This window comes from Polymorphobacter sp. PAMC 29334 (assembly GCF_019431245.1).
Classification (GTDB): domain Bacteria; phylum Pseudomonadota; class Alphaproteobacteria; order Sphingomonadales; family Sphingomonadaceae; genus Polymorphobacter_B; species Polymorphobacter_B megasporae.
Genome location: NZ_CP080245.1, coordinates 229902 through 286841 on the forward strand (window position 1 = coordinate 229902; position 56940 = coordinate 286841).

Genomic DNA, 56940 nt, shown 5'->3' on the forward strand with positions numbered 1-56940 from the left:
ACCTTCGGCCCCATCCCGACTGTCGGCATCCGTGGCTTCGGCAACCGCACGCAGGCCGGAAACGCCGTCAATTCCACGGTTGGCATCTTCCAGGACGGCGTGTTCATCGCTCCTCCGCTCGTCGCGCTCAGCAGCCGGATCGACACGGGCCGCATCGAAGTCGCGAAGGGACCTCAGAGCACGCTCTACGGCCGTTCATCGTTCACGGGCGCGATCAACATCGTCTCCAACGATCCGGCGAAGGAGTTCTCGGGGTATCTCGACGCCGGTTACGGGGGCAGCTCCGTGCATTCGGAGCAACTGTGGCATGTTCAGGGCGCGGTCTCCGTTCCTCTGACCGACGCTCTCTCGGTCCGGTTCTTCGGCCTGCGCGAGAAGAGGGACGGCTACGTTTACGACTCGCTCACCGGTAACCGGGGCGGCGGCTACAACCGCACCATCGGCCGCGTGAAGGTCCTGTGGGAACCTAGCGACTCCTTCACCGCGCGGCTGACGGGCACACTCATCGACGACAACCTTCCGCTGGGCCTGACGCACAGCGGTCGCAACTCGCCGCCGCTCGGACAGAACAACCTGTTCGGCGATCCGCTCAATCCGGCGGTCCGGACAGCTCTCCAGTTCGGCCCGACTGTCTGGGACGCGATCTACGTCAATCCGCAGTCGGCGAAGACCACCGGCCAGGAGGTCACGCTCGATCTGCGCATTAAGACCCCGGTCGGCGAGCTGGCGTCACTGACGGACTATCAGCACAGCCATCAGGACATTTTGACTGGGCTCGATCTGACCCGGCTGGCATACGCCCGCGGCGACACGCTCTTCGACGAACGACGCGTTTCGCAGGAATTCCGTCTGACCAACAAGATCGGCCGCGTAACCTATCTGGCCGGCCTCTACTACCTCCACGTCGAAGCCCGGCAGGGCGGGGGGGAGGCGCTGGACCCGAACCACGCCTTCGCGAACTTTGGTCCGGGCTCGGCGTTCTTCGACGGTCTCGTCATCCCGCATGTGCCCATCAATGCGCTTTTCCAGCCGATCTACACCAAGACCGACGCCTATGCGGCGTTCGGCCAGATCGGCTTCGACATCACCGACGCGTTGAACCTCACCGTCGGGTTGCGGCAGAGCCGCGACGAATTGTCAGGGCCGACCGGCAGCTTCCTGCGCACCGCAGCCGGCGGCCTGATCCCCGCCCAACCGACGACCCAGCGGCGCGGAAATTTTGACGCCACTACAGGAACGGCCAATCTGAGCTACAAGATCGCGCCTGACGTAATCGCCTACGGCAGCTACTCGCGTGGCAATTCCCCCGGAGGCCTGAATGTCGGCGGAGCGGCCTTGATCAACTACCGGCCGCAGAGCGTTGACGCGTTCGAGCTGGGGATAAAATCGCAACTGCTGAACCGGCACCTTCAGCTGAACGCGGCTCTGTTCGACAACGAATACAAGAACCTCCAGATCACCCAGAACGTCTTCATCAACAGCGCCCTGACGCCGCTCGTGACGAATGCCGGAAACGCACGCGGACGCGGCATCGACATCGACGCCCTCGCGGTCCTCAGCAGCAACTTCAGGCTTGGTGTTCAGTACACCTACGCCGAGTCGAAGATCACCCGCTACAACCTGCCGGCCGCACCTGCTCCCCAGGTCGATTTCACCGGCGTCGCCCTGGTCCGTTCGCCGAAGAACACGGCGAACGGCACGATCACCTTCACCGCCCCCGTCGGGGCCGGAAAATTCCTCCTCACCGCCGAGGAGAGCTACACCTCGAGTTACAACAACGATTACCAGGGCGTTCCCGCCGGGACCGCCTATCCGGGGATTCCCGGCGTTATCGCGCCGGGCGTCACCACTGCACAGGTGCTGGCGCTATACCGCACGCCCGGATACGCGGTCACCAACCTCAACGCGAGTTACACCTGGAAGAACTGGCAGGTCAGTGGCTTCGTCCGAAACCTATTCAATCACCAATACATCGCGGGCATCCTCGCCTTCGACACCGTGACCTACCCGCAGGAACTCCCAGGTGAGCCCCGGACCTTCGAGGGATCGGTGAAGTTCAGCTTTTAGACGGGAATCTGGCGTGTCGCCGATTGATGGACGGCGCGGGATCTGATGGCCATGTGTCGAGAAGGGACGCCCGGCGTCCGTCTCGTGCGGTCGGTCTTCAGGGGGCGATCCGCTTTCGCGGCGGAACAGACGGCGGAGGTCGAGCGGATCATGCATCGCGACCCTCTCATAGCGCAGAGCAGCTTCGGTTGTCTCTGCGCCGCCTGCCTAACGGCGTCGGTCCTCGTCATCGGCGTGATGATGTTCCTGTCCTGAGGCTCGACGACTCATAGGAAGAAGCTGGACGTCAGCCTTAACGATCGGAGATCAACTGATGTCGCGACCCGTGTACTTCGTGGGAACGATAGGCCTCGACACCGCCGAGGAGGTGTTCGAAGGCGTCGGTGCCTGTCTGGGCGACCATGTCCGTCAGATTCCAGACGGCGAAGTTGCCGGCCGCAGGCAGTGGGTCACCTATCAGCTTCCGGTGCTCCGTTCCTACGGGTTCCTCAGACCCGTGCCGCCGAACAGGTTCGTCCCTCTCGAGCTCAATCCAGGAGTTCGCCAAAGCGAGATCCGCTTCGCCGAACTCGGCTACGCGCGCGAAGCGCGAACGAGTTATTCCGACTTCATCGCTGCGCGGAAACGCGGCCTAGTCGGTCCACGCGTCCGCATGCAGGTCGGCATGCCGACCCCGTTCGCGGTCCTGAAGGCGTTCCTGACGCCGGACGCCTTCGCGGCGGTCGAGGAAGCCTACACGATGGCGATGCTGGATGAGCTGGCCGAGATCGCGCGCCGCATCCCGCACGAGGACCTCGCGTTCCAATGGGACGTCGCTCCCGAGATGATTGAATGGGACGCGCACGGGAACGCAGGGGGTTTGCTCGGGAAGGACGGGCGCGAAGGCGTCCTGACGCGGATGAAGCGCCTTTCGGAGACGGTGCCGGCCGATGTTCCGCACGGCTACCACTTCTGCTACGGCGACTTCAACGCCAGCCAAGTCGAGAAGCCTTCGACGCCGACGGCGATGATCGATCTATACAACAGTTTGTCCGAACGCATCGACCGTCCGATCAATTGGGTGCACATGCCGATCCCGGCGCATGCCGACCAGGCGTTCTTCGAATGCTTTAGGGCTCTTCGCCTCCGTCCTGAAACCCAGCTCTATCTGGGTCTCGTCTACGGCGTCGGGAACAGGCATGCAGCGGAAGAGCGGATCGCCCTGGCCACGCAGGTGCTCCCGTCCTTCGGCCTTGCGACGCGGTGCGGGATTGCACGCGGCCGCACGTCGCAAGAGGTTCGCGAACTGCTCGACCTGCACGCTGCGCTGGCGGCGGCGAACTGACGTGCGCGTGTCGGAGCGACGACGGTGATCCTGGTCACGGCCGCCAACGGCAATCAGGGCGGGCTGCTGATCCCAAAGCTGCTGGAGGCCGGCGCGGACATCCGGGCGTGCGTGCGGACGGAGGCATCGGAAGCGCAGCTCCGGGCGGCGGGCGTCGCCGACGTCGTCGTCGGCGATCTCGCCGACCCGCTGACGATGACCAGCGCGATGGAGGGCGTCGAAAGCGTCTACTACGTCGGCCCGACGCTCCATCCGAATGAGCGGACGATGGGGTTTGCAGCGGTCGACGCGGCCCGCCGTGCCGGGGTCCGGGCATTCGTCTTCTCGTCTGTGCTGCACGCCATAACCACGGATCTGATCCAGCACGTTATCAAACGCGACGTCGAGGAGCATCTGCTCTCCTCGGGGATGGACTTCACGATTTTGCAGCCCGCCAACTATATGCTGGCGCACCGTCTCAAGCCGGCCTTCGAACGGGGCGTGTTCCGGCTCTCATGGTCGCTCGAACGCCGCCAGTCGCTCGTCGCACTCGATGACGTCACCGATGTGGCCGCGTCCGTCCTGTTGAATGGCGAGCGGCATGCCGGCGCCACATATGAGCTCGCCGCTCCCGGCAGCTTCACGGGGCACGATCTCGGCGAGATCATCACGGCAGTCGTGGGTCGCGGCATCGCCGTCGAAGAGATCGACTGCGAGACGTTCCTCACCGAACTCTACGGCGATGTGGATCGGCACCCGTATCAGGCGCGCCTCATGCGCGCGATCAGCGCCCGCTACAGTTCCCACGACTTTGTTGGCAACGCCAACGTCCTGACATGGCTGCTCGGCAGGCCGCCCACCACCTACGCTAAGTTCGTCCGCTGCCAATACGACATCCACCGCCGACGGGTGGATGCTCAGCGGGCTCCCGGGGTGTGACGCCGCCCATGTCGTTTTTTCAGTATCGTCGGAGGCGGGGACGTTGCGCATCGTAGCGATCGAGGAGCATTTCATCGCACCCGACCTGATGGCGCGAATCTCACCCGATGCGCTGGTCGCGCGCGGTTGGCCCAATCCGGAGCGGCAACCATCCCGGATGGCGACGACCGATGCCCTGGAGGAAGCTGGATCGATCCGACTGGCCGACATGGATCGTGCCGGCATAACAATGCAGGTCCTCTCCGCGGGCGGTCCGGGGGCCGATCTGCTGTCGGCGGAGGAAGGCCTGCGCTTCGCCCGCGACTATAACGACCAGCTGCGCCGGATCGCCGACGAGCATCCGACGCGCTTCTCCGGCTTCGCCCACCTCCCCATGGCGCATCCGGAGGCAGCTGCGGACGAGCTGGATAGGGCCGTCACGCATCTCGGACTGAAGGGCGCCCTGATCAACGGCACCACTCGCGGACTCTTCCTCGACGCTCCCGGCTTCGAGCCGATCCTCTCCCGTGCCGCGTCGCTCGGAGTCCCCTTGTATCTCCACCCGAGCCCGCCGCCCGCGGCGGTCCGTTCCGCATACTACGCCGATCTCCCCGAAGAAGCGTCCATGCTGCTGTCGGGTCCAGGCTTCGGCTGGCATGCCGAAACCGCGCTCCACGTCCTGCGTCTCGTCGTCTCAGGCACCCTGGCGCGGCATCCGCGGTTGAAGCTGATCATCGGACACATGGGGGAGGGTCTGCCCGCGATGATGGGACGTGCCGACGAGGTGTTCACGAGCTTCGCCGCACGCCAGCTCGACCGCTCCATCGCACGTGCCATCCTCGACCAGGTCTGGATCACAACCAGCGGCCTTTTCACCCTGCCGCCGTTCATCGCGGCCCTGCTCACATTCGGCGCCGACCGGATCCTGTTCTCCGTCGATTATCCGTTCAGTTCGAATGCCATCGGCGCCGAATTCCTGAGATGCCTCCCCGTGTCACCTGCCGACAGGACGAGGATCGCGCACGGCAACGCGGACGCCCTGCTGTCGCTTCGATGACGGCGGCGCTCGATATGGCCTACGGGGGCGATCCAAGTAGGAGAACGGGCGGCTCGCATTGGCATGTGATCGTCCGAAGGCGATCCACCGTCCCTACCCTCGTCTCGTCGGGACGGTCGGTACGGAGCAAGACGTACGACGTCTTCAGCCGGCTTCCCGCATGTCGGGGGCCGGCTGGAATACGTGGCTCATGCCTTGAACTGCCGCACCATCTCCCCGATCACGTCGATCAAGCCGGGATCGGACAGGTTCAGCTCGTGGACCTTCCCGATGGCCTCGAACCTGTTGCGCTGCGCGACGAAATACGAGTCCATCGACCGACGTGCGACGACCGGGTCCCCAGATTTCAGGCCTTCGAGGATGGCCACCCGATGGGGCTGGAACTCCATGGCGCGCGCGTGCCAGAATCGGACGCCACGACCGGACAACGACTTGAGCTGCACTTCATGCAGAAGTCCCAGTAGAAATGCTTCGAGGGAAAGCAGAAGGGGACTGTGTGAAGCTGCAGCGACGGCGCGCTGGAATGCAACGATCATGGCGATGACCTCTTCGACGCTCTTCATAGTGCTGGGTGTCTCGAAGCGGTCGCAGATCGCCGTTATCTCCTCAATCTCACCGACGGTGATGTTGATGGCCGCCAATCCGATGGAATGCCGGCCGAGCACCTGTCGGATGTCGAGCGCCTCCATTATGCCAACGCTCTGCAGCTGGAGGAGAGTCTGCAACGCGGATGCGAGACCGAACTGGCCCTGGCTCCTGACGAACGAGCCGCTGCCGTGCAGCACCTCAATGAGGCCGAGCGTCTCGAGAGCGCGGATGGCCTCGCGGACAGTCGACTGGCTGACGCCGAACTGTTCGGACAATTCCCTCTCTGTCGGCAAGCGGTCGCCATCGGGACGACGGCGTGTGACGATGTCCTGCCGTAGGGTCTCGATGATCTCGTCCACCAGCTTCACCCGGCGGGGACGCGGCTGTTCGGGGTTCGGCGCCAGAGCAGGCCCGCGTGCGCCGGTCTTCATGTCACCCAGTCACCTTGATCAGACTGAGACATTGCCGTTTTGGTCCCCCGGACGCAATACCACAGGTCGTATCGGTTTCGCATCTGGCATGTGGTCGTCGCCGGTCACCGGGTCTTCCTCGATGGCAGCGGTGCTGCGTCATTCGCCGGCCGTTCGTCGCGAACAAGGTCTCGACCGCCCGGCCTGGTCCCGTCGCACTTCGAGATGAAGGTCGCTTTCGCAGCACATGCGCGGCGCCTGGGCGCGTCATTGGCAGCCGAAGCCGCGTCCGTCAGACGCGATCGACGAATGGAAGGGTGAACCTGCGTGCAGCGTTGGATCGTGTTGTTGGGTTGCTTCATCGGTATGAGCGTGGCCACGCCCGCCATACTCCTCGTGCCCATGGGCCTGTTCCTCAAACCGGTCACGAGCGAGTTCGGCTGGTCCCGGACGGAGTTCTCCTACCTCATCTCGATCGCAGCCATGTTCAACGCCATCGCCATGCCTTTGGCCGGATATCTCGTCGACCGTTTTGGGCCCCGCCGGATCATCGCCGTCGGCACATTGCTGGGGTGCGGCAGCTATGCCGCCCTATCCCTCGCATCCTCCTATGTCGGTTTCGCCGTCACGATCGCGGTGACGGTGATGCTCAGCGGCCTGGCGAGCTATCCCGCGTTCCTCGGATTGACGCAGCGTTGGTTCGATAGGCGCCTCGGCTTCGCCCTCGCCATAACCTCGACGGGCCTCGCGGCCGGCGTCGGCGTCTTCTCCTGGATCATCGCCCGCACTAATGCGATGCACGGCTGGCGAGCGTCGTTCCTGACGGTGGCCATGACCGCGCTGGCCGTCGGAGTCGTCAACATCCTCTTCTTCGTAAGGGACAATCGCGGACCGTTACCCGCAGTCGAACGAAGAGACGGGATGGCTCAGTCGCTCCAATCCGGGGAGACACTGGGGGCGGCCCTCCGCACCCGCGATTTCTGGCTGTATGCTACATCGTTCTGCCTTGTGATCTTCGCGGTCGTCGGCTGCAATTCGCATCTCCCTGCTCTGCTGTCCGATCGAGGTGCGTCCACGGACCTGCTCGCATCTGTGGTCGCAATCGGATCGGCGGGTTCGCTGGTCGGCCGTCTTTTCACCGGCATGCTTCTCGACCGATTCTCGGTCCGTAGCGTCGCCGGCGTCTTCCTCCTCGGACAGGCCGTCGGATTCCTCCTGCTCCTTGAAGGCTTGCGATGGGTGTTGCCCGCGGGATTTCTGCTCGGAGCCGTTCAGGGCGCCGAGATCGACGTCCTCGGCTTTGTGATCGCACGTCGTTTCGGAAGGATCGCATACGCACGGATCTTCGGAAGCTGCTTCGCCCTGACGCTACTCGGCGCCGTCGTGGGACCCGTGGCCATGGCCCTCGTCTTCGACCGCACCGGATCCTACGATGGCGGCCTGACGATGCTGCCCCTATTTCCAGCAATTGCCTTCGGTCTGCTCTGCATCGCCCGGTTCGCGCCGCCCACCGAGACCGCCACGGTCCTCCCGCTCAGGACCTGACGCGGACGGCGGATCGGAATTCAGGTCGGGATGACGGGCAGCAGGATATGACTGTCGTAGGCTCCGCCCGTGTGGATGACGTGTCTGCCGACGTTGCGCGTCACGGGATGGATCGCGATGCCGACGCCGGGCGCGTCGGACGCGGGGAAGGGATCCCGGCCCATGACCACGACCCGCATGGTCTCGCCGGCCCGGAAGAGGGTGCTTGAGGGCCATATTTCGATCTCGACCGGAACGATCTCTCCGGGCTTCAATAGCTGTTCACGGGTGTGCGGGTGAAAAGGCTGTTGCGGTGTACTGCGCGCTTCATCGAGTTCGCGGTGGGAGACGCGCAGCCAGCCGTGTGCGGCGTGGCCGAAGCGGAACCTCGTGATATAGTAGAAATTGACGAGTTCGCCCGTGGCGTCGAACTTCTGTACCGAGGCGAACAGGTCCATGTCGTCAGCTCCGAGGGCCTCGACCCAGAGTTTCAGCTTGAAGTGGCCCGTAAGCTCGGTGTCCTGATCGAACACATGGGAGAAGACCGCATGCGCTTCGGTCGCGGCTGCATCGTATGAGACGGCGGAGGCGTCACGGACGGGATCCCGACTGAGAGAGCCGGTCGATGCGTCGAGCCACAGCGGCGTATACTCCGTCCGCGCCAGGGGCCATTCCCCCTCGGCCCGCTCCTCCCCGACGTCCAACCCCTCCCTGACCTCGAGCCGCACCTTCGGCCAGCCGTCGACCTCGTTGGGAACGCCCTTGAGGAAGCGGTCGAAGAATGCGATCTGACGCCTCAGGCTCTCGTCGGTGTACATCCTCGCCCATTTGTTCCGGCCATGCACCTCGAGCCACTTGTCCTTCGAGCCCAGCCGCGTGAAGGCGGACAGCGAGCCCCGCGTATGGACGGCATGATCGCTCCAACTCGCGACGACGTAGGTGGGTACGTCGATGTTCTCGACGGCGGGAACCTTGCTCTGCCAATACTCGTCGAAGAACGGGTGGAGACGCATCGCGGTCACCCAGTTCTCCGCTCTCGCACGGGATGCGCGCACCTGCGCGTTCCAGAAGTCGACGAACCCCGGGTTCGGCATCCCGCCATGGAAACCGATCTCGCGGTAGAGGTCGCTCATTCCGTCATACGGTAGCAGCGCGGCGAGGTGCGGCGGGCGCGTCGCGCCGGCGAACCACTGCACAATGCCGAAGTAGGAGGCACCTCCCATTCCGACCTTGCCATTCGACCACGGGCGTTCAGCGATCCACTCGATAGTGTCGTGGATGTCGTCGCCCTCCTGCGGCGACCACGCCGTCGCGTCCCCCTCCGACGAGTTTATGCCGCGTGGATCGGGCACCACGATCGCGTAGCCGGCTGGGCACCACACGACGGGATCCGGGGCCTCGATCGGCGCATAGTCGGACACGTCCGCGCCCTGCGTGAAGAGCGTCCGGACAGGCCTAGGCCAGCGGTAGTGCTTTCCGTAGGCGCTCCAAAGCACGATCGCCGGGAGCGGACCATCGACCCCCGCCGGGCGATAGACGTCCGTATAGATCTTCACGCCGTCGCGAAGCGTCACCGCGACGTCGTAGTCGATCGTCAGGCCATCCGCCGTGATCTGCCGTGGTTCGAAGCCCGGATAGGCACGCTCCTCGAGCGGCCGCCCGGGCTCCATGACCCGGTCGTCGATGCCATTCACGATCGAGTTCAACATCGTTCCCCCATTGGTCCGCTGCGCAGGTCCCGCCCTGACCTCAGTGGACGTGATTGTCGACAAGCGCGGCCTGCTTCGCCGCCGGCGAGAAGCGGTCGAGCGTGGTTATGCCGGCAAAGTTGTGCGGCTGCATTCCGGCCATCAGTCGTCCGTAGTTCTCGGACAAAGCCTCGAGGTTGAGCGCTCCATGCAGGGTGATGACCCTCGCGTCGCGCCACGCCCTCTGGATGGGCTCGCTTTCCATAATCGCCGTCGACCCGGAGTTCCGCTGGAGGATCTCGATCGCCTCCGCGCACCATTTCGCGGCATAGGCGGTCTCGACCAGAACCCGGGCGCTGAACTTCTGCATGTATGCCGGCTCGGCGGGCGTCCCGTCCGCGGCGAGCTGCCCGAGCCGGTCGGTCTCCTCGGCATTGGCCATCGCGATCAGCTTCGCCGCCTTGATCTTCGAATGCACCTCGGCAAGCAGCAGGTGCGTCAGCGGGGCCTCCAGCTGATTTTTGTAGGTCGTGCCACGGATGGGTCGGCCCTCCGAACGGTCGAGAAAGCGCTCCAGGGCTCCCTCGGCGATGCCGACGGACATCCCGCTCATCAGACTGAACGCCCAACCGAGCGTCGGCACCTGCCACAGCGAGCCGGCGAGACCGCTGTCGAGCTTGCGTCCCGTAACGTCCCGGAAGTCGATCGCGCGATGTTCGGGAACGAACAGTTCGGCTTCGTTCAGCTCGAGGGAAACGCTGCCGGTCGCCTTCATGCCCGCCACTTTCCAATCGTCGAGGAAGCGGAGCTGGTCGCGCGGAACCTGGGCGCCGACCAGATACTTGCCGCCACCCTCCTCGGCGATGCAGCCGAGATTGGTATAGGGGGCCCAAAGCGCGTCGCTTCCGAACGTCCACGGGCCACCGGAGATCACCCAGCCGCCCTCGACCTTCCTCGCGCGCCCCTTCGATGCGGGGAAGTGGCTCGATCCGGCCACGCGCGGCCCGACCCACTTCTGCGAATAGACCTCTTCGACGACCTTCGGTCCCATGCCGGCCGGGATCCAGTTGGTGGACGCCGCGACCCACACGGTCCATCCACATGATCCGTCCCATTTGGCGACCTCCATCACGATGTCGAGCTGCTGCCGCACCGACAGTTCGTCGCCGCCGAACTCGGCGGGACTGGCGATGGCGAATGCACCGGCTGCATCGAGATCGGCGATGGTCTGATCTGAATGCCGCCCGGCGCGCTCGTTGGCGAGCGCACGCTCGCGGAGGGTGGGACCGAGCGCGCGAAGGTTGCGCAGGACCTCGGCGTGCCTGCGTGAGGTCTCGAGACTGCTGATCATTGTCATGGGATGTTCCTTCCGTCCTAATTGGTTGAGCGATCTGCCCCGGTTCGATCAAACGGATTGCGTCCGTGGTGGCGGGCGCCACCATTTCGCGGGTTCCGGCGAGAACCCGAATTGCCGCTCGACCTCATGCGGCACCGATAGCGTCTTCATGTGGTGGGCGACGGCGCCAATGACGTGGTTGCCGCCTACAAATGATGCCGGTTCGGCGACCGTCCACCCGAGCCCGGCGGCCTTGACGCGGCGGAAGACACTCTCGGTGTCCAGCGGATCGCGTGAGCCCACGGCGATCGTCTTGAAGCCCTGGCGGTCGAGCCCGTCGTCGAGCGGCCGCGCTCTGCCCGCGGGGCGTGCATAGTGGACGAGTTCGAGGAAGGTGGTGCCGCCACGGAGCGTTACGACGGTCCGCTTGGCGTCGGGGAGCCCCCAAAGCGCCTCGTCTTTCGACGAATGCAGTTGGACGTCGCAAGGCTCGAGGCCCACCACGTCGCGAAAAAAGCCGACGGCATCGTCGATGTCGGTTACCGACGCGGCAACGTAGACGACCGCAGGCCCGAGGTCGTGGTAGCGGTCTCGATCTCCTGGGAGTCGAGGACCCTCTTCCATGATTTCGACCGGGATGCCGACAGTCGGATCACGGAAGCAGACCCTGCGCGAGCCGCCGGACGTGGCGGGCGGCGTCAGCGTCGCGATGCCGAACTCGGCGAGCCGCGCAAGCGTCCCATCGAAGTCGGGAACCGATATGCCGATACGACAGAACCCGATATCGTTCGGTCGCCAGTCAGCGGACATCGCGCGTTGGCGCGGGGAAGTGTGGGTCCAGAACTCGAGCTGCAGCAATTCCTGTCGGCCAACCATATATAGGATCGTCGCACCGCCCCAGCCGCCGAAGCCCATCACCTGACCGTTGTGCCGCGTGTAAGTCAGGCGATCGCCTGCGCCGGCGAAGCCGAAGACAGTAGAGTAGAGATGCTTGCAGAGCGGGAGATCGTCGCTGCCCAGGACGATCTGGACGATACGCGGAAGGTTGGATCCGTGCTCGAGGCGCTCCGATGGTAGGGCGACGCCTAGAGTCAAGACATCGACGCCGGTACGATAGGCAGCTGGACGTAAGACGGGAAGCCGGGACCGGTCCAGATCGTGTTGAAGGCGCCGACGTGATAGCTCGCGTCGTACGCCCGAACCGGCAGGCCGGCGGGCGTATAGGGTTGAATGTCTATCCGCAGTCGGCAGCCCTTGCGGATCAGCGCACTGCTGGGATTGAGGCCGACCTCGATCGCGACGACCTCCTCTCCCCGGAGTGGCGCGTGATCGCTCTCGAGGTGGGTGTGCACCGGCCAGTATCCGGTCGCCCGAGTCTCATCGAGGCGGCGGTGGGACACCTTTAGGAAGCCGTGACCGACGGGGTGCGGGTTGATGGGGTCGATGGGATGAACGAGGGTCTCGTAGCGGATCTCCCTGTCAGACTCATCGATCACGCGGAGCGAGACGAAGACGTCCATGTCAGGGCTCGTCGACGACACCCAGAGACCGGCCTTCATGTATCCGACCAGGACCATGTCCTCGGTCATCGGCTCGCTGACAAATGCCACGCCCGTCGATGAGCGCGGCGTGCCGTCGACTGAGCCGGTCGGCGCCATAGAAGGCTGGCCGAGGTCGAGATGGGCGTCGTATGCCGCGCTACGATCATCCTCCGGAAGATCCGGGCCGATGTGCATGACCGAGCCACGCTTGGCGTCGCCGGTCCAGCCCGACGGCCGCGCGTCAAGATACCACCGACGGTAGTCTGTCTCCTTCAACGGCCATTCCGACGCTTCGCGAACGTAGTGGGACCCGTTGCCGGTCCGCACCTGGATCCGGACCGGCGGACCGTCCATCGCGCCGTTGTCGGACTCCTTGAGCCAATGGTCGAACCAGCGCATGTGCTCGACAGTATTCATCTCATTGTAGCAGTCCGGGAACCAGGCGTCGACGAAGTCGAACTTCCTAGCCTTCGCGCCCGTCGAATGAATGTAGGTTTCGCTGCTGCCGAGTTGGTGAATCGTGACGCCGGTCTGCGGTCCGACGATCCAAACCGGCGCCGTCGCCCTCCCGAGTTCCGGGCGCATGAAGATCGACCCGCGCGGACCATAAGCTGACTCATCGTTGAACGGGGTAGCGAGAACACGCGCCATCCAGTCGGTCTCGCGCCGGTCGCCGCAGTGGTTGCCGCCGGACCAGATCTTCCACCACCAGTTCCAGAATCCGGACCCGAAGATGCCGCCTCCGTAGAGAGCCTCGTTATAGATGTCTGCATCGGTACCCTGAGCGATCATTGCCTTCAGGTGTGGCGGCTGCAAGCTCGCGACGTTGTGCTGCGCCATCGCCAGATACGACATCCCCCACAGACCAACGTTGCCGTTCGACCACGGCTGCGTCCCGGCCCATTCGATTGCGTCGTAGTAATCCTCCGCCTCCTGAACGCTGAAGGGAGCCTGCACGCCGGGACTGTTGCACACGCCGCGCGCGTCGACGCGGACGCACACGAAGCCGTTCGGCACCCATACCGACGAGTCGACGCTCTCGTGATTCTCGTATTGGAGACCGTCCGGATTACCGGAGAAGTAGCGGTCCTCCATCTCCTCTTTGGCGAGGGCCTCTGCATCGTCGCAGACGCACTCGTGATAGAAACTCTTGCCGTAGAAGCCCTTGCTCATGACGACGGGGTGGGGGCCACTGTCGGCCGGCCGGAAAACGTCGGCGCAGACGTAGGAACCGTCGCGTAGCGGTATCCTGACGTCGGACGCCTTGATGATGCCCCGGATGTTCCGGCGGAGCTCGTTCCTAGCCGCGGCGGCGCCGACAAGTCTGCGGGGCTCATGCCCCATGAAGACGCCCGGCGCGGCGTTCAACCTCGCGAGGATGGCGACCACCGCCGCATCGTCGGCGAAATTGGACACTCCTGGCGGATTTGTCGCCGTCGCCCCGCTCGCGTCAACTATCTCCGAGGCACCGGCAGTGCCCTGATTGAAGTTGAGCACGACAGGGCCGACGAGACCGTGGACGGATGGATCGATGGTCACCCCCCCTTCGCCGCCACCGTCGCGGTCCAGCGTCTGCACCAGACGCGCGAGATTTGTCACTAGCGGGTCGCGCAGCTTGTCGACTTTCCCTGCTACGCGGTTCACGAGCTGGGCAAGGTTTACGTGGGGAGCGCCCGCCGTGGTGCCCAACACCAAGCCACCGAGCAGGAAGGTCACCGCCTCGCCTTCCTGATAGCGAAACTCGCCATCGCCGCTAGTCAAACCAGACTCAGTCGGGGTCTCATAGGCCAAGCCGCGGATGGGCCCCGCCATCAGGCCGGCCAAAACATCTGTCACGATCGTCAACGCGTGAAGACCATGTGCATCGACCACTCCCGAGGCCCTCTTCATCGAGGCCGTTTCAGCGATGATCGGTAAATTGACCAGCCCGCGGAGTCAATCAGGATTCACCGGGTCATCAGGTGACTTTGCAGACGGAGCTTAAAGGGCATTTTTCATGGGTGTCTCCGATCAGCGAAGCCGTTGATCGCGCAATTTGACAGCCATTTTCGGCTGAGATACCTCTCATTGTGGCTAATGAAATTAGATAGGGAGACTTGATCGTGGCTGACGATAAGGCAGAGATCATTGAGGCCCTTAACCTCTATGCGTTCGCGTTAGATGCGCGCCAGTGGGATTTGTTTGACCGAATATTTACCGATGACATTATCATGGATCTGGGTCCAGCCGCAGTGGCATGGAAGAATCGAGCCGAATTTAAACAGGGGTTCAAAAACTTTCACGAGACGCTCGACAATCATCAGCACACAATGATGGGACATCTCGTTCAGGTAGATGGCGATACGGCAAAGGCATTCTGCTATGGTAACTGGTTACTGGTGCGCGACGCTGCGGAGGGAGGACCTTCGTGGATGGGCACTGGTTGGTACGATGATGAATTGGTCCGGACCAATGGTCGCTGGATGATTAACAAGCGAGTGTGCCGGCTTTTATCGTGGACTGGAAACCCTCGCGTGCCTGAGCCAAATGGCGACCAGTCCCCGGACATGAATATGAATTCGTTATTTCGTTCGTCCGATGCGGGTGAGGTAGGCTTTCTTAAGGCCATTCGCTCTGCATAGACAACTACAAGAATGATCCTGACGCATTGCTGAGTTGGCGTAAATTACCCAGCTGAGTTTTTAAGGCGTGACTGCGCTTCTGCTAGGGTCAGGACCCATTGATCTGGGCGTCGCAATCTGATTTGGGCTCCGCAAGGAGACTGGGCATTAGCGACCTGTACTGGCTGACCGACGAGCAGATGGCTCGGCTTGAGCCGTATTTTCCCAAGAGCCACGGCAGGCCCCGTGTCGATGATCGGCGGGTGTTGAGCGGCATCGTATTTGTGAACCGCCAATCTTACGACAGCGGTCGAGGTACGCCTCCCAGTCCGGATAGAATTCGAGGACCAAGACGTCACTCCCTTCGCGGAGCAGATGGTCGACGACCTCGAACGCCGATTGACGGTCGGGGACGAGCGTCAATCGGACATTTAAACGCGCTATTATAGCACGGGCATGAGCGCCGTGTTATTCGTATTTGGCCTACCAAACCGGGTCATCAAGGACCCTTTAATAGCCGAAGTTTCTTCACCCAGTTGTGACAACCGAACGCGTCGGAACCGAGCGACGTCTGCTTCGCTCTCCGTGATGTCGTATAAGGCAGCATGTTCGACAACGAGGATCGCCAACTTGTTCACCTCGCAATTTCTCGACGCACTCGGGCGATGGCAGCGCGGTTGGAAGCGCGACAAGTCTGCCCGAATTCCGATTGCCGCTGCGATCGAGCGCGAGGCTGCGATGCTTCCAGCAAAGTTCCGACGGCCCGGCGGGAGGCTGTATCGCAAGCGGCATCTATATATGACACACGATCAGTCCGAGTTGGCGCCTCTATTCCTCAGCGGACTTCTCGACGAAGGCAGCGTTACGAGCTGGAGCACGGATTATGAACACGTCGAAAGATTGGGAGACGACGCTTCATTCGGGCATCCGCGCCTTGCAGCCGGTGCCATCTTCGCCCACGTCCCACGGGAACCAGAAGTAATACTGGATATTTCTTCGCTCTGGGCGGACGAAAGTTTCGTGGCCGCTGCCGCTGCATACTGCGCAAGGGATGGTAGCGAAGGAGAGGCACTGCTCAATTTCGCGGCAAAGCAGAGCGAAGTGATCATGCGGGCACCGCTTCGTTTAGACGAGATCGAAGCACTTAGTCTGCCCGGAAACTTCCAAAGTCTCGCGTCGCTGATGGGAATCACCAGAGAGCACGAGGATGTGCTTCACCAAATGCTCGACGCTGCCGACATCAGGCTGGAGAGGCCGTTCGTGATTTCGCGCGATCGGGCGTCAGCCGTCCTGTCCAAGGTCTTGGAATCGATCGCCACGAAAATGTCTACGGCTCACAAAGTTTGACTACTCGTTTAATCTCTTGCTTTGCGATCTTACGCGGCGCGATCTCGCGACAGAACTCCGGGCTGCCAATTATCGAGGGCGACTAGCGGTCGCCGCTGTCTAGCCGAAATCGTTCGATGAAATCTGCGCGATGGCCTCGTTTCTTCACGTCGAGAAGGCTAATACCAGATCCCTTGGTCTCTGACTCAACGCGGGGGATTCCCAAGAAGGGCGTGATCTGATTCAACATCGCATGCTGTGGGAGGTTTGCGGTGGCATCGGCGGTTGGGCTTCGGGACGACTTTGACGGGGTTGGTGTTCGGCGGCAGGCGCGACTGAGCGGGCACGCGAACCAGGTTCGGCGGTTGCTGGCGCTGGCGGTGATTTACGATGGCGGTGCGCGGCAAGAAGCGGCGCGGGTCGGTGGTGTTGGTCTGCAGACGGTGCGGGATTGGGTTTTGCGGTTCAATGCCCAAGGCCCTGATGGCTTGCTGGATGGTAAGGCGCCTGGTCCGCGCCCGGTACTTGGTCCCGAGCATAAGCGGGCGCTGGCTGCGATCATCGAGCAAGGCCCGATCCCGGCCTCGCATGGGGTGGTGCGCTGGCGGATCGTCGACCTGATCCAGTGGCTGTTCGACGACTATGGCGTGTCGGTGAGCAAGCAGACCCTGAGCCGTGATCTGCGCGCCATGGGCTACCGCAAGCTGACGGCCCGGCTCCGGCATCATGCGCAAGGGGCCGATGCCATCGACGTTTTTAAAAAGACTTCCCCGCCCAGCTGGCAGCGATCGAAGCGACGCTCCCAGTCGGCACACTTATAGAACTATGGTGGCAAGACGAGGCCCGGGTCGGCCAGAAGAATGGCATCACGCGCCGGTGGGCCAAGCGCGGGACCCGGCCATCGGCGCCCAAGGACCAGCACACCACGTCGGCGTATATCTACGGCGCGATCTGCCCGGCCGAGGGCAAAGGCGCCGGTCTGGTCCTGCCACGCTGCATTATTGAGGGGATGACGCTGCATCTCGCGGAGATAGCGGCCGCCGTGTCATGCGGCGCCCATGCCGTGCTTCTCCTCGATCAGGCGGGCTGGCACGGCTCAAGGGCGCTGGTCATTCCGGCCAATATCACCCTCTTGCCGCTCCCGCCAAAATGCCCCAAGCTCAACCCGGTCGAAAACGTTTGGCAGTTTATGCGCGACAACTGGCTGTCGAACCGCATCTTCAAATCCTACGATGACATCCTCGATCATTGCTGCTTCGCTTGGAACTGTCTCACCGATCAGCCGTGGCGGATCATGTCGCTCGGACTGCGGACATGGGCGCATGGGTTCTGATCAGAGAGTCTTGGTATAACACGCTTCTGGCGCTGACGGCCCTGATAACATTGCTGCGCGCAGCTGCATCCTCTTCTCGTCCGTCACAATGGCCGCGGCCGCATGCTTGACGGCATGGACAGATTGTCCAATCGGCACGACGAGGCGTCCTCGAAGGTTTACTTGGAGACGGTCGGGTTGGAAGTCGTGGAGCTTAACTGAGAACTGCTCACGTCCGCCGAAGCCTACGGGTCGAACCCAGGATGAACTCCCAGCCTAGCCCGGATTGCGTGACGCACATCCAGCGGGAAAAAACCCGCTTCATCCTCGCGAGATCGTCGACGTCAAATAAATCATCTTACGCAACCCGGACGCCGCAGCTCACAATGGCGCAAGTGGATAGAACGCGCGCCCCTCCATTATACGGCGCGCTGTGCGGCTGAAGCCTAGTTCAGCAAAATCTACGAACGGCGATCCCTGAATCGAATGCGCCCTGACCCTGACCGGCGTCACGCCTGAAGGATGGCCTTCCGCTATGCCCGCGTTCTGTCTTCCGAGAGTGACGCTGGGAGGTCAGGATCCGCACTCGGCTCTTCCGATTGGAAACGCCTAAGCTTAAACAAAGTAGTTACGAGTTGGCGGTAGCACGCCCGAATAAGGCAGCGAATGAACCTGCCAGCTGATCGCGGTCCACGGAGCTGCCGCCGAGTATCTCTCCATGGATGAAGCCCAGTTGGAACCCCAGACTGACCAGAAGTTCGGCTGACGCCGCCGGATCGGCGTCCGGTCTAAATCGCCCGAGGTCTCGGTGCCGCTCCAATCGCGCTATCAAAGCCCGCTTAGCATTCTTACGCACTGTGGCGCAGTTGAAACCGTCCTTGAATTTCGGATCGACCAAGACGCGCGCGAGCACGATGCGGAGACCGCTCGCGCGGCGAACAAGCAGATCGATCATGAACGCAAGCGTTTCCCGAGCTTCGGATTCGAGGTCGTCGGCGAGGGGACGCGCATTGAACTCGCTAAGCTCGTTTTCGCCTCCTCCCTCGTTCTGGATGACGGCGAGGAGCAGACCCTCCTTTCCGCCGAAGTACAATTGGATCAGAGCTTCGGAATAGCCGGCCTGTCGAGCTACAGCTTTTGTTGTGGTGGCTTCGAACCCACGCTCCGCGAAGATTTCTGTAGCCGCGGCGATAAATGCGGCCTCGGTAGCCTGACGATCACGGCGTCGCGGAGCCGTTGGGAGCTTCGTTGCTTCACTCGTCAATGCAATAGCCTCATTGATATCTGCGCTCCTGCGCCACTCCGCTCGGTTTTGAGCTAAATTTAATTAAAAAGGGAACACAACCCATAACTATGTATTCAATCAGTTATATCCAGGGAGTCTCTTATGCCTAGCGTGCCTTATACCGAGCAGCGACGCGTATCGCGCTTCCGAAATCAGCGCTGGTTGCTGGATGCTGTCATCAAGGTCGTTGGCCCGGAATTCGATCAGAGTCGTCTTCAGTATCTCAGCGCGCCTCTATGCGTGGACCACAGGGGTCCGGTCCTGAGCCTCGCAAGCATGGTGAAACGATGGGACGACATCGTCCCCGAGTTCGCCGGAGTTGCGCGCCGATTCGAGGTCCAGGCGTGCGCTGCCTCGGTCGCGGGTCACGAGGTCAGTGCCGGCGACGCCTTCTTCGCGGCATCAGTCATGTATGGCGGCGCGCAGTGGCCGATCTTCGCCGACACCGAGCTCTTGCGAACGCTCGAAAGCAAGAAAACCGAATGCTTTTTGGAATACGCCAAGCGTGCCGATCATCACGTAGAAGCGGTCGAAGTGCCGTACCGCGGCAAGTCGCTCGCGGCCTACCTCCACTTGCCGCCGGGCTATGCAGGCGGACGGCTGCCGTGTCTCGTGATGATCGAGGGTATGGATGCGGCTAAGGAACTGGCGATCTGCTCGTCGGGCGATCGCTTCCTGCGGCGAGGCTTCGCATGCCTCGTCATCGACGGTCCCGGCCAGGGGACCTCGCTTACGCGCGGCATATGGTATGAGCCGGAGTTCTACGGCGAGGTGGGAACGGCCGCGATCGATCTTCTCTCCGCTAGGCGGGAGATCGACGCAGATCGGATCATGGCCTGGGGCCTGTCGTTCGGCTCGTTCTGGGCGACCCAGATGGCTGCGGCCGAGCCGCGCTTTGCTGCGTGCGCGGTGATGTACACCTGCTTCCAGCCATATAACTGGCCGCTCCTGGAGATGGCGTCACCGTCGTTCCGTCAGCGCATGATGTTCATGGCGGGTATTGACGACGAGGACGCGCTGGAGGCGTTCATGCTCAGGATGGACGTCCGCCCGCTGAGCGCGCAGATCGCCATGCCCTACTTCGTCATGGCCGGGGAGGACGACTCGCTCAGCGACATCTCCTGCACGCTTGACCACATGAACGCGGTCGTCGGCCCCAAGACCCTCGTGATGTACGCCGGTGAAGAGCACGGAATGGGCGGCTCTCGATCATCCCAGCTCGGGACGCCATTCTTCACGGTGATCGCCGACTGGCTCGTCGATCGCGCCGCCGGCCACCCTGCCGCATCGACCTATACTGTCGTCGACCGAACGGGTCGGGCGCATTCCGAGCCCTGGGGTGAGCGGCGCACCTATCAGTACGGCGCACCGCTGGGCGTCCAGCAGCTGTTCGCAGCTACGCCGCCGGTAGGCCTATCCTGAGCCTGAGGCCCCGAATTCGCGGCGCGAAAAGCCGGGCAACGATCCGATGACAGATCGAAGACGATGGAGACCGATATGACCGAGAAGCAGCCGGACCCGAAGATCGAGGCGTTCGATCGGCATCCTCGCAAGCGCTGCAGGGTCCTCGATTCCGTTATGAGCTACGTCGACTTGGGCGATGGTCGCCCGATTGTGTTCCTCCACGGTAACCCGACGTCGTCCTATCTGTGGAGGAATGTGATTCCCCACGTGGCCGACCTCGGACGGTGTCTTGCGCCGGACATGATCGGCATGGGTGAATCCGGGCGTTCGCCGCTCTATGACTACCGGTACGTCAACCAAGCCGCCTACCTCGACGCCTGGTTCGATGCCGCAGACGTCGGCGACAATGCCGTCCTCGTCGTCCATGACTGGGGTTCCGCCCTCGGGTTCGACCGCGCAGCACGGTTCCCGGAATCCGTCGCCGGCGTCTGCTACATGGAAGCGGTCGTGCGTACACGAGCGTGGGCAGAGTTCGGACCGATTGAGCCAATGTTCCGATCGCTGAAATCTGACGGTCCGATGGGTGAGGAATACTGTCTCGAGAACAACCTCTTCGTCGAAAACACAATCCCGGAGATGGTCATGCGGAAGATGGGCGATGTCGAGATGGCACGGTACCGTGCACCGTATCCCACGCGCGAGTCGCGAATTCCGACCTTGGTCTGGCCGCGCGAGGTGCCGATCCTCGACGACGGGCAGCCGGCGGACGTCTGCGAGATCGTCGCGCGCTATTCCGAATGGATGTCGACGAACGACATGCCGAAGCTCTTCGTCAAGGCCGAGCCGGGGACAATCCTAAGGGAGGGCAGCGAGGTTAAGTTCTGTCGAGGCTGGAGGAACCAGACGGAGGTGCAGGTGAGGGGGTTACACTTCCTGCAGGAGGACTCGCCGCACGAGATTGGCCAGGCTCTTCGCGAGTTCATTGTCGGCCTACCTGCTACCTGAATCGAACGGCTTCCGCGGAGACGAGGTCGGCATTGTCGCTTAACTCGCCGAGGAGCATGCAACCTCGGTCCACACGCCGGTTTCAATTGCCATCGTCGGAGGCCATAACTAGCTGCGCTCATCCGGACCGGGCGATCGTCACCCCTATAGGGGTGACTCTACATCGCTTACACCCTCTCCCACCGCAACTATTCTGCCGTCCGCTTCGACCAGGATATATTGGGTCAGGGACTATTCGTCCAATCCCTAGAGACAATGCCCGAGGGGCCGACGTCCCAATGCGGCCAGCGGTTGTTCGCCTGCGCATCGAACGCGTTGGGCTCGGTCGGGTCGTCGTGTGCTGATCGAGACGATTAAGACTCGACGTTCGCGATATCGCTTTTGGAGCTGTCGCAACGTACCGACCGCACTTCGAAGACCTGGATTTCAAGAGGGACAAGTCGGCAAGGGCGATATCGGACCCTTTTGCGAGTCGACGATCCGATGCGCGCCGAGTCTTCTTCGCCTTGAAGCGGTCAGCATCGATTTCCTGACCTCGCATCGTCGTTGACGCCGGCGCTTAATAATCGGTCGAGGCGTCGCCGCCGACGTGCACTACTGTCCTCGCCAGTCAAAATCTATCGGCTGGAATTGCGCAAACATGTCTTGCGCCTCAGGCAGCTTGTTCAGAGGGACGTAATCGCAGACAGCCGAATATCTCGCCCACATCGCGAGGATGTACGGGTTCTCATGTGCCGAAGCGAGCGCACCCTCCTTCCACTCGAAGACCTCTAAAATCACGCCGCCTTTGGCGCGCATGGCGAGCGCAGGGCGCTCGGTTGCAAGGCCGAGGCGGCGCAATTCGGGAACATGCTCGCGGATCAGATTCAGAAGATCTCCCTCGTGCCCCGGTTTTGGTTGGTATCCGACAATTACCATGTCAGCCATAAGCTTTACTACCCTGCATTGGCCGTCTCGGGATCGCTGGCAGATCATTCAACGATCATATTGTCAGCCGAAGCGCTATCCGGGTTATCGAGCGACCAACATCGAAACTCGACCGATCTCGAATTGTCACCTGTTCATCACAAATCCATTCCATCGCCTCCCGACTTAAGCCATCATTTATTGAAACCATCAGGTCGGGAGATTGGAAGATGCCATGGATCGCAACCGCGTTTGCTGCCCTGTTGTTGGTATCTCAATCCACATCCGGGTCGGCGGCCGTCTTCCATTTCGACGCGACGGAAACATCCGCCTTGAGCTCGACCCCGACGAGCTTCACGTTCTCGCTAAACACCTCGGCGGCTATGCCCGGCGTCGGCGGGTCGACGATCTTCTCCAACGTCTCAATCTACCGAGATGGCGCTCTGGTTCCCGCGAACACCGTAGTCGCTCAGTACGGCACGAACCTCGGCAGTCCACTCTTCTACTTCATCGATACCGGATTGAAACGGTTTTCATCGGGCTCGGGTCCCGACTTTACCTTCGATACGGGCAGGTTCGTGATCGCTGACGGTGCGACGGACGGGGAAGGTACGCTTGAAATATCGACGGTTCCCGAACCCGCGAGTTGGGCGATGATGATAACAGGCATCGGCCTGGCTGGCTCAGGGCTGCGCCGCCGTCGCTCGCTGGGGATGGGCCGGCGAGCTGTCTGAGCGCGGCCGCGCGCGTCGAGACTTCGTATGCCGTTTAATCCCTCCGCTGCGGATTGTATCCCCGCGGCGCCGGCGGGAGGAGACGCGATGGTTTAAGCGGCCAAGTCAATTGATCAAGACCGCGTTCAAATGGCCGCTTGTCACGCAAGTTTTACGAGCATCTTGCCTAGCTTTTCGCCGGTGAACAGCCTGCCGAAAGCATCCGGTGCTTGTTCCAATCCATCGACCACTGTCTGGCGCCATTGCATTTTACCGGCCGCTACCCATTGAGACACCTCGCGCGCGAACTTCGGCATGAGGTGGAAATAGTTGGAGACGATGAAGCCCTGCAGTCGCAGACTATGCGTGACGGCGATCTCGATGTTCCGTGGGCCTTCGGCCTGCTTGTTGTAGTTCGAAATGTTTCCGCAAAGGGCGAACCTCGCGAAGAACTTTGCGTTGGCCAACGCGGCCTCAAGATGGACGCCGCCCACGTTCTCGAAACAAACGTCGATCCCGTCAGGTGCCACCCGGGCGAGCGCTTCGGTGAGATCGGTTTCGGCCTTGTAATCGATGACCTGATCGACGCCGATGTCGCGCAGGAACGCGCATTTTTCGATACCGCCCGCGGATCCCACCACCGTTGCGCCCTTGATCTTGGCGATCTGGCACGCGACTGACCCTACTGCGCCGGCCGCCGCGGACACGAATACGACGTCGCCCGGTTTGACTTCCGCGATATTCGACATGCCGACGTAGGCCGTCAGTCCCGGCAATCCCGCGACGCCGAGATAAGCCTCAGGGGGCAGAGGCAGATCCGGCAACTTCTGAAGACTTGCGGCTGGTGCGTTAAACCCTTCCCGCCATCCCAGCATGGACTGGACAAGGTCTCCCGGAACGAAGCCGTCCGCGTTCGACACTACTACCTCGCCTACCGCGCCCCCTTGAAGCACCTTGCCGAGTTCGAAGCCCGATACATAGCTCGTCCTTTCCGTCATTCGACCACGCATGTACGGATCGACCGACATCCATAGGTTGCGCACCTGCACCTCGCCGTCGGCCGGTGCGTCGAGCGACACTTCGGCAAGTTCGAAGTTTGCAGCGGACGGTGCTCCTTCCGGACGCGACCTGAATCTGATCTCACGCGAGCGGCTCATGGCTGACGACATTCGACACCTTTAAATCATGCGTTTTCGAGAAGTGCGGCGGCTCGCTGATGGGCGGGGCGGGAAGCCAATCGTTCGAGATAGGCCGCGACCTTGATCGGATAGGTGGTACCCTCACCCAGCCTGTCGGCCAGCTCGAGCGCATAGCCGACCGATACGTCGGCTAGGGTGAAGCGCTCGGCGGCCATGTAGTCGGACCTACGGAGGACCTGAACCACCGCCTCGAGGCGACGAGCGAATGTCGCGCGCGCATTGTCGATCACCTTGCCGGGACGGTCATTTGGCGGGGTCATCATGATATAGACCAGGAACACGCCGACCGGTGGCATCAGGCCCGCTTCTCCGAACCAGCAGAACTGACGATAGTCGGCAAAGCCGGGTTCCTTCGGATCCACCATCAGCGTTGTGGGTCCGTATTTAGCGGCGAGAAATTCGCAGATCGCCATCGACTCGGTCATCCGGACGGCGCCATCGATCAAAAGCGGCAGCGATCCGAGGGGGTTCTCGAGTAGGAATCCTGGCTGACGCGTGCGCGGCGGGAAGAGGACGGGTGCGAGCTTGTACGGCAGGCCCATTTCCTCGAGGACCCACCGCACCCGAAGCGACCGGGTATGTTCGCCGTGATAAAGCTCGATCACGGTTTCCTCCGGCATCGTCAGCCGCACGTCGACGCGATCGTTTCCCCGGCGAACACCTTCTTGACGAAGGGGATCGAGTCCTTGAGTGTAAATAGGCGTCCAAGCGGGACCCCCCTGCACCGCTGCGTAACCCTGTGAAATAGCACTGCAAACCGCTATCGACAGGGGGTCCCGCTCGGCGCCTATCGGGACCCCCTCTGCAAGATAACGGTATACGACTTCAATTACTTGCCCCGAATCCGGTGGGGTCCCGCTTGGACGCCTATCCACAGGTGACAGCAGTGGATCGCCGCGCCTAGTGACCCATTGAGCGCCCAAGACAATGGCTTCCAACTCGGCCCGTGTCAGCATCAGCGGTGGCATGTCATACTCGACGGCCAGCAAATAGCCGAGCCCGGCCTCGCCTGTGATCGGCACCCGCTGCGCCATCATGTGCGCGACATCGCGGTATACGGTACGCGTAGACACCTCCAGTTCGGCAGCCAATGCGGCTCCTGTCACCGGAAGGGTTGATCGCCGAAGGATCTGGATGATCTGAAAGAGGCGTTCGGCGCGGCGCATTGCCCTTTTTATTCCTGCTGACACAACGCTGGCAGTACGCCTGTGCCATAAGGTCGTGACTCACAAGCCGATTTTCGGCCAGCCTTAGGAAACTAATATGAAGTTCGCCTCCGTCCGTCTGATCGCTGCCGACATCACGACGATGGTTGCTTTCTATGAGATGGTGACCGGCCAAACCGCCGAGTGGCTTGCTCCGCAGTTCGCCGAGATCGTCACGCCTGCCGCCACCTTAGCCATCGGCAGCGCCGAGACAGTCGCCGCCTTTGCCGAGAGAAGCGCCGAGCCGGGCGCGAACCGCACTGCGATCCTAGAATTTATGGTGGACGACGTGGATGCCGCGTTCGCCCGGTTGAAGGACAAGGCTGTACTAGTTCATGAGCCCAAACTACTGCCTTGGGGAAACCGCTCGCTTCAATTCCGCGACCCGGAAGGTACGTTCGTCAGTCTCTTCATGCCCGTCACCGAAGCCGCAACAGCCCGCTTCGGATCGCGATAAATCGCTCCCGATCGGCCCGTCCAAAATGAACTACCGGGCTTGAGAAGATGAAGCTCAAGGTCAAGCTTAAGCAGCTTCCACATGGCCAGTTTCGGGTCAACGTGCCGAATTTTGGCAAGTCCGAAATTGTGGCGATAACTGCCGCTAAGTGACGACACTATGGCTTGCACCGCGCAAGCCATAGTGTCGGACAGAGATCTTTCTGAGCCAACTCGAAGTGGCAAGCTGCGCAGCTTTTACGGCTGAATGTTCTCGAGGTCATCGAGAAGGCTGGGGTGCGTCGGCTCCCATCCCAATATGTCGCGGGTGTGAGCGCTAGAGGCGGGCTGGTCCATTGCGAATATCGAGCCGAACGGGCCAAAAGATTCTTGAGGAACAGCCTTCACGGCCAAGTTCAGCCGCCGGCCGATGACGGTTGCGATATCGTGGACGGCGTCACCTTCGTCAGCAACAGCATGCCAAGCCGTTCCGGCCGACGCCGATTCGAGAACCAACCTGAACAAGCGCGCAGCATCGAGGGCGTGGACGGCCGGCCAGCGCTGTTTTCCCTCGCCAGGATAGCCCGCCACGCCACTACGCCGCGCCTCATCGACCAACAGACCGGCAAAGCCTCCTTTGCCTTGGTTGTGAACGGTTCGCGGCATACGCACAGAGGTGGCGCGCACGCCGCGCGAGGCAAGCGCCAACAGCGCATTGACCGAACGCGCGCGACCAGCAACCGGCCCTGCAAGTGGCAGGGGATCCGCCTCAGTGGCGGCGCGTCCCACCACCCACGGCGTACCGGAGACAGTGACGATTGGGCGGTCGCTGCCGATCAACGCTTCTCCCAAGACAGCCATGGCGGCGCCCTCCTCGGCGATGGCGTCCGCAAGCCCTTCGGCACTGTAATAGTTGGGTGAAAAGGCCAGGCTGACAACGCCTTCGGCCTGCGCAGCACCGGTCCGTAATACTTCTAGATCCGCTAGTCCGCCCAAGAGCACCTCGGCACCGGCGTGCTGCAGGATTTTGGCAGAGCTATTCGATCGAGCCAGCGCAAGGACGGTGTGGCCGTTGGAGAGAAGCTCATTGATGACGGGAAAGCCGATGGTGCCTGTGCCACCGGTGACGAAAACACGCACGCAATTTCCTTTCGACTATGCGACCTTTGTCTCATCAATTCTAACATAGTGATGGGATAAGAGTCCCGTCGTAAGTGTGGGGCAGATGGCGCGGTGGAAGCCTGGAGCGCGTGAACGCCTTGTCGTCGCGGCGGTCGACCTGTTTTTCAAACAGGGATACGATGCCACGACAGTCGCCCAGATCGCCGACCGCGCAGGAATCACGAAAAGCACCTTTTTTCGACACTTCCCTGACAAGCGTGAGCTTTTGGTGGCAGGGCAGGACACCTTAAGCCGTCTTCTCGTCGAAGGGATCGCTGCGGCTCCCTGGGACGCCACACCGCTCGAGGCGGTTGCGGATGGTTTGAAGCGCGCCTCAAGCGAAATGGGGCCGATGAACCGCAAGCTCGGGCCTCGGCTAAAAGCCGCAGTAGCGGCGAGTGCCGAACTACAGGAGCGCGACGCGCTAAAAAGCGTCGGTCTCGCGGCCGCTATGACTCGCGCTCTTATTGCCCGCGGGGTTCCTGCTCCGACCGCGCACCTTGCTGCCGAACTGGGCGTCCTCGCCTTCAAGCAGGGCTATGAGAAATGGTCCGAGGCTGACGACGGTGACGCTACTGGACTAGAGCAACATGCGCTAACCGCCTTAAATGAGTTCCGCTCGGCAACACGGGCGTTGGGCTAATTCTATCGTCAGTGAAGCAGCAGAGGGGCGGCTTCGCGCCGGCCAAAGCAACTAGGCGGACGCATGGGTTGAGGGAAACCCCCCATTATCAGCCTCTCGATAGTTGTTTACAATCTACGTCTGACAAGGAGAAAACCCATGAGTATCTTCCCGCTAAGCAAAGACCCGCAGCCTGACGAAGCCGAATTCAATGCTTTTTTCCCCTCGAAGTTTGCGCTTGGACAGTTTACTAGCCCCAAGAGCGACTTGGCTGGAGCCGATTATGCGCAGCCCCATAAAGGCAGTCGACGCATCCTCGTGATCGGGACCGACGAGCGGTATCTGGAAATGGATAACGGCACGTTGTTTTCGACCGGCAACCACGCGATCGAGACGCTGGTCCCGATGTATCATCTGCGCCAAGCCGGGTTTGAATTCGACGTCGCGACAGTGTCCGGCAATTCGATGAAGTTCGAGTTCTGGGCCATGCCCAAGGAAGACGCGGCGATTACCGGGCTGCACGAAGCACTTATCGAGAAATTCCAGAAGCCGCTTCGGCTGTCCGATGTGGTAAAGGGTTTGGGTCCGAACAGTGATTATGCGGCGGTATTCATTCCCGGTGGTCACGGCCCGCTGATCGGGCTGCCGTTCAGCGCGGATGTCGCTGCGGTTCTGCGCTGGGCGCTCGACAGCAATCGGCACATCATCGCGATCTGCCACGGGCCCGCTGCCTTGCTGTCCCTTTCGGCGACCGGTGATGGCGGAGAATTCCCGTTCGCGGGCTATACGATCACCGCTTTTCCGGATGCGACGGACCGCATGATCCCCGACATCGGCTACATGCCAGGACATCTTACCTGGCAGTTCGGCGAGAAGCTGAAGGCGCTGGGCGTGACGATCGCCAACAGCGAACCGGATAATTCCACGTTCAAGGATCGTAAGCTGCTGACGGGCGCGGGGCCATTGGCCGCCAATGCGCTGGGCAAGCTGGCAGCCGAGACGCTGCTCGCCGAAGTCGCGGCGGGTTAAGCGTGGACGGGCCGCTGGGCGGGGTAACCCCGGCGGTCATCGCCATCGAGCAAAGCGCGGATATGGACTCGCTTGGCGAGACTATCCGCGTTTTCGCTTGCAGGCTCGGCTATGACCGCTTCGTCCTTTACACCGCACCGCTGTCAGGAAATGGCCCGGAAGCCGGCATTATCGACCACCTGTTGTGGGTGGAGGGCGATTGGTTCAGCGGCAGTAAGCTGGACCCCAAAACCTATCTGGCCCGCTGTCCGGTCAACCGACACGTGCTGGAAACGGATCGGCCGTTTTTCTGGACGAAGACGGGTGAGCCGGGTCTCGATAACTACCGCGTGGGTCACCCTTCCGGACCAGGCTTACACGGGCTTCAGGTGCCGGTGTACGGACCTGTCGGGCTTGTGGGCGCAATGAGCTTTGGCGGCTTGGCGATCGACAGCACCATCGAAGCGCAGTTGGCGCTGACGTTGGTAGCGGTCGCCGCGTTTAATTCGGCGCAGCGGTTCTCTGCGCCGATCACTCCTGCCGCCGCCATGCCGCGGCTTTCCGATCGTGAGCTTGAGGTAATGCGCTGGATAGCGTCCGGCCGCCGACAAACTGACGTTGCTTTGCTGCTGGACCTATCCGAACGTACAGTCGAAAATCATTTGCGCCGTATCCGTAACCGCCTCAGCGCCGCCAGCACGGCGCAGGCGGTCCAACTTCTGGTTCGCGCGGGCGAGCTGGAGCCGTGATTGTCGAGCATCGTGCTGCGACTGATATGTGAGAAGGACGATCATGCACCCCGAGAAATTGCGCCCGCTGCCGCAAAAGACCATAGGCGTCTTGGGCGGCATGAGTAACCAAGCCACGGGCGAATACTATCGTTTGCTCAATAAACAGCTGAATGAGATTCTTGGTGGGTGGGACAATGGCGAAATCGTCATCGTCTCCGTCAACTTCGGGAACATCGAGTGTTTCGTCCGCGCTGACCGATGGGAGGAAGCGCGGGCTTATCTTAGCGACAAAGTCGATCGGCTTGAACGTGCGGGTGCCGACGTCGTCATCTGCGTGTCCAACACGATGCACCGTGTCGTGGAGCCGATTATGGCCGAGCGTAGCATTCCGTTCATACACATCACCGACCCGACCGGAGCAGCAATCCGTAAAGCTGGAATAGCTCAGGCCGGCTTGTTGGGAACGATGCCGGTGATGAACTCGATCGAACTGCGTGACCGCTATCGAGACAGGTTCGGGGTCGAGATCATCGTGCCGCCCGAGAAGGACAGAGAGATCGTCGACGGTATCATTTTCAACGAATTGGTACGCGGAGATTTGCGGAACGAGTCGAAGCAGGAATATCTGAGGATCGTTAACAACCTGCGTAAGCGCGGTGCAGAAGCGGTCATTCTTGGCTGCACCGAGATTTGCCTGCTGATTTCGCAGGGCGATCTTCCGGACTTACCAGTATTCGATACGACCGAACTGCATGTACGCGCGGCGGTCGATATGGCGCATGACCGCGGGTGAAATTACAGGCTGTTTGGGAACGGCATCGCGATGAGGTTGGACGATCGGGGTCCGTTTTGATTCCAGGGGTTGCGAGACCCTCTCTGGAGCTACTGATGTGGAGCCGACCGCCCGCGCGCAGCATAGCCGCGAAGATACTAAACTTCATGGCTTGGTGGGGCGCTCTACCGGCGATGCCCGCGCTTGATCGCAACGCACGGTATCGGGCATATTGATGTCATGATACCGCCGATCACCAACGCGCTGATCGCGGATATCATTCAAACGACCAGCATGGTTAGCGCCGGGCACGCCTATTGGCTGCAAGGCCGGGTGAGCGCGCTCGAAATCAATGCGGACTTTGAATTGATATCAGCCGAGGTCAGGGGCGGCGCTGCCACGCCGTATGGAGTGACCATTCTATTTCCCGATAACGCAGGGGGTGCTATCGAGGCACTTGTCGACTGCTCCTGCCCTGTCGGGTTTGACTGCAAGCATGGGGCGGCCGTGTTGTTTGCGGTACAAGCCCGCCAGTCCACTGCACCGGGGGCATCACCGCACCTTGCGCGCGTCGCGCCGATTGCCTCGACCCGCCCGGTGCCGCTGCCACAGCCGCTGCTACAATGGCTCGCAGAGGCGCAAAGCGAAGTCCAGGCTGCAAAGCGCAGTGTTTTCGATCTGGTCTATGTCTTTGCGCCGCGCGCGTTGCATGATGGAAAGAGCAAAAAGGGTAAAGCTCCACCCGCAGCTGGCGAACCATTGGCGCAGCGTCTGGTGGTGAGCGTTTGGCTGTGGGGGCAGGACGCTGGCGGCCAGTTTGGGGGCAGCCAGTTTGTTCGCAGCCAGCCAAACTGGCTCCAGCCCAGTTCCTATGCCCTGCGTGACGGAGGCCTTGCGCTGAGGCCGGTAGACCAATGGCTGGTCCGCCGCATGAGCAACTATGGCGGCGATCTCGACAACCATGGCACACCAAAAGGTGCGGCCGGCGGCGACTGGATCGAAAAAGTCATCGCCACTGGCCAGGCGCGCTGGCGCAAGGCCGATGGGCCAGCGCTGCGCTGGGGCGATGATCAACCAGCCCGATGGCGCTGGGTAACGCTCGCGGGTGGAGAACAGCGGCTTGCGTTGGACGGCCTCTCACCGGGTCAAACTCTGCTCGCGACAGCGCCACCGATCATCGTCGATGAAGAGACCGGTTTGATACATCGAGTGCAATGCGATGCCGAAGCCACTCTTGCCCAACGTTTGTTGCTGATGCCGCCAATTCCGCCCGAGGCAGTCCCGCAATTGGCGGACCATTGGCCTGGGATTGTGGGCGGTGCGGTGCCGGTGCCCGAGTTGGATAATTTGCAGAACCTGGGTCTCATAGCGCCGGTACCGGTGCTGACATTTGTCCAGGACAAGGTCGATGCCATCTCGACCCGTCGCCGGGGATATTATTCAGCGGCTACCTATAAATGCGACATGGCAATCACGCGGCTGAGCTTCGATTATGCCGGCACCCGCGTCACGTCATCGACAAATGGCGCCGAGATTACCAGCAATGGGGACGCAGGCTTTGTTCGTTTTACTCGCGACCTCAGGGCGGAAGCGCAGGCGCTCGATCGGTTGTTTTCATATGGGCTGATGCCACTGGAAGCGTTCGACGAGATCAAGAGCAAGCACGCCCAGCGCTGGGATTTTGCACCGCACCCGCTTGCCCAGGCAACGGATTTTGCAGCGTTCATGCAGACCGCGCTCCCCCGGTTGCGCGCCGAGGACTGGCGGGTTGAATATGGCCCGAAATGGCAACTGACCCTCGCCGAGGTGAGTAGCGCCGACATGCAGTTTAATGTCACGCCCTCTGGCACGGACTGGTTCGACATCAGCCTTGGCGCTCGCATCGACGGCAAGATCGTCGATATTCTCCCAATGCTGCGCCAGTTGCTGGCGCTTGGAGGGCCAGCGCTGCTTGGGCAGGCGGGCGATACCATCACCGTCGCGATTGGCCCCGGCAAGCTCGCGCAACTGTCAACCGAGCAGATCAGGCCCGTGCTGGCGATGCTCCTCGAGATGGCGCTGAATGAACGCGAAGCATCCGAGCGCATGCGTCTTCCGAGCAGCGACATCGCAGTGCTGGCCGACCTCGAAACTGCTAGCGCCGGCCAGATTGCCTGGCGCGGCGGCGATGCACTGCGGATACTTGCCCGTGCACTCACCCGTATCGAGATGGAAGCGACGGTCACAGCGGCCAGCTTCAAGGCAACACTGCGGCCTTATCAGCAACAAGGACTCGACTGGCTGCAGGCCCTTCACAGCGCCGGATTTGGCGGCGTCCTTGCGGATGACATGGGGCTGGGCAAAACCGTGCAGGCCTTGGCCCATATCACCACGCTCAAAGCAGCCGGTAATCTCGCAGCACCTGCGCTTATCATCTGTCCGACCTCGGTGCTGCCCAACTGGCAAGCCGAAATCGCCCAGTTTACGCCTGAACTTGGTGTCGTCCTCTGGCATGGCAATGACCGCCAAAACCAGACTGAAGCACTCTCCGCGGCCGATATCATCCTGTCGAGCTACCCGTTGCTGCTACGCGATCAAAAGCTGTTCGCGGCACAAAATTTCGGCCTGATCCTGTTCGATGAAGCCCAGGTATTGAAAAACCCCAAAACCGCGAGCTTCCGGGCTGCCAAGACGCTAAAGGCCCCACAGATCGTTGCACTGTCGGGAACGCCGGTCGAGAATCAACTGACCGACATTTGGAGCCTGACGGATCTCGTGACACCCAATCTGCTCGGGTCTCTCGACCAGTTCAAGCGCACCATCGACAAACCGATCACGCGCGACAAAGATGATCAGGCAAAGGCGCTCCTGCGTCGGCGCCTCAAGCCTTTCATGCTCCGCCGCACAAAGGATGAGGTGGCCCGCGAGCTGCCGGAAAAGACCGAGATTTCGGAATGGATCGACCTCGAGAAGAACCAGTTGGCCAGCTATGAGAGTTTGCGGTTGTTGATGCAGAAGCGGGTGCGCGACGAGATTGCTCGTGTCGGCCTGCTCAGATCGCAAATCGTCTTTCTCGATGCGTTGCTCAAGTTGCGCCAGCTTTGCTGCGACCCACGGCTCGTGCCACGGTCGAGCGGTAAAGGCGCAGGCTCGGCAAAACTCGCCCGGCTTCTGGAAATGCTGCCGGAACTGCTGCGCGAGGGTCGTCGGATTCTCTTGTTCAGCCAGTTCACGTCAATGCTCGACCTGATCAAACCCGAGCTTGACGCGTTGCAGATCGCCTATGTTGAAATTCGCGGCAGCACCCAGGACCGCGACACCCCCGTCCGCCGGTTTCAAGCTGACGAGGTGCCGCTGATCCTGGTAAGCCTCAAGGCAGGCGGAACCGGGCTGAACCTGACCGCGGCTGACACCGTCATACTATACGATCCGTGGTGGAACCCAGCGGTGGAAGCGCAAGCGATCGACCGTGCCCATCGCATCGGTCAGTCCAAACCGGTCTTTGTCCACCGCCTCATCGCGCGCAATACTATCGAAGAGAAGATCCTCGGCCTTCAGGACAAAAAGCGCGCATTGGCCGCCATGCTCTGGGAAGGTGACGACGCTGCGCCGGCCAAGCTGACCGCGGCTGATATCGACTTTCTACTCGGGTGACATGGCTTTGGTACAGCTGCGGCCTACGCGAAGGCTCTAGCCCATCTTATTCAGTGCGCCCCGAAGGCGCGTAACACCAGTGGAGGGAGGTTCCACCCAGATAGTTGTCGATAGGTCTGGTAGCTGACGAGCGGCTTTGCCGGGTAACCGGTCGGGCTGAAGCCTCGTGACAAAGGCCGCCTTGGGCGGTTGAGCGATCCAGCGGGCCGTAACGTGTGAAGCCTGAGCAGGCCTCGAAAGTGATGATGCGGATGCCGACCCGCCTGAATAACGGGGAAGGCAGAATGAGCGGGGAAGAAATCGACGAGCGCACCCGCTCGATCCGCCGGGGTAATGGGCACGGCACGCTGGAATGGTGATGCGGGTAATCGGGGGAGACCCGTCCCGGGCGAGGGTAGCGGCCTCAACGTCGTGCTTGGCGCGGCGGTTCGGAGCGGGAGTCGGACAGGGTCATAGTACTGCTGAGGCCGGGTAATGCCGGCGGAAGGAAGGACCCTGACTTCTGGTGTGCTTTTGACGATGACGAGGTGGAGGTGATTGGCGATGAGCCTGCAAACGCCTGATAATATCCGGACTCTTCAGAGAAAGCTGTATCGTAAAGCGAAGGCGGAACCTGGCTTTCGCTTCTACGCGCTCTACGACAAGATCTGTCGCGACGATATTCTGCACCACGCTTATCGGCTTGCCCGCAGCAATGCGGGTTCACCAGGTGTGGACGGGGTGACCTTCGCACGGATCGAGGCGGCGGGCGCGCAGGAGTGGCTGGCGGGATTGCGCGAGGAACTCGTCTCGGAGACGTACCGGCCACAGCCGGTGCGTCGGGTCATGCTTCCCAAGCCTGGGGGTGGTCAACGACCGCTCGGTATTCCGACTATTCGGGACCGCGTTGTTCAGACTGCCGCCAAGCTGGTGCTTGAACCGATCTTCGAGGCGGATTTCGAGGACAGCGCCTATGGCTATCGCCCCAACCGGGGTGGTGGACAGGCGGTCAAGGAAGTGCACCGGCTTATCTGCCGGGGCTACACCGACGTGGTAGACGCCGATTTATCGGGCTATTTTGACTCGATTCCGCACACGGACCTCCTGAGGTCCGTGGCTCGCAGGGTTGTCGACCGGCATGTGCTGCGTCTTATCAAGATGTGGCTCAAATCGCCTGTCGAAGAGCGGGACAGCGGCGGCAAGCGGCGCATCAGTGGAGGGCAAAAGGCAACGTGCGGCACGCCTCAGGGTGGTGTCGCAAGTCCGCTACTGGCCAATATCTACATGAACCGCTTCCTGAAGCATTGGCGTCAGACCGCGCGCGGCGAGGTGTTCAAAGCACGTGTCGTTGCCTATGCCGACGATTTCGTCATCCTCAGTCGCGGCTTCGCGGATGAGGCACTGGCGTGGACGAAGGTGGTGATGACCAAGCTCGGGCTCACCCTCAATGAGGCCAAAACCTCGGTGCGGGATGCCCGTCAGGACCACTTCGACTTCCTTGGATATACCTTTGGTCCCGAGTACTTCCGTAAGGATGGCCACTGGTATCTGGGCGCAAGCCCGTCTCGGAAGAGTGTCCAGCGATTGAAGGACAAAGTGGGCGATCTTCTGGTACCCGGCGATATGGGCACATGGCCTGATGTCCGAGACCGGCTCAACCGCCTTCTGCGCGGCTGGTCGGCTTACTTCGGCTATGGCACCCGCTTGCAGGCGTATCGGGCGGTCGATCACCACGTCTACGAGAGTGTTCGACACTTCCTTGTGCGGCGGCACAATGTGCCGGGGCGCGGCAACCGTCTCTTCTCCTATGACTATGTCTATGGGGATGGCGGGGTAATGCGGCTTCGGAATGCTCACATCGGGCCACCACCGAAAGCTGTGCGGTGAAGCCAGTCGGAAAGCCGGATGCCGGAAATCGGCACGTCCGGTTTGATGAGCGGGGACGGGAGACGGGGCTCACGCCACCGCGCCCGTCCTCGACTCTACTGAGCCTTCACGCCATGGCTTTTCTGCCTCGGCTTGGCGGTTTCGCGACGGACGCGGGACGCAGTTTCCGGCGGCGCGGGAGCGGCGCGATTTCGGTATGCTGGCAGGTTTGCGGGGCTGGGTTCGATCGGCGGCACGGCCGCATCGGCTATGGGCTGGCGGCACGTAAGCTGAGGGCGACGTGGCGGAACAGCTTGGCATCCGCGTCGCGCTGGCCAGCGCGACGCGGATGCGGCTGGCAGTCTCGATATCCGCGCGGCGACCTTGATGAGCCGTAGGCGGAGGGTGGCGAACTCGGCGGACCTCAGGGCTGAGGTTTTCGGCAGCGCCAGGCGTAGGCGCCACATCAGCCAGTAGGCGGCGGTGTGAAGGATCAGCCGCATCTGGTTGGCATTGGCGGAGCGACACGAGGTGCGGTCGCTCTTCAGCTGGGCCTTGTGCAGCTTGATCAGGTTCTCGGCCTGGCCGCGGGCGCGATAGAGCGTGTTGTAGATATGCTGGGCGCTGCCGGCCTTGAGCGAAGTGACGACGAAGCGGATGTCGAGACCGAGCATGGTGGCCTCGATGCGTGCGACAACCCGCCTGCCAGTGTCGCCCCAGCTCCTGGCCGCATAGCTGGTCTCGGCATAGCGGCGCAGCACCGGCAACGCGCGGGTGGCACGGTCGACGCAGACCGCATCGGCGGCAGCGACAATGACCGGGTCGGCGTGCAGGGTCCGGTTGCCGGGAAGCCCTAACACGTAATCCACCTTGTTGGCCTCGCACCACGCCATGACCTCGGGCCGGCCGTAATGACCGTCGCCGCGCAGCGTGATCGCGGTGTCGGGCCAGTGCTTGTCGATGCGCCGGTGCAGCCGGCTGACATGACCGGCGATCTCGCCACCCGACGGCGTCTTGCCGGTGCGTAGCAGCATCGCCACCGGCCGGCCGGTCGCAGTGTCGTAGACATGGAGGGGCAGGAAGCAGCGCTCGCCATAATGGCCGTTCCAGAACGACACCTGCTGGCCGCCGTGGACGACATCAACCGTCTCTTCGATGTCGAGCGTCACCGTCGCCGGCGGAGCGGGATAGCTGGCGCAGTAGATATCGACCATGACGTCCATCATCCGCACTAGCTCGCGGGTTGTCGGGGCGTTCTCCCAGCGGCTCATCGTCGGCTGGCTGGCCAGGCCGACAGCGCCGCCGAGCAACTTGCCCGCCGCCAGCTTGAAGCCGGGATCGTGGCGCAGATCATCGAGATCGTCGGCATCCTCATAGCCGCAGGCGATCGCCAGTATCCGCGCCCGCAGGATGTCGACAGGGCTATGGACAACACGGCTTTGGTCGCGGGGGTTGGCGATGCAGCCGGCCAGGCGCCCGGCGATGCCCATCGCGCGCTCCGCCTGCGCCAGCAGCAGGACGCCGCCATCCGATGTCAGCCGCCCGCCATCGAACGCCGCCGTCACTTTCTTGCGGCAAATGGCTGGGAATCCGAAACCGGCAACGCTATCCTCAGCCATGGCGGGCGTGGCACTTTCTGTCCGGGGTCAGAGGGTCGTCTAAGCAACCATTCTCTACACCGAATCAGTAAGTTAAGCCACGCTCGCCAACCTGGAGCGCCAAGTTCGGTAAATAAGACGGGCTAGAAAGAACACAGATAATCATGAATTGTCGGATCTGGACTGTGTCATCATGGGGAACTACTTAGCTTCCTCCTGAAAAGGCTTTACTGCAACTGAGCCACCTTTTGGAATTGGACCAACATGCGCGGCAATCATCGCATACTGAGGGTGATTCTTTGGATACCTGAACTGACCGTCGCCGATGGCACCATTCCCAACAGCTCTCAATGTTAGTACGATAGTGCCATCCGCTTCCTCAGTCGCTACACCAATGGTCTGCAAATCGGTATAGTTTGTCTTGCTCGTCACCGCTGGTTTTCCCGTTGCCATGCCACAACTACTTACCGCCAAGAGGATGACTGCGCCAGTAAGCGTCGAGCGCAGGTTGTTGTGTTGGTCCATGCTGGCCTCCATATACGCGCGCTGAACTTTCAGCATAAGTTTCGGAAGGCCCGCCGGCGCCCGCCTGCTGTTCGTAGGCGCTAAGACCGCTCAGATCGCTATTCCGCGCTGCCGTGAAGTCTGAACTGCTTGAGTTCCGCTGTGGTCCAGCGAAGGCATCAACGGCGTGTGTGGTCTCATGCACGGTCATGTTTGCCGAGCCATGTCCTTCGCCTGTCACAGGAACGTGTGGGCCAGCGGGAGTGCCGTACCCGGTTGTCGCGATCACCACGGCGTTACGGTCGTGCATATACGCTCCCGGAACGTTATCCCAGGTGGCGCCAGGTGGCCAGCCACGAGGGTGAACCCCCTTGAGCTCGGTCGCGTAATCGGTCACCGAATTCCGCGCTGCTATGACCTTCACCCCATTGTCGCGCAGAATCTGCAGGGCGGCAGCCGGTAGTTTGGCGAGTTCCGCTACGACAAGTGCAACATCGGTTTGGTCACCAGAGCCGCCCGCCTGAACCAACGCAATGGCCAAGGCCTTCGACTGTTCGGCCGAGGTCGGCTCGCCGCTTGGACCGCCGATGTTGACGTTGGGTGAGGCTGCCGCGACGATCACCGCTGAGCAGCTGATCTTCTCGCTGATCCGGCCCGCCGGCATTCCGTTGATTCTGACCGACGTCGAGCCGCTGATGACCGGCAATTTGCCAGCGTGGTTTGAGCATTGAGCTGTAGCTAGCGTTGTCATCGTCGCGAACTTGCCGTTTATCCGGACGTTCGATGATCCGGTGATCAGCTTGCCCGAGGCCGCGCTGCTTGAGTTGGCCCCGAAGAGACCGCCGAGCATCGCTAACAAGGTTGTACCGGCCCCTCCCGACGCGGCAGACCCGGCTTGGCCCGAGCCTGCGCCGCCTCCGAATAGAGACCCTAAGAAAGATCCAACCGATCCATGGGCTATTGGATCGCCAACGCGGGCTGCTGGTTGCCGATCACCCATTTACGATGCCTGTCTTGGTATCGGCCAAGCAGGCGGATGAGTTCGCAAGCGCAGTCAGTTGGGCGTCAAAAACAGCCTGATGCTCGTCAAACTCGTCCGCCGCTGCCGACGCGGTAAACGAGATCACCGTCGTATCACCAGGATCGATGAAAGATAGCTGCTGTCGCATAGCCCCCATCGTCGCGTTCCAGCGCACGTCGACACGTCGGGCGGCGTTATCGCCGATACGGCCCGACTGCTGACCTTCCAACGTATAATTTGGGAGAGTGGTCTCAAAGATAGCAATTTGTCGCGCGCAGAATTCGGCAAAGTCTTCGTCGGATGATCGGACCTCGCGCGCGATCACGACACTAGGAACGACTGCTTGACCCGCGTTAGGAGGCGCCGTGTGGACGATCATCGACCGGTCAATCCAGCCATCAGGTAGTGTGATAGCCAATTGCTCTAAAACCATACATCCCCAACACGATACATGATTATCATACACCGATTTTAGAGCGCAAACCAGAGGAGAAAACCTCTGCAGACGTCCTCGTCGAGATGGCCTTACCAGATGGGATAAATTAGATGCGCGATATTGCACAGCAGGCAATCTTGAAGCTGGCTCTGATGCAAAACTGACGTTGGGGATTCACGCAGGGAATCGAGCGGGATAGATAGGCGTGATGCCCGAACCTGCCGCACCTGTGTATCGCACGACGAATGGCCTCAGTATAATGCGGCGCCGAAGCGCCGTGGGTCGTTGGAATATGTTCGAACCAGAGATGCACTGGCTATCGGTGCCCTGTGGTCGTCCTGGTCGCCCGATGCGGTTCTCAGGGTCGTTTCCGTCAACGTGGTGTAATTTCGGGTGTGGCACCGGGTTGTCATCGTTGAGGCGGCCTTGGGTGTAATCTGTAGCTGGGCGATCTTCTCGATTGTGGGTGTGGCGAGTGCGGTCATACCTTCGAGCTGCATGTAGCGGCACTGGAGCTGAAATTCGTCGTTCTGCTCGAGGCGCACGGCCCCGATCATTCGCTTGATGCTGTCTTCGTTGGGGAAGATGCCGACGACGTCGGCAAGGCGCTTCACCTCCTGGTTGAACCGCTCGAGCGGGTTGGTGCTGTGGAGCTTGACCCGGTGCTGCTCAGGGAAGGTCATGTAGGCGAGCACGTCGTGCTCGGCGCCGTCCAAGCAGACGCCGAGCTTGGGCCAGCGGCCGCGCAGCTGGTCGGCGACGTGTCGCCAATTCTGGGTCGCGGCCGCGTGATCGGGCTGGAGGACGACCTGCCGGATCGCGGCCGCGACGACGGTGTTTTGGCCCTTGGGCACGTGGGCGAGCGCGTTCCTCATAAAGTGCACCCGGCAACGCTGCCAGGTCGCGCCGACGACGCGGGTGATTGCCGCCTTAAGGCCTTCGTGCGCGTCGGAGATGACCAGCTTGACGCCCTTGAGCCCGCGGCGGACGAGATCGCGCAGGAAGGTCGACCAGAACGGCTCGGCCTCGCTCGGACCAATGTGCAGCCCGATGATTTCGCGCTTGCCCTCGGTCGTCACGGCGACCGCTATTATGGCGGCGACGCTGACGATGCGGTCGCCCTCGCAGACCTTGAGGTAGGTCGCATCGAGCCAGAGGTACGGCCAGTCGCCGACGAGCGGGCGCTTCAGGAATGCATTCACGCGCTCGTCGATATCCTTGCACAGCTTCGACACGCTCGACTTCGAGATGCCGCTCATCCCTCCGCCGCCATTCCATGCGCTACGCGCACAGAACCTTGGGCGGCTGCGCCCATCGCCTGGATCAACTCGTCGACGCGCCGCGTGCTGACGCCAGCGATCCACAGTTCCTGGATCACCGAGACCAGCGCCTTCTCGGCAGTCTTCCTGGGCTCGAGGAAGCCGGGAAAGTAGGCGCCGGTCCTGAGCTTGGCGATCTTCAGGTTGAGTGTGCCGAGCCGGCTATCGATCGATCGGTCGCGGTAGCCATTGCGCCACGTGCTGCGATCGCCCGATCGCTCGTGGCGGCCGGCGCCGATCAGGCCGTCGACATCGGCCTCCATGATGATTTGCAGCACACTCTCGGCAACGGCGCGCAGGAAATCGCCATCACCGGTCTTCGCCATCAGCTCGGCCAGCGGTAGTCTGTCATCGGTCATTGGGAACAACTCCTCGGTTTTGGCGAAGGTCGACACTTCCACCTTAACCGATGAGCCCGGTGGCCGCCGAGATCGACGTTGCGGGGGGTGGGGCTAGCCCCCACCCCCCGCAACGCCGTCATCAAGACCGGGAAATTACACCACGAGCGCGGACGCTACCGTTTTCAGACAGCGCGATCGAGCTATGCCTGACGCTGAAGACGCTGTTCAACCTGCCTCTGCGGCAAGGGATGGGATTGGTTGCGAGCCTGATCAAGATGGCGGGACTGGATTGGCCGGTGCCGGATTATACAACGCTGTGCCGCCGGTAAAAGACATTGAAGGTCAGAGGTGGCTCGGCAAATCTGCTCAGGCTGCTGAGTGGAGTTTCTGCCTGAAGGCGGCCAGCATGGCTGCCGAACAGGAGATGAGATGACGAAGCGAACACGCCGGAACCACAGTCCGGCATTCAAGGCGAAGGTGGCTTTGGCTGCCGTGAAGGGCGAGAAGACGCTTGCCGAGTTGGCGCAGCAGTTCGACGTTCACCCGAACCAGATCACGACGTAGCGCGGCCAGTTGCTGGAAGGGGCCGCAGGGGTTTTTGGATCGGAAGGTCATAACGAGCCGGCAGAGCCGGCGATCGACGTGAAGACGTTGCACGCCAAGATCGGCGAGTTGACGCTGGTGAACGATTTTTTGTCCGGGGCGCTCGGCAAGGCGGGACTGTTGCCGAGCGCAAAACGATGAACGACCGTTCGCATGGATCGTGTCCCACTGAGTGGTGTAGCTTCGCCGGGGTTGATCCAGCGATCTCCGGCGAGGCCGGATTGATCAAGCGGCCATTGCGGGCAGCGTGACGAGCGGATCATCGCTCAACTGGGCGACACTTTCCAGCGTCATGTAGCGCGAGCGCTGAACCGCCCATTCGTCGTTCTGTTCGAGCAGGATCGCGCCGACGAGACGGGTGATGGCCTCCTCGTTGGGGAAGATGCCGACGACGTTGGTGCGGCGCTTGATCTCGCCGTTGACGCGCTCGATCGGGTTCGTCGAATGCAGCTTGAGCCGGTGCTGGGGTGCAAAGCTCATGTAGGCAAGGACGTTTTCCTCAGCGGTATCCATCAACGTCGCCAGTTTGGGCACGGTCGGGCGCAGCTGGTCGGCAACCTTGCGCCACTGGCTCTTGGCGGCGTCAGGCGTTTCCTGGGCGAAGGCGGTGGCGATGAACGCCGAGACGACACGGCGGCCGCTCTTGCCGGCGTGCGCCAGCGCGTTGCGGGAGAAGTGCACACGGCAGCGTTGCCACGTGGCGCTGAACACGCGGGAGACAAAAGCCTTGATGCCCTCGTGGGCATCGGAGATAACCAGCTTCACGCCGCGCAAGCCACGACGCGCGAGACCGCGCTAGGCAAGTCGGTCCAGAAGGTCTCGGCCGCCGACGCGCCAATCGCCATGCCGAGCACCTCGCGGCGACCGTCGCTGTTAACGCCGACCGCGATGGTGACCGCGACCGAGACGATGCGGCCGTTTTGGCGGACTTTAAGATAGGTGGCGTCGATCCAGACGTAGGGCCAGTCGCCTTCGATGGGACGCTCGAGGAACGCCTTCACGCGAACGTCGATATCTTCGCACAACCGGCTGACCTGGCTCTTGGAAATGCCGCTCATCCCTCCGCCGCCATTCCTTGCGCTTCGCGCCTGGAACCTTGGGCGGCTTCGCCCATCGCTTTTACGAGGTCATCGACCGATCGCGTCGAGATGCCCTGGATGTAGGCCTCCTGCACGACCGCGGTCAGCGCCTTCTCGGCAAGGCGTCGGGGCTCGAGGAAGCCGGGGAAGTAGCTGCCCTTCCTGAGCTTGGGGATGCGCAGCTCGACGGTGCCGGCCCGGGTCTCCCAGTCGCGCTCACGATAGCCGTTGCGCTGGGTGAGCCGGTCATCGCTCTTCTCGCCATAAGCCGCGCCCGTGAGCCCGCCGACCTCAAGGGCCATCAGTCGCTGCGCGGCAAAGCCGATCATCTCACGCAGAAAATCAGAGTCGGCGCTCTTCCCCACCAGCGCCTGCAGGTTCATCGTATCGTCGGTCATCGGTAATCTCCGTCGGTTGAGTGTCGCAACCCAAACCTATCCGAAGGTCGCCGATGGCCAACCGCGAGCTACACCACCACCCGGGACACGACTTTCGCATGCGTTGCCGGTGACACGGCAGGCGCGGGAGTTGGGTATCAGCCGCGGCAGCGTCTATTATCTACCTAGGCCGACCTCGGCTGCCGACCTCGCGATCATGCGGCGGATCGATGCGCTGCGCATGGATTTCCCGTTCGCGGGAAGCCGGATGCTACGTGATCTGCGTGCCGCCGAAGGCGTCAAAGTCGGCCGCCTGCACGTCTCCACACTGATGAAGAAGATGGCGATCGAGGCGATCTACCGGCGGCCGAACACCTCGAAGCCGGCGCCAGGGCACAAGATCTATCCGTATCTGCTGCGCAGGCTGGCGGTGACGCGGCCCAATCAAGTCTGGGCGACCGACATCACCTACATCCCGATGGCGCGCGGCTTTGTTTATTTGATCGCCATCGTCGACTGGTTCAGCCGGCGGGTGCTGGCATGGCGGCTGTCGATCACGCTGGAGACCGACTTTTGCATCGAGGCTTTGGAGGAAGCGCTGACGCGCTTCGGGACGCCGGAAATCTTCAATACCGACCAAGGCAGCCAGTTTACCAGCATGGCGTTCACCGCCGTCTTGCACCGCGAGAAGATCGCGATCAGCATGGACGGCCGCGGCGCCTGGCGGGACAACGTGTTCGTCGAGCGCCTGTGGCGCTCGGTGAAGTACGAGGAAGTTTACCCGCCCGCCTATGGTTCGGTCAGCGAGGCGCGCGCCTCGATCGGACGCTACCTGACCTTCTACAATGGCAGACGCCCGCACTCGTCGCTTGACCGCAGGACACCCGATCACGTCTACTTCAACCGTCCGCTTCTCGCAGCGGCATGAAACCAGCCCACACTCCACTTAGCAGTCGCGCCGAGCTGTTCAATTGAACCGAGCCACCTCTGTCTGATCCGCCCGAAAACGCCATAGCGTGAGACATCCCACGATTGTCAGGCATGATCCGAGGCCAAGACATTCGAGCCAAAATGGTACACCGAGTAGCTCCATACCCGTAAGCAGGTTCGTAGGTAACGGCCCAAAGCCAAAACCCAGTACAAGCAGGAGAGCTGCCGCCAACAGTGTAATGACCGAGGGAATCACTTCCCTCATTTAATCCTCTGATGCTAAAGGGTAAAGGGTGTGCGGCTCCTGATCAAGGTCGCCATCCGCTGCGATAGCCCGCATTTGCACTTGGGCGGATAGGCGGTCGAAGCAAGACACCGCCAAGTGGGCGCGATCAATTGTAATTGCCGACCGTTCGTTCCGCGGATTGGGCCAGTCGCCCCTTAACGGCGATTTCTATCAAGATTTCAAAGAGTTTCGCAATTGAACAGAGAGCCCCGTCTCGATGGCTATTCACGTGCAGACAAACCGAACCACCCCCTTGGTTTACTCCTGCAAGCTGCTCAATGATGCCGGTGGTTACCAGTCAATACCCGGAGATGGTAGCTTTTAACCCACTCCCGAAACAACCCCGGCGCGCCGCGCTTGAACCACAGGTGATAGGAATATCCTGCACTCAGGCCGCCGGCTATCAATCCGGCGCCTTCCGGGATCAAGCCGGATCCGTACAGTTCCGAGTCGGCAGCGCCAGCTTTCATCAGGTAGACATAAACCTCGCCATCATAGACGGGGTATTTCATGCCGAGCTTCAGGTTCTCCCAGGCATAGCCCCGAACCCGGAGCTTTGTCAGTGTCTCCGCTACCGCCTCGACCGTATATCGATAGAACGATGAATTGATGTACGACCCGGCAGTATTTTCGACGCGGTATCGTCGTAGAATGTAAAACTTAGGAGCGAGGAATTGATGAATGCTCTCGTGGACACGAGCGAGCTCCTGGTCCTCTTTCGTCCCTAGCGAAGAGATTTCGGAGTCGCCCCAGAAATTCGATCGTCCGGTATGGGCCTTCAGATATCCCACTCTTGCCGTTTGCGGCCGATAGCGAACGCCGGATTTGATCGGCGGCATATCCTCCTGGAACACCCGGCCTCCCCGTGGTCGTCCCCTAAATAGCCAAGCGAGCACGGCCTGAATACCTAGAATGGCGATGGCTTTGGCAAGATGTTGAGCCGCCGCGTCCAGGTCTGCAGGCGTTCGCGCATAATAGGCCCTACTCCCAAATTGATAGAACTCGTCGATCCCGGAAAACACGGCCATGCCGATCGAGAATATTCCCACCACACTGGTGATTACGTCGACGATCTCGCCTACGCCAAAGGCATGACTGACCACCCAGGCAACAAGCACCGCCGCAACGATGGCCAGAGAGTCAGGCGTGATTAACGCCGCCAGCTGATCTCTTGCCTCTGGACCAACCTTGGTCATCGTGCGCCGCAAAACGTCGGCCAGACGCTGTTCGTAGGATTCACCGGCGATTGTAGGCATGACGACCTGATAGCAAACGGGTGATGATCGACCAAGCTGAATGAGGTGCCCCGCGACGGATTGTGCTCCCTCCGCTTCGCCCGTCGATCGGCCAGAAGTTACGGCATTATTGACGCGCAAGGAAATTTGCGCGATCACCATTTCATAACGTTAGAGGGCGGAACATGCCGGTTTATCTCAAGCTCGGGTCGCTTCAGGGTGCTGTCACCGCCGGTCCGTACAAGGGCTGGATCGAACTCGATTCCTACAGCTGGGGTTTTTCGGTCGCGGTGCAAACGACTGCCGGCGCCGGCGGCAACCGTATGTCATCCGGGAAAGTCACACCGGGCGACGTTCATCTGGTCAAGCGTCAGGACGATACGACCACCCAGTTTATGCTCCAGTCGCTCGAGGGCAAGAACACCCCCGAAGCACAACTTGCCGTAACGATCCAGGCGTCGGATGGTGCTGAGGCGAAGTATATCGAATACGTCATGAAGAACGTGATCTGCACGTCGTTTACGACGTCGGGCCAGAGCTCGGGTGGCGAACCGATGGAAAACATTGCCCTTAATTTTAGTCAGGTTCAGTTTAACCAGTATCTTCGCGACGATACCAACGCTGAGCGCGCGGTCCGCGGCGGCTACGACTTCACAACTGCAAAGAAGGTCTAACTCCTGCTAGTCAGCTTTGGCGTTAATGACGTCGCTCTTGTATTTGAAAGACAGACTGACGCTCCACACCGCTGTATAAAAGGCGATGCTGGCCCCTTCTTGCTTCCGTGTGTCAATATGGCGACCGCTACCGGCGCTATTTTCGTTATCTCGTTTTAATCGATCGGCCGAACGCCGCGCTGGCCTCATGCAAAATTTTGACCAACGACGCGGTTATTCGCTTTGTGATACCGTCAAAGCCGCCTGACAGTGACAGCTGCGAAACGTCGAGTTCGTCTTTTGCCGAGGCGATCGCAACGTCACCAGCCGCACCGAGCCGGGCCCGCACTTCGTCGAGTACCGACATCTCTACTCCACCCACTGGGATTACGGTCCCGAGCAGTGCCCCGGTTGCGGCGCCGACGACAAGGATCGCAAGCGGAGCGTCGCCGTGCGCGGTGTGCGCCTTACTGTGGATCGCGTCGATATGCTTGGGGGTGGCCCCGGCCTGCGAGCGTCCATCGGCGCGATGCACAGCAGGTCTTTTGTTGTCGTCTGCATCAGCGGTGAAGCTGTCGACGCTTTCGCTCACGGCACGCGTCGAACGGCTGCGTGCGAACAATGCAATCCCGATTGCCAGCCCGGCTGCCCCGAAAGCGAGTGGATGCCCCCCCGCGGCGGTTTGCGCGGAAGCGACAGCTTTCTTTCCTGCTGAACTTATTGACCCGATTGCATTATCGACCATTGCTTGAGGCGACAGCCGCATTTGAAGCTCGTCTATGGTACCCGCAACCCGGTCGCGCGTAGCTGCGGCTTCGGTCTCGATCGCTTTGGTCTCCTCGGTCATCGTACACTCTCCGCAATCGCTACCGCATCGCGCTTAACCGATTTGATGGACTGGTCGGGGACGATGCTCGACATTTTCAATTTGCTGACCCCGCTCATGATCAGGACGCCGCCAACTACCAACGCGGCGAAGCCAACTATTACTGCAGCCCAGCCAGCACCCAGCAGCGGGGTCAGAAATCCCACCGCAGCCCCTAGCAAAGTGAATATCGCGCCGAGCAAAAGCACTGCACCGATGCCGATACCTGCCGCACCCTTGCCGGCCGAGGCAACATTGTCGCGCAATTCCGACTTGGCGAGACGAATTTCGGTGCGAACAAGATGGTTGCCGTCCTCGACGAGCTGACGAAGCAGATCAACGATTGAATTTTCCTCCTGCATCCCGATCACCTTGGTCGAACGAAGCGCGATACCGCGAAACCGGCGGCAACGGCGATGCCAATGGCAAGGGCAGGGCGGGTGCGAATCAGCGTTTTAGTGTCGCCCAGCAATTGATCGACAGATTTGTGTTCGACCGTATTCGCCCAGCCGGCGACGGTATCGGCGGCAGCGTGAACATATTTAGCTAGCGGTGCAGCGCCATTACCGTCGAGATTGGTAGCGACGTCGCGCACCGCCGCAGAAACACTGTCCAACGTCAACTTCACCTGCGCTTTACCCTCGCCGAGCAAAGATTCTGCCGACGGAGCAACGTTTGACATCGCAGACCCAGCCAATCGATTTTCCTCATCATCGTGAGATGCAGGTGCCGGAGGCATTCCGGTCCTGGTGGTGTCGTTGCTCATTTTGAACCTTCCGGTCGCGCAAAGCTGCCCTTCGGCAAGTGGTTGCCAAACGTAACATGCTTTGCCGAGTTCCCCCCTCTATGGTCCGTTGAAGGATCAACTGACGCTGTTGTTTCCGTCGAACGCACGATGGAAAACGCGTGCCGAGGGAAGAGGCTGAAGTAGCCCCCTAAATCGCCCGACAGTCCATGAAGCGTCCTGGGTTTTCCGGAGCCGGTCTCGCTCGCGAAGCTGCTCGAAGGTGCTCTGTGGCTCCTCAGGAATGAGCTGATAGGCCCGCTGGCGCTTATTCCAGCGGCCCCTTCGCAGCCGATCGCGGCGGTCTCGACCGAACTGCCGTCAGGCATGACAACGACCAGTGACACCATGCCAGCTGTAGGAATATAAACGGGTTCGAGACGTTCGCCGGGCTCGTACAGAACCTGCCCCAACTTGAGCGGCACAGCTGTCATCCACTTTGCCAGCGTGGGCTGATCCTTCACTAGCACACGCGAGAGAAGGTAGTTTGCAGAGGGCCAGGGATCGCTCGTCGACTGTGACATCCCGCTCTCAAACCCTTCGCGTTGCCACCTGTAGTAACGTCGCGGTCGGCTGCCGGACGCAGCCTCAAAGATTTATTCCAGCTTTCCGGCAATCGTGGCGAAAATACGATTGTCATGGGAACCCTGCCACGTTCGCACCGTTGGCGCATCGTCAGATACATAACGAGCTCTGGCGACGCTGGCAGCAGCGTTGGCCTCGAGGAGAGGCGCTCGTTCTCAGAAATCTCTGGAGCCAGCGATGGTTGTGTCGACGCGTGTCCAGTGGGGTACAATGCTTTTGACCGGCAGCAGCGTTGCGGCGTGTGCGTCGCCGTCGATGCGAATCTCGACCGGTCTCCAGCGCTATGGTCTCGGCGGTGCGCGCGCCGACTGTGTCGGCAATCACCTTGAGGCGTCGCTGTCGATCATCCAGCTCGGTCGCGCTGCTCAGGTGTACAATGGTGGCGACCCGATGCCGGGGCGGCTGAACGCGAGCGACCTGGTTCGTGCCGCCGCCCAGGTCAACGACCCGAAAGTACCGCTCGAAGTCGTCAAGGCCACGGCGGTCTGCGGCGTGCTGACCGGTCCCGCGCCGGTTTCTCCGTCGTGACCCCCGACGAGAAAACCAGTCAGACTCGCGACGGCGTTATCCAGCTGGTCGAAGAAACGGCTCGCATCGATACCCGAACGGTAGAGACCGGCAAGGTCCGCGTGCGGACCGTTGTCGACGAGGAGCCAGTCGTCGTAAGCGCGACGCTGTCCGGCAACTACGTCACGGTCGATCGCATCGCGATCGACCGTGTTGTCGATACCGTTCCGCCGCCGCGCGAGGTCGACGGCGTGATGATCATCTCGGTCGTCGAGGAGCGGCTTCGCGTCGTTCGCGAGCTGGTCCTCGTCGAGGAGGTCCACATGCGCGATGTCCGCACCGCCGATCCTTTTGAGCAGACCGTCACCCGCCGCGTCATGCGCGCGGTGATCGAGCGCGAATCCACCAACAGGGAGACTGAATAATGGCCGACGACCGTGAGATGACCGAGGGGGCCCCGCCGAGCCACATCCACATCGAAAAGGGCAAGCCGGTCAATTGGCTGGCATGGCTTGCGCTCGCGCTCGGCGTGCTTGCGCTGATCTGGGCCCTGACGCGCCACAAGGAAGCCGCGACGACCACCGAAACCGTATCGAACACGGCCGCCGCGCCGATCGCAGCCACCGGATCCACGGTCGCCGCGACCACGACCGCCTCGGTTGGAGCATTGGGTGCCTATCTCGCCGGCAGCGAAGCAGCACCGCGGACGTTCGCGTTCGATACGATGCACTTTGCGACGGCTTCAAGCGAGCTGACCGCCGCCGACAAGACAACCGTTGAGGACGTTGCTGGCGTGCTCGGAAAGTACCCGACGACGAACGTCAAAATCGTCGGTTATGCCGATGCCCGCGGCAATGCCGCGGATAACGCTAAGCTCGGCATCGACCGCGCCAGTTCGGTCAAGGTGGCACTGACGGCCAAGGGTGTCGATGGTAGCCGCATCGCGACCGGCAGCGGCGGCGACGCCGACCCAGTCGACACCAACACGACGGCGAGTGGCCAGGCGGAGAACCGCCGCACCGAGCTCGTTGTCGTCAATCGCTAACCGCTATTCAACCCAAGCCCACAGAAGGAGCGATCATCATGTCACGCATCATCACGGCATTGTTCGACACCCGCGCCGACGCCGAAGCCGCCAAGAACCGTCTCGAGGCTGCGTCGTTGCACGTCAGCCACGTCAGCATCACCGACAAGACCAGCGACGGCTATAGCGACAATGTCGGCACCGGCACGACGTCGGCAGAATCCCAAGGCTTTTGGGCGTCGCTCAAGGGCGCGTTTAGCCCGGGTGAAGACCGTCACGTCTATGAAGAAGGTGTCCGCCGCGGCGGTGCCCTGCTCAGCGCGACGGTGGACGACGATCACGTCGATCAGGCGGTCGACATCCTCGACAACGCCAACTCGGTCGACATCGATGGCCGCGCCGAGGACTGGAAGAAGTCGGGATGGGTCGCTCCGGTTGCTGCAACCGGCATGTCCCCCAAGCCGATGACGGGTGCGCGTAAGATGGGCGCAGGCGAGGAGATGATCCCGGTCGTCGAAGAGACGCTGCGGGTCGGCAAGCGCGAAGTCGAGCGCGGTGGTGTCCGGGTGCGCTCGTATATCGTCGAGACCCCAGTCAGCGAGAAGGTCACGCTTCACGAGGAGCATGTCTCGGTCGAGCGTCGTCCGGTCACCGGCGGCGCCGTGCCGGCCGATGCATTTCGTGAGCGGACGATCGAGATGACCGAGACTGCCGAGGAAGCCGTCGTTGCCAAGGACGCCCGCGTCGTTGAGGAGGTCGTCGTTCGCAAGACCGCCGACGACCGCACCGAGACGATCAACGATACCGTGCGTCGCACCGAGGTCGAGGTCGACAACGTTGCCGGCACGTCGCGCACCGGCATGACCGGGGCCGGGACCGCCGGTGCCGGGACGGCTGCTGGTGTCGGCCTCGGCGACAAGATCGCCGGCCTTGCCAAGGAAGGGGCCGGCAAGGTTACCGGCAACGACGATCTCGAGCGTCGCGGTGAAGCGCAGCAGGGTAAGAAGCCTTACTAAGCCGTCTTATCAGGGGGAGCACTTCGTTCCGCGAAGTGCCCCCCTTTCTGCATCGGCGTAACTCGTCCGGACCACCGCATCCTTTCGGAGAAGAAACATGGTCGATAAAATCGCGTAGAAGGTGTTCTCGACAATGCCAAGGGTGCCGTCAAGGAAGGGGTCGGCAAGATGACCGGCGACGAAAAGCTTAAGGCCGAGGGCGTGGCTGACAAGGCGAAGGGAAGTGCCGAGAGTGCCGTCGGCGGCGCCAAGGATACCGTGCGCGACGCCGCAAAGAAGATCTAGTGCACAGCCGCTGCCGGGCTGACCTGGCAGCGGCCGCTCTCCCCGTCATGGCAGGAACGGAGGCGGGCATCTCGACATCCGCATCGCTCGCTCCGGCGCTGCCGCCGATCGAATCGCCAGCGGCTCCCGATACCTCGCGGGCGCTGACAACGTTCGTTCTCTCCGTCGCTAATCTGTACTTCGGCAAGGAAATGTTGGTGCCGGTCACCCTGGCGCTACTCCTCGCTTTCGTTCTCGCGCCGCTGGTCAACCTTCTGCGCCGCCTGCGGATCGGCCGTGTCCCTGCAGCACTTCACGTCGCGACCCTCGCGCTTGGCCTGGTACTGGCGATTTGGACGGTGATTGGTACCCAGATTGCGCAGCTGACCACCGATCTGCCGCGCTATGCCGCGACCGTCGAGACCAAGGTGTCGCGGGTGAAGGCTTACACGCTTGGCTGCGTGTCCGAGTTTACCGACCGGATCGACTCACCACATAATGCGCCTGAAGGTGAGACGACGACGATGTCGTCGACCGAGACCCATGCTGCACCCGCAGCTCCGCCCGCGACCGGATCGACCCCGCTCGATCTTGTTCGCCGCTACCTGTCGCCAGTCCTGTCGCCCCTGGCGACCTTCGGTGTGGTTTTCATCATCGCGATCTTCGCCCTGCTCCAGCGCGAGGACCTGCGCGACCGCATGATCCGCCTTGCCGGCTCGACCGACCTCCACGGCACGACGGCGGCGATCGACGACGGCACCCAGCGCCTGCGGCGCTATGTTCTGACGCAGCTGTCGATCAACGTGCTGTGCGGCGTCGTGATCGGTATCGGGCTGCTGGTGATCGGCGTCCCCTACCCGGTGCTGTGAGGTATCCTCTCGGCGCTGCTCCGGTTCGTTCCCTATGTCGGGTCGCTAATCGCCGCGGTGCTGCCAATGACACTAGCGGCGGCGGTCGAGCCGGGCTGGTCGATGACATTGTGGACGCTTGCGCTCTACCTTGTTGTCGAGGGGATTACCGGCCAGGCGATCGAGCCGATGGTCTATCGCCGCAGCACCGGGCTGTCACCATTCTCGGTCGTCGTCGCGGCGATCTTCTGGTCGTGGCTGTGGGCCCGATCGGGCTGATCCCATCGACGCCGCTCACCCTCTGCCTCGTCGTCCTCGGCCGTCACGTCCGCCACCTCGAGTTTCTCGACGTGCTCCTCCGCGTTCAACCCGCCCCGACGCCGCTCGAGAGCTTCTACCAGCGGATCCTTGCAAACGATGCCGACGAGGTCCGCGACCATGCCGAGGGGCTGCTCAAGGAACGGTCTCTCTCGAGCTACTACGACGATGTCGCGCTCAAGGGATTGCAGCTTGCCGCGGTCGACGCCCAGCGCGGCAACCTTCATCCCGACCAACTAGCGAGCATCCGGACGACGATCGTCGAGGTCATAGACGGCCTGAAGGACCATCCCGACACGCAGCCGGCTGCAGCAGCTTCTGAAAGTGCGGTGATCGCCCCGTCACAGCGAGGCGCGGGCACAGTGCCAGCGACGCCGGCAATCGCCGATGTGGAGGATGGCGAGGCGCTGCCGCCGGAGTGGGGCGCGGGGAGGGGGCGGTCGCCGCGTCGCTGGTCGTGGCCTGCTCGATGAGGCTGCCGCGACCATGCTGGTCCAGATCCTCGCCAAACACGGCATCGGAGGTCGCGTCGTGCCCTACAGCGCCGTAGCACGCGACTGGATTGGCGAGTTCACCGCCAGCGACGTGCGGATAATTTGCATCTCGTATCTCGAACTGAGTGGCGAGCCGTCGCCTCTCCGCTATCTGATCGAGCGGCTGCGCCACCGGGTGTCCGGCATCCCGGTCATTGTCGGCCTGTGGCCGGCGGGAAAGGCAATCCTGAGCAACCCGCCAATGGCACGCAGCATGGCTGCCGACCACTACACCTCATCGCTGAGCGCCGCGGTCGAGGCAGCGATCGCCGCAGCGCGCGGCGTGCCGGGCCGGCTAGGTCTCTTGCGGTTGACGGCTCCGATGGCAGCTGCTTGAGGAATTGCGGCGCGACAGCCCCCATCTCAGGAACCGAGTTGACCGCGTGAACTGATCGACAAATGCGCGCTGCCGGATTGCCCGTTTGACCGCTTCATCGATGCCGCCAGTCGTTGATGATGCCCCGCCGTTTACCGGACGAGCACTTCGTCGTGCTGTCTGCAATAAGCAGTGCCGGCCGCGCAGTGATTTTGCGCCGCTATACCTATAGAAGCGGCCGGGGCGACCCCCGGCCGGGTCGACTTACTTCTTCGCCGAAGCGCTCTTGCCATGGGCTGCGGTTGACGCCTTGTGAGCCTCTTCCGAGTGGCCATGGGCCTTCGTCGAGGTCTCGTGCGCATTGCTGTGGTCGTTCTTGCCGTGCATCTCGGCAGCGTTGTGATGCGACTTCGCGGCCGCCTCGTGATGCTCGGCCGCCTTCTTGTGATCTGCCTGTGCCATGTGTTATCTCCAAGGATATCGCTCTAGGCGGCAGACGTTCAGCGTCTGATCCAATAACGGGTTCCCCTTTATGAAGGGTAGGATGCACTGGCCACTTGCTACGCGCGCAAGCTGCTGCCGCTTAACCCTGCGACAATCTGGCGGTTGGTTCGAGGGGGCGCGTCGCGCTTTACAAGCACTCGAGCAATGACGGAGTCGCTGTGACCGACGATGAACGCTGGATGCGCGAAGCGATCGCGGTAGCTACATCGCGCGGGGACGACCCGGCCTCTGCACCGATCGGCTGCGTAATCGTACTCGACGGCAAGATTATTGGTGCGTCGCACAACGAGTGCGAGACGCTCCACGACGCGACGGCACATGCTGAGATGGTGGCGTTCCGCAAAGCCGGTGCGGCAGTAACGGCCGGCGATCACCTCGGTGGCGAGATGCGGGGGGCGACGCTGTACTCGACACTGCAGCCGTGCGGCATGTGCACCATGGCGTCGATCTGGGCCAAGGTCGGCAGGATCGTCTACGGTGCCGGTCGCGACGACGTCCACAAGATGTACTTCGAAGCTAAGGGCATCGACACGCTCGATTTTGTGACCCACGCCTATCGCGACGATTTGTCGGTCGAGGGCGGTATCCTGCGCGCCGACTGCGCTCGGCTCTACTATCCGCCCGACGCGAAGCTCGACGCCGACGAGCAGGCCAATCTCTAAATTCCAACTGTCCCTGCGATGAGGAGAACCACGTTGTCCAAGATCGAAACGATGCAAGAGCTTTATGTCGACGAGTTGAAAGATCTGTGGTCGTCAAACGATCAGATGGCCAAGGCTTTGGAGAAAATTGCCCCGGCGGCAACCGACAGCGATCTCAAAGCTATGCTGCAAAAGTCACAGAGTGGCATTGCGGCCCACACCACGGTGCTCAAGGCCCTGATCGAGGCCCAGAATGAAGTGGTCAAAAAGGAGCACTGCAAGGGCATGGAGGGCCTGGTTGAGGAAGCTCTGAAGCACATCCTCAAGGATGCACCCAAGACCGGCCCCGTGCTCGACGCTGCGATCATCGCGCAGTATCAGCGGATGACCCATTATGGCATCACCGGTTTCGGCACGGTCGCCGCTTTCGCCAAGGCGCTCAAGCTTGACGGCGATGCGTCCAAGCTGGAGGCGGCGGTTAAAGATATGCATCGCGGCGACGATATGATGAGCCAGCTCGCCGAATCCGCGGTCAACGTCGAAGCGGTCTGAGTTTCAGGCATATTGGTTCGGGCTTGCCGAACCATCTGGTCGGATAGGCGACGACGGCGGCTCTTGTTCGATACGCATCGGTCGTCGGCAGTTGGTAAATGAGCCGGCCAACGGTTTTGGTCGTTGGCCGGACTCCAATTAGTTGGGCTTCGGCGCGTCCATCGCCTTGTCGGCTGCCTTCTCATGGGCTGTCGCCGCCATTTTGGCATGGTGGGCAGCACGCTTGTGGTGCATCGCCTTATTGTGCGGCGAGGCTGAGGCCTTGGCCATCGAGCTTTCCTGCGCGGCCATGGCGGTGTGCTCGTCGGCCGGCGTCGTCCCCGTCGTCGTCTGCGCAATTGACGGCCCAGCGAGTGCGAGGCTGAGCGCAGAAGCGGCGATTAGATGCGCTATCTTCATAACCCGTTCCTTCATCAAAAATATCGACGCAAGCGTGTTGTCGATGCTGTGTGATACATCATCCTTCTTAGCCTGACGATGAATAGATCCAGCGGCAGCATCTTGCACACGCCAAATCGTGAGAAGGCGTAGGCGAGCCTACCAACGCGGCATCAAGTCATGCTTTAACTGAGGCGCCGCCGAAACTGATATAGGCGACGCCTCTTTTGACCGTTTCAGGCGAACCGAATGAACGGGCGCCGACGGACTGCGACTCCGACCAAGCCAAAACCGGCAACCATCATTGCCCAGCTGGCAGGTTCAGGTACTGTGCCGGCAATCGCTGTTCCGGTAAATTTGGTGATGGAGCCAGACGTGTCGATGCTCCCGCGGGTGGCATTGCCATCGAAAATGTCGCTGACGCTGGCGACCCCGTCGTTAGGCTGGTTGGCGGTATCGAACGAGGCCAAAAAGAAGCCTTGCCCCGAGACGCTGGTCCCTGCTGGAATTAGCACGTCGAGCAGAAGGTTACCCGCGGCTGGATTGTAGCGAAAAGGCTTGGTGAAGTTAATGACATAGTCGAAACCCTGGTCGGTCGGTGCTGCAAACGACAGCGGGCCCGAATAGATATTGGTCACGTCGCTGCCGATATTGTCGGCAAAGACAGTCGACAGCGGTGTGCCAAGTTCGTCGCCATGTGTGGTCGTCGAAAGGTTGATGATGACATTCGCGTAGTCCGCGCCGTTCAGGAAGCTCGGCGTCGAGCGGAAGGCCAGTGATGTCAGGCTCTGGGGACCGCTAAAGAAGCTCGACGAGTAGACCTGCTGATCGCGACTGCCTGTCGTTCCGCGATAGGTAAAGGGTGCCGGGCTCTGCGACTGACCGGACGGTGGGTTCGGCGGCGTTATCGTAATGATATCCGCAAAGGCTGGAGCAGCGACCGTTAGCAATACGGCAAGGCCAAAACGCATGCGCATCTGAATGTCCTTTTTTCGATAGGTGCCCGACCGGCAGGTCGAAGCGCTCGACAGCGCTCTGACCTGCCACTCTGCCAATTAGGCGCTAATCGCTGTCAGACGACGCCGCGAAACAACTCCAACCATACCAAAACCCAGAACCAGCATGGCCCAGGTTGCGGGCTCGGGAACGGCTGCGATCGAGAGGTTATCGAACTCAAAGGCCAACTTCCCCGAGTTGAAGCCTACTCGCGTGACACCTTGATTACGGTTGAAATCGAAACTGATGTTACGATTGGTGGCGGCCGAACTCTGGTCCCCGTTCGCAGGCGGGAACATGCTGCCGGTGACCGTCTGAACAACCGTGTTGCCGGCGTAGAATATCAGCGTGTTGTAGCTGTCGATCGAGCCCCAGTCGGCGCTCAAGCGGGTCAACACACCGCCGCCGCCGAGCGCACCGACGTCCAAGAAGGCGTTGCCGGAGGTGCCGGTTCCGGGCACTGCCAGATACCGGGTGGTGTCTGTCACGCCGCCAATGACTGGTGCAGCCGCGGTCGAGTCCGTGCCGGAGGTAACCTTATAGTTACCCGAGAACCCGGGCGCTGATCCGTCGTTGAAGTCAATCGTAGAGGTCGAAGCAGTTGCCTGAACGCCGGCGAGAGCCATGACGGCCAGACAAGCTGCCGAAAAAACGCGGTTCATAGTTATCCCCTTTTTTATAAGAGCCTAGCAAATAGAAAACTTCAATAAGATGAGTGATTATTCCAACTCATTACTTCAGTGGCTGAACTTAACTCACCACGATTATCAGCCTAAACTTGCCGATTCAGGCGAGATGAATAACCGGCCGCTGGCGCCGGCGGACTGTGACTC

At 61.6% G+C, this 56940-nt stretch carries 51 protein-coding genes and 8 pseudogenes (2 of these 59 running past the window's edge); 34 read left to right on the plus strand and 25 right to left on the minus strand.

The window, feature by feature from the left end:
- From KZX46_RS22235 to KZX46_RS22250, 4 genes are all read left to right on the plus strand, one after another.
- Positions 1 to 2067: the 3' portion of a TonB-dependent receptor gene (locus KZX46_RS22235; protein ID WP_219777238.1), read on the plus strand. The gene continues 345 nt to the left of window position 1, outside the view; only the last 2067 of its 2412 coding nucleotides appear in the window; its start codon lies beyond the left edge, outside the window; its stop codon occupies positions 2065 to 2067.
- A 313-nt stretch (positions 2068 to 2380) separates the two neighbouring features.
- The gene (locus KZX46_RS22240) at positions 2381 to 3391 is read left to right on the plus strand and encodes a hypothetical protein (protein ID WP_219777239.1); all 1011 of its coding nucleotides are present in this window, start codon (positions 2381 to 2383) and stop codon (positions 3389 to 3391) included.
- A gap of 24 nt (positions 3392 to 3415) precedes the next feature.
- Positions 3416 to 4309 carry an SDR family oxidoreductase gene (locus tag KZX46_RS22245; protein WP_219777240.1) on the plus strand — a complete coding sequence of 298 codons (894 nt, stop codon included), beginning with the start codon at positions 3416 to 3418 and terminating at the stop codon, positions 4307 to 4309.
- A gap of 43 nt (positions 4310 to 4352) precedes the next feature.
- Positions 4353 to 5345, plus strand: a complete 993-nt coding sequence (locus KZX46_RS22250) for an amidohydrolase family protein (protein WP_219777241.1) — start codon at positions 4353 to 4355, stop codon at positions 5343 to 5345.
- 188 nt (positions 5346 to 5533) lie between these two features.
- Here KZX46_RS22250 and KZX46_RS22255 read toward each other — a convergent pair whose 3' ends face one another.
- Positions 5534 to 6364 carry a FadR/GntR family transcriptional regulator gene (locus KZX46_RS22255; protein WP_219777242.1) on the minus strand — a complete coding sequence of 277 codons (831 nt, stop codon included), beginning with the start codon at positions 6362 to 6364 and terminating at the stop codon, positions 5534 to 5536.
- Positions 6365 to 6670: 306 nt separating this feature from the next.
- Between KZX46_RS22255 and KZX46_RS22260 the strand changes: the two genes are divergently transcribed.
- Complete coding sequence (locus tag KZX46_RS22260) at positions 6671 to 7888, plus strand: MFS transporter (RefSeq protein WP_219777243.1); 1218 nt, start codon at positions 6671 to 6673, stop codon at positions 7886 to 7888.
- A 20-nt stretch (positions 7889 to 7908) separates the two neighbouring features.
- On the opposite strand, the gene KZX46_RS22265 is transcribed toward KZX46_RS22260, so the two are convergent.
- Genes KZX46_RS22265 through KZX46_RS22280 form a run of 4 tightly spaced genes read right to left on the minus strand, consistent with a single transcriptional unit; the run spans position 7909 to position 14304 of the window.
- Positions 7909 to 9576 (minus strand): CocE/NonD family hydrolase, encoded by a 1668-nt coding sequence (locus KZX46_RS22265; protein ID WP_219777244.1) that lies wholly within the window; start codon positions 9574 to 9576, stop codon positions 7909 to 7911.
- Between the two features lie 40 nt (positions 9577 to 9616).
- Positions 9617 to 10912, minus strand: coding sequence for an acyl-CoA dehydrogenase family protein (locus KZX46_RS22270; protein WP_219777245.1), 1296 nt, complete (start codon positions 10910 to 10912; stop codon positions 9617 to 9619).
- Positions 10913 to 10960: 48 nt separating this feature from the next.
- Positions 10961 to 11986, minus strand: a complete 1026-nt coding sequence (locus tag KZX46_RS22275) for a hypothetical protein (RefSeq protein WP_219777246.1) — start codon at positions 11984 to 11986, stop codon at positions 10961 to 10963.
- A complete protein-coding gene (locus tag KZX46_RS22280) occupies positions 11983 to 14304 on the minus strand; it encodes a CocE/NonD family hydrolase (RefSeq protein ID WP_226896329.1) in 2322 nt (773 codons plus the stop codon). Before KZX46_RS22280 ends, KZX46_RS22275 begins: the two co-directional genes overlap by 4 nt.
- A 230-nt stretch (positions 14305 to 14534) precedes the next feature.
- Between KZX46_RS22280 and KZX46_RS22285 the strand changes: the two genes are divergently transcribed.
- The 4 genes and pseudogenes from KZX46_RS22285 (at position 14535) to KZX46_RS22300 (ending at position 17691) form a co-directional block, all read left to right on the plus strand.
- Positions 14535 to 15053, plus strand: a complete 519-nt coding sequence (locus KZX46_RS22285) for a nuclear transport factor 2 family protein (RefSeq protein WP_226896330.1) — start codon at positions 14535 to 14537, stop codon at positions 15051 to 15053.
- A 146-nt stretch (positions 15054 to 15199) separates the two neighbouring features.
- Positions 15200 to 15325 (plus strand): annotated as a pseudogene (locus tag KZX46_RS22290) (transposase); the annotation flags it as partial.
- A 337-nt stretch (positions 15326 to 15662) separates the two neighbouring features.
- Positions 15663 to 16379 (plus strand): hypothetical protein, encoded by a 717-nt coding sequence (locus KZX46_RS22295; RefSeq protein ID WP_219777249.1) that lies wholly within the window; start codon positions 15663 to 15665, stop codon positions 16377 to 16379.
- A 251-nt stretch (positions 16380 to 16630) separates the two neighbouring features.
- A protein-coding gene (locus tag KZX46_RS22300) for an IS630 family transposase (RefSeq protein WP_219777250.1) occupies positions 16631 to 17691 on the plus strand; the annotation gives its coding sequence in 2 pieces (ribosomal slippage) (positions 16631 to 17123 and positions 17123 to 17691; 1062 coding nt in all).
- 607 nt (positions 17692 to 18298) lie between these two features.
- On the opposite strand, the gene KZX46_RS22305 is transcribed toward KZX46_RS22300, so the two are convergent.
- Positions 18299 to 18934, minus strand: a complete 636-nt coding sequence (locus KZX46_RS22305; RefSeq protein ID WP_219777251.1) for a TetR/AcrR family transcriptional regulator — start codon at positions 18932 to 18934, stop codon at positions 18299 to 18301.
- A 123-nt stretch (positions 18935 to 19057) separates the two neighbouring features.
- On the opposite strand from KZX46_RS22305, the gene KZX46_RS22310 reads away from it, so the two are divergent.
- Positions 19058 to 20377, plus strand: coding sequence for a S9 family peptidase (locus tag KZX46_RS22310; RefSeq protein ID WP_219777252.1), 1320 nt, complete (start codon positions 19058 to 19060; stop codon positions 20375 to 20377).
- Between the two features lie 75 nt (positions 20378 to 20452).
- Positions 20453 to 21364: a haloalkane dehalogenase gene (locus tag KZX46_RS22315; protein WP_219777253.1), complete on the plus strand. Its 912-nt coding sequence runs from the start codon at positions 20453 to 20455 to the stop codon at positions 21362 to 21364.
- A gap of 594 nt (positions 21365 to 21958) precedes the next feature.
- Here KZX46_RS22315 and KZX46_RS22320 read toward each other — a convergent pair.
- Positions 21959 to 22291, minus strand: coding sequence for a hypothetical protein (locus tag KZX46_RS22320; protein WP_219777254.1), 333 nt, complete (start codon positions 22289 to 22291; stop codon positions 21959 to 21961).
- Positions 22292 to 22500: 209 nt separating this feature from the next.
- Here KZX46_RS22320 and KZX46_RS22325 point away from each other — a divergent pair, with 209 nt between their 5' ends.
- Entirely contained in the window at positions 22501 to 23004 is a 504-nt protein-coding gene (locus KZX46_RS22325) for a PEPxxWA-CTERM sorting domain-containing protein (RefSeq protein WP_219777255.1), read from the plus strand.
- 140 nt (positions 23005 to 23144) lie between these two features.
- On the opposite strand, the gene KZX46_RS22330 is transcribed toward KZX46_RS22325, so the two are convergent.
- Positions 23145 to 24140, minus strand: a complete 996-nt coding sequence (locus KZX46_RS22330) for an NADP-dependent oxidoreductase (RefSeq protein ID WP_219777256.1) — start codon at positions 24138 to 24140, stop codon at positions 23145 to 23147.
- A gap of 26 nt (positions 24141 to 24166) precedes the next feature.
- Positions 24167 to 25348, minus strand: a complete 1182-nt coding sequence (locus KZX46_RS22335; RefSeq protein ID WP_219777257.1) for an HTH domain-containing protein — start codon at positions 25346 to 25348, stop codon at positions 24167 to 24169.
- Positions 25349 to 25445: 97 nt separating this feature from the next.
- Between KZX46_RS22335 and KZX46_RS22340 the strand changes: the two genes are divergently transcribed.
- Positions 25446 to 25844 carry a VOC family protein gene (locus KZX46_RS22340; protein WP_219777258.1) on the plus strand — a complete coding sequence of 133 codons (399 nt, stop codon included), beginning with the start codon at positions 25446 to 25448 and terminating at the stop codon, positions 25842 to 25844.
- Positions 25845 to 26080: 236 nt separating this feature from the next.
- On the opposite strand, the gene KZX46_RS22345 is transcribed toward KZX46_RS22340, so the two are convergent.
- Entirely contained in the window at positions 26081 to 26962 is an 882-nt protein-coding gene (locus KZX46_RS22345; RefSeq protein ID WP_219777259.1) for an SDR family oxidoreductase, read from the minus strand.
- An 85-nt stretch (positions 26963 to 27047) separates the two neighbouring features.
- Here KZX46_RS22345 and KZX46_RS22350 point away from each other — a divergent pair, with 85 nt between their 5' ends.
- From KZX46_RS22350 to ltrA, 7 genes are all read left to right on the plus strand, one after another.
- Positions 27048 to 27626: a TetR/AcrR family transcriptional regulator gene (locus KZX46_RS22350; RefSeq protein WP_219777260.1), complete on the plus strand. Its 579-nt coding sequence runs from the start codon at positions 27048 to 27050 to the stop codon at positions 27624 to 27626.
- Between the two features lie 138 nt (positions 27627 to 27764).
- On the plus strand, positions 27765 to 28634 hold the full coding sequence (gene hchA, locus KZX46_RS22355) for a glyoxalase III HchA (protein WP_219777261.1): 870 nt from the start codon (positions 27765 to 27767) through the stop codon (positions 28632 to 28634).
- 2 nt (positions 28635 to 28636) lie between these two features.
- On the plus strand, positions 28637 to 29362 hold the full coding sequence (locus KZX46_RS22360; RefSeq protein ID WP_226896331.1) for a PA1136 family autoinducer-binding transcriptional regulator: 726 nt from the start codon (positions 28637 to 28639) through the stop codon (positions 29360 to 29362).
- Positions 29363 to 29405: 43 nt separating this feature from the next.
- Positions 29406 to 30137 carry an aspartate/glutamate racemase family protein gene (locus KZX46_RS22365; RefSeq protein ID WP_219777262.1) on the plus strand — a complete coding sequence of 244 codons (732 nt, stop codon included), beginning with the start codon at positions 29406 to 29408 and terminating at the stop codon, positions 30135 to 30137.
- A gap of 183 nt (positions 30138 to 30320) precedes the next feature.
- The gene (locus tag KZX46_RS22370; RefSeq protein ID WP_219777263.1) at positions 30321 to 33749 is read left to right on the plus strand and encodes a DEAD/DEAH box helicase; all 3429 of its coding nucleotides are present in this window, start codon (positions 30321 to 30323) and stop codon (positions 33747 to 33749) included.
- A gap of 215 nt (positions 33750 to 33964) precedes the next feature.
- A complete protein-coding gene (locus KZX46_RS22375; protein ID WP_219777264.1) occupies positions 33965 to 34108 on the plus strand; it encodes a hypothetical protein in 144 nt (47 codons plus the stop codon).
- A 184-nt stretch (positions 34109 to 34292) separates the two neighbouring features.
- Positions 34293 to 35615 (plus strand): group II intron reverse transcriptase/maturase, encoded by a 1323-nt coding sequence (ltrA, locus tag KZX46_RS22380; protein ID WP_219777265.1) that lies wholly within the window; start codon positions 34293 to 34295, stop codon positions 35613 to 35615.
- Positions 35616 to 35862: 247 nt separating this feature from the next.
- Here the strand turns inward: ltrA and KZX46_RS22385 are convergent.
- The 5 genes and pseudogenes from KZX46_RS22385 to KZX46_RS22405 all read right to left on the minus strand — a co-directional run.
- A pseudogene (locus tag KZX46_RS22385) lies at positions 35863 to 37213 on the minus strand (IS1380 family transposase).
- 180 nt (positions 37214 to 37393) lie between these two features.
- Complete coding sequence (locus tag KZX46_RS22390; protein WP_219777426.1) at positions 37394 to 37717, minus strand: hypothetical protein; 324 nt, start codon at positions 37715 to 37717, stop codon at positions 37394 to 37396.
- Positions 37653 to 38696 carry a PAAR domain-containing protein gene (locus tag KZX46_RS23580; RefSeq protein WP_370647570.1) on the minus strand — a complete coding sequence of 348 codons (1044 nt, stop codon included), beginning with the start codon at positions 38694 to 38696 and terminating at the stop codon, positions 37653 to 37655. The genes KZX46_RS22390 and KZX46_RS23580 overlap by 65 nt, the downstream gene beginning before the upstream one ends.
- On the minus strand, positions 38689 to 39096 hold the full coding sequence (locus KZX46_RS22400) for a DcrB-related protein (RefSeq protein WP_219777267.1): 408 nt from the start codon (positions 39094 to 39096) through the stop codon (positions 38689 to 38691). Before KZX46_RS22400 ends, KZX46_RS23580 begins: the two co-directional genes overlap by 8 nt.
- Before the next feature lie 476 nt (positions 39097 to 39572).
- Positions 39573 to 40831: pseudogene (locus KZX46_RS22405) on the minus strand (IS256 family transposase); the annotation flags it as partial.
- A 143-nt stretch (positions 40832 to 40974) separates the two neighbouring features.
- Between KZX46_RS22405 and KZX46_RS22410 the strand changes: the two are divergent.
- Positions 40975 to 41139: pseudogene (locus tag KZX46_RS22410) on the plus strand (transposase); the annotation flags it as partial.
- Positions 41140 to 41242: 103 nt separating this feature from the next.
- A pseudogene (locus KZX46_RS22415) lies at positions 41243 to 41571 on the plus strand (transposase); the annotation flags it as partial.
- A gap of 70 nt (positions 41572 to 41641) precedes the next feature.
- Here the strand turns inward: KZX46_RS22415 and KZX46_RS22420 are convergent.
- Positions 41642 to 42893 (minus strand): annotated as a pseudogene (locus tag KZX46_RS22420) (IS256 family transposase).
- A 97-nt stretch (positions 42894 to 42990) separates the two neighbouring features.
- On the opposite strand from KZX46_RS22420, the pseudogene KZX46_RS22425 reads away from it, so the two are divergent.
- Positions 42991 to 43800 (plus strand): annotated as a pseudogene (locus tag KZX46_RS22425) (IS3 family transposase); the annotation flags it as partial.
- A gap of 563 nt (positions 43801 to 44363) precedes the next feature.
- Here the strand turns inward: KZX46_RS22425 and KZX46_RS22430 are convergent.
- Positions 44364 to 45485 (minus strand): hypothetical protein, encoded by a 1122-nt coding sequence (locus tag KZX46_RS22430; protein WP_219777268.1) that lies wholly within the window; start codon positions 45483 to 45485, stop codon positions 44364 to 44366.
- 23 nt (positions 45486 to 45508) lie between these two features.
- On the opposite strand from KZX46_RS22430, the gene KZX46_RS22435 reads away from it, so the two are divergent.
- On the plus strand, positions 45509 to 45997 hold the full coding sequence (locus tag KZX46_RS22435; protein ID WP_219777269.1) for a type VI secretion system tube protein Hcp: 489 nt from the start codon (positions 45509 to 45511) through the stop codon (positions 45995 to 45997).
- 145 nt (positions 45998 to 46142) lie between these two features.
- Here KZX46_RS22435 and KZX46_RS22440 read toward each other — a convergent pair whose 3' ends face one another.
- The 3 genes from KZX46_RS22440 to KZX46_RS22450 are packed head-to-tail and all read right to left on the minus strand — an operon-like array spanning position 46143 to position 47607.
- The gene (locus tag KZX46_RS22440) at positions 46143 to 46823 is read right to left on the minus strand and encodes a DUF3618 domain-containing protein (RefSeq protein ID WP_219777270.1); all 681 of its coding nucleotides are present in this window, start codon (positions 46821 to 46823) and stop codon (positions 46143 to 46145) included.
- The gene (locus tag KZX46_RS22445; RefSeq protein WP_219777271.1) at positions 46820 to 47203 is read right to left on the minus strand and encodes a phage holin family protein; all 384 of its coding nucleotides are present in this window, start codon (positions 47201 to 47203) and stop codon (positions 46820 to 46822) included. The genes KZX46_RS22440 and KZX46_RS22445 overlap by 4 nt, the downstream gene beginning before the upstream one ends.
- A gap of 5 nt (positions 47204 to 47208) precedes the next feature.
- A complete protein-coding gene (locus KZX46_RS22450) occupies positions 47209 to 47607 on the minus strand; it encodes a hypothetical protein (protein WP_219777272.1) in 399 nt (132 codons plus the stop codon).
- 780 nt (positions 47608 to 48387) lie between these two features.
- Between KZX46_RS22450 and KZX46_RS22455 the strand changes: the two genes are divergently transcribed.
- The 8 genes and pseudogenes from KZX46_RS22455 (at position 48388) to KZX46_RS22495 (ending at position 53057) form a co-directional block, all read left to right on the plus strand.
- A complete protein-coding gene (locus KZX46_RS22455; protein WP_226896333.1) occupies positions 48388 to 48738 on the plus strand; it encodes a hypothetical protein in 351 nt (116 codons plus the stop codon).
- Complete coding sequence (locus tag KZX46_RS22460; RefSeq protein WP_219777273.1) at positions 48735 to 49142, plus strand: DUF2382 domain-containing protein; 408 nt, start codon at positions 48735 to 48737, stop codon at positions 49140 to 49142. The genes KZX46_RS22455 and KZX46_RS22460 overlap by 4 nt, the downstream gene beginning before the upstream one ends.
- Positions 49142 to 49762 carry an OmpA family protein gene (locus KZX46_RS22465; protein WP_219777274.1) on the plus strand — a complete coding sequence of 207 codons (621 nt, stop codon included), beginning with the start codon at positions 49142 to 49144 and terminating at the stop codon, positions 49760 to 49762. Before KZX46_RS22460 ends, KZX46_RS22465 begins: the two co-directional genes overlap by 1 nt.
- 38 nt (positions 49763 to 49800) lie before the next feature.
- Positions 49801 to 50757, plus strand: coding sequence for a DUF2382 domain-containing protein (locus KZX46_RS22470; protein ID WP_219777275.1), 957 nt, complete (start codon positions 49801 to 49803; stop codon positions 50755 to 50757).
- Positions 50758 to 50925: 168 nt separating this feature from the next.
- Positions 50926 to 51042, plus strand: a complete 117-nt coding sequence (locus KZX46_RS22475; protein ID WP_370647571.1) for a hypothetical protein — start codon at positions 50926 to 50928, stop codon at positions 51040 to 51042.
- A 197-nt stretch (positions 51043 to 51239) separates the two neighbouring features.
- Positions 51240 to 52148: pseudogene (locus KZX46_RS22480) on the plus strand (AI-2E family transporter).
- Positions 52124 to 52660, plus strand: coding sequence for a hypothetical protein (locus KZX46_RS22490; RefSeq protein ID WP_219777277.1), 537 nt, complete (start codon positions 52124 to 52126; stop codon positions 52658 to 52660). The pseudogene KZX46_RS22480 and the gene KZX46_RS22490 overlap by 25 nt, the downstream one beginning before the upstream one ends.
- A 13-nt stretch (positions 52661 to 52673) precedes the next feature.
- Positions 52674 to 53057: a hypothetical protein gene (locus KZX46_RS22495; RefSeq protein WP_219777278.1), complete on the plus strand. Its 384-nt coding sequence runs from the start codon at positions 52674 to 52676 to the stop codon at positions 53055 to 53057.
- Between the two features lie 243 nt (positions 53058 to 53300).
- Here KZX46_RS22495 and KZX46_RS22500 read toward each other — a convergent pair whose 3' ends face one another.
- Positions 53301 to 53498, minus strand: a complete 198-nt coding sequence (locus KZX46_RS22500) for a hypothetical protein (protein WP_219777279.1) — start codon at positions 53496 to 53498, stop codon at positions 53301 to 53303.
- A gap of 200 nt (positions 53499 to 53698) precedes the next feature.
- On the opposite strand from KZX46_RS22500, the gene KZX46_RS22505 reads away from it, so the two are divergent.
- Together KZX46_RS22505 and KZX46_RS22510 are read left to right on the plus strand one after the other, a co-directional pair.
- Positions 53699 to 54202 (plus strand): nucleoside deaminase, encoded by a 504-nt coding sequence (locus tag KZX46_RS22505; RefSeq protein WP_255615642.1) that lies wholly within the window; start codon positions 53699 to 53701, stop codon positions 54200 to 54202.
- A 33-nt stretch (positions 54203 to 54235) separates the two neighbouring features.
- Positions 54236 to 54733: a ferritin-like domain-containing protein gene (locus tag KZX46_RS22510; RefSeq protein ID WP_219777280.1), complete on the plus strand. Its 498-nt coding sequence runs from the start codon at positions 54236 to 54238 to the stop codon at positions 54731 to 54733.
- Between the two features lie 138 nt (positions 54734 to 54871).
- On the opposite strand, the gene KZX46_RS22515 is transcribed toward KZX46_RS22510, so the two are convergent.
- The 4 genes from KZX46_RS22515 to KZX46_RS22530 all read right to left on the minus strand — a co-directional run.
- Positions 54872 to 55240, minus strand: coding sequence for a hypothetical protein (locus tag KZX46_RS22515; RefSeq protein WP_219777281.1), 369 nt, complete (start codon positions 55238 to 55240; stop codon positions 54872 to 54874).
- A 107-nt stretch (positions 55241 to 55347) separates the two neighbouring features.
- Positions 55348 to 56088 carry a PEPxxWA-CTERM sorting domain-containing protein gene (locus tag KZX46_RS22520; protein WP_226896334.1) on the minus strand — a complete coding sequence of 247 codons (741 nt, stop codon included), beginning with the start codon at positions 56086 to 56088 and terminating at the stop codon, positions 55348 to 55350.
- Positions 56089 to 56166: 78 nt separating this feature from the next.
- Positions 56167 to 56769 (minus strand): PEPxxWA-CTERM sorting domain-containing protein, encoded by a 603-nt coding sequence (locus KZX46_RS22525; protein WP_219777282.1) that lies wholly within the window; start codon positions 56767 to 56769, stop codon positions 56167 to 56169.
- A gap of 124 nt (positions 56770 to 56893) precedes the next feature.
- Positions 56894 to 56940: the 3' end of a PEPxxWA-CTERM sorting domain-containing protein gene (locus KZX46_RS22530; RefSeq protein ID WP_219777283.1), read on the minus strand. 550 nt of this gene lie beyond the right edge of the window; only the last 47 of its 597 coding nucleotides appear in the window; the start codon falls outside the window, past its right edge; it ends in the stop codon at positions 56894 to 56896.

Excerpts from the sequence above, each read along its gene's own strand:
- KZX46_RS22240 (WP_219777239.1), top strand. The coding sequence starts at position 2,381 with ATGTCGCGACCCGTGTACTTCGTGGGAACGATAGGCCTCGACACCGCC.
- KZX46_RS22255 (WP_219777242.1), bottom strand. The coding sequence starts at position 6,364 with ATGAAGACCGGCGCACGCGGGCCTGCTCTGGCGCCGAACCCCGAACAG.
- KZX46_RS22265 (WP_219777244.1), bottom strand. The coding sequence starts at position 9,576 with ATGTTGAACTCGATCGTGAATGGCATCGACGACCGGGTCATGGAGCCC.
- KZX46_RS22270 (WP_219777245.1), bottom strand. The coding sequence starts at position 10,912 with ATGACAATGATCAGCAGTCTCGAGACCTCACGCAGGCACGCCGAGGTC.
- KZX46_RS22310 (WP_219777252.1), top strand. The coding sequence starts at position 19,058 with ATGCCTAGCGTGCCTTATACCGAGCAGCGACGCGTATCGCGCTTCCGA.
- KZX46_RS22315 (WP_219777253.1), top strand. The coding sequence starts at position 20,453 with ATGACCGAGAAGCAGCCGGACCCGAAGATCGAGGCGTTCGATCGGCAT.
- KZX46_RS22320 (WP_219777254.1), bottom strand. The coding sequence starts at position 22,291 with ATGGCTGACATGGTAATTGTCGGATACCAACCAAAACCGGGGCACGAG.
- KZX46_RS22325 (WP_219777255.1), top strand. The coding sequence starts at position 22,501 with ATGCCATGGATCGCAACCGCGTTTGCTGCCCTGTTGTTGGTATCTCAA.
- KZX46_RS22330 (WP_219777256.1), bottom strand. The coding sequence starts at position 24,140 with ATGAGCCGCTCGCGTGAGATCAGATTCAGGTCGCGTCCGGAAGGAGCA.
- KZX46_RS22335 (WP_219777257.1), bottom strand. The coding sequence starts at position 25,348 with ATGCGCCGCGCCGAACGCCTCTTTCAGATCATCCAGATCCTTCGGCGA.
- KZX46_RS22340 (WP_219777258.1), top strand. The coding sequence starts at position 25,446 with ATGAAGTTCGCCTCCGTCCGTCTGATCGCTGCCGACATCACGACGATG.
- KZX46_RS22350 (WP_219777260.1), top strand. The coding sequence starts at position 27,048 with ATGGCGCGGTGGAAGCCTGGAGCGCGTGAACGCCTTGTCGTCGCGGCG.
- hchA (WP_219777261.1), top strand. The coding sequence starts at position 27,765 with ATGAGTATCTTCCCGCTAAGCAAAGACCCGCAGCCTGACGAAGCCGAA.
- KZX46_RS22365 (WP_219777262.1), top strand. The coding sequence starts at position 29,406 with ATGCACCCCGAGAAATTGCGCCCGCTGCCGCAAAAGACCATAGGCGTC.
- ltrA (WP_219777265.1), top strand. The coding sequence starts at position 34,293 with ATGAGCCTGCAAACGCCTGATAATATCCGGACTCTTCAGAGAAAGCTG.
- KZX46_RS22390 (WP_219777426.1), bottom strand. The coding sequence starts at position 37,717 with ATGGACCAACACAACAACCTGCGCTCGACGCTTACTGGCGCAGTCATC.
- KZX46_RS23580 (WP_370647570.1), bottom strand. The coding sequence starts at position 38,696 with ATGGGTGATCGGCAACCAGCAGCCCGCGTTGGCGATCCAATAGCCCAT.
- KZX46_RS22400 (WP_219777267.1), bottom strand. The coding sequence starts at position 39,096 with ATGATCGTCCACACGGCGCCTCCTAACGCGGGTCAAGCAGTCGTTCCT.
- KZX46_RS22430 (WP_219777268.1), bottom strand. The coding sequence starts at position 45,485 with ATGGTGATCGCGCAAATTTCCTTGCGCGTCAATAATGCCGTAACTTCT.
- KZX46_RS22435 (WP_219777269.1), top strand. The coding sequence starts at position 45,509 with ATGCCGGTTTATCTCAAGCTCGGGTCGCTTCAGGGTGCTGTCACCGCC.
- KZX46_RS22440 (WP_219777270.1), bottom strand. The coding sequence starts at position 46,823 with ATGACCGAGGAGACCAAAGCGATCGAGACCGAAGCCGCAGCTACGCGC.
- KZX46_RS22445 (WP_219777271.1), bottom strand. The coding sequence starts at position 47,203 with ATGCAGGAGGAAAATTCAATCGTTGATCTGCTTCGTCAGCTCGTCGAG.
- KZX46_RS22450 (WP_219777272.1), bottom strand. The coding sequence starts at position 47,607 with ATGAGCAACGACACCACCAGGACCGGAATGCCTCCGGCACCTGCATCT.
- KZX46_RS22455 (WP_226896333.1), top strand. The coding sequence starts at position 48,388 with ATGGTTGTGTCGACGCGTGTCCAGTGGGGTACAATGCTTTTGACCGGC.
- KZX46_RS22465 (WP_219777274.1), top strand. The coding sequence starts at position 49,142 with ATGGCCGACGACCGTGAGATGACCGAGGGGGCCCCGCCGAGCCACATC.
- KZX46_RS22470 (WP_219777275.1), top strand. The coding sequence starts at position 49,801 with ATGTCACGCATCATCACGGCATTGTTCGACACCCGCGCCGACGCCGAA.
- KZX46_RS22475 (WP_370647571.1), top strand. The coding sequence starts at position 50,926 with ATGACCGGCGACGAAAAGCTTAAGGCCGAGGGCGTGGCTGACAAGGCG.
- KZX46_RS22495 (WP_219777278.1), top strand. The coding sequence starts at position 52,674 with ATGCTGGTCCAGATCCTCGCCAAACACGGCATCGGAGGTCGCGTCGTG.
- KZX46_RS22500 (WP_219777279.1), bottom strand. The coding sequence starts at position 53,498 with ATGGCACAGGCAGATCACAAGAAGGCGGCCGAGCATCACGAGGCGGCC.
- KZX46_RS22520 (WP_226896334.1), bottom strand. The coding sequence starts at position 56,088 with ATGCGCATGCGTTTTGGCCTTGCCGTATTGCTAACGGTCGCTGCTCCA.
- KZX46_RS22525 (WP_219777282.1), bottom strand. The coding sequence starts at position 56,769 with ATGAACCGCGTTTTTTCGGCAGCTTGTCTGGCCGTCATGGCTCTCGCC.